Annotated in this window: 58 protein-coding genes and 1 tRNA gene (2 of these 59 running past the window's edge); 21 read left to right on the top strand and 38 right to left on the bottom strand. The window is 68.8% G+C overall.

Translation table 11 applies throughout. The features are described from left to right. On the bottom strand, positions 1 to 90 hold the start of the coding sequence (locus ABIA36_RS00555; protein ID WP_369960198.1) for a hypothetical protein. It extends 315 nt beyond the left edge of the window; 90 of the gene's 405 nt are visible here — the first part of the coding sequence; the start codon lies at positions 88 to 90; its stop codon lies beyond the left edge, outside the window. Between the two features lie 2,774 nt (positions 91 to 2,864). On the opposite strand from ABIA36_RS00555, the gene ABIA36_RS00550 reads away from it, so the two are divergent. The 7 genes from ABIA36_RS00550 to ABIA36_RS00520 all read left to right on the top strand — a co-directional run bounded on the left by ABIA36_RS00550 (position 2,865) and on the right by ABIA36_RS00520 (position 7,372). Next, on the top strand, positions 2,865 to 3,608 hold the full coding sequence (locus ABIA36_RS00550; protein WP_369960197.1) for a LuxR C-terminal-related transcriptional regulator: 744 nt from the start codon (positions 2,865 to 2,867) through the stop codon (positions 3,606 to 3,608). Between the two features lie 60 nt (positions 3,609 to 3,668). Next, positions 3,669 to 3,839 (top strand): hypothetical protein, encoded by a 171-nt coding sequence (locus ABIA36_RS00545; protein WP_369960195.1) that lies wholly within the window; start codon positions 3,669 to 3,671, stop codon positions 3,837 to 3,839. A gap of 16 nt (positions 3,840 to 3,855) precedes the next feature. Next, complete coding sequence (locus tag ABIA36_RS00540) at positions 3,856 to 4,161, top strand: hypothetical protein (protein WP_369960193.1); 306 nt, start codon at positions 3,856 to 3,858, stop codon at positions 4,159 to 4,161. A 124-nt stretch (positions 4,162 to 4,285) separates the two neighbouring features. Next, positions 4,286 to 4,702, top strand: a complete 417-nt coding sequence (locus ABIA36_RS00535) for a hypothetical protein (RefSeq protein WP_369960191.1) — start codon at positions 4,286 to 4,288, stop codon at positions 4,700 to 4,702. Positions 4,703 to 4,760: 58 nt separating this feature from the next. Next, positions 4,761 to 5,690 carry a heavy metal-binding domain-containing protein gene (locus tag ABIA36_RS00530; RefSeq protein ID WP_369960189.1) on the top strand — a complete coding sequence of 310 codons (930 nt, stop codon included), beginning with the start codon at positions 4,761 to 4,763 and terminating at the stop codon, positions 5,688 to 5,690. Between the two features lie 39 nt (positions 5,691 to 5,729). Then, positions 5,730 to 6,551, top strand: coding sequence for a heavy metal-binding domain-containing protein (locus ABIA36_RS00525; RefSeq protein ID WP_369960187.1), 822 nt, complete (start codon positions 5,730 to 5,732; stop codon positions 6,549 to 6,551). Next, positions 6,548 to 7,372, top strand: coding sequence for a hypothetical protein (locus ABIA36_RS00520; protein WP_369960186.1), 825 nt, complete (start codon positions 6,548 to 6,550; stop codon positions 7,370 to 7,372). The genes ABIA36_RS00525 and ABIA36_RS00520 overlap by 4 nt, the downstream gene beginning before the upstream one ends. 60 nt (positions 7,373 to 7,432) lie before the next feature. Here ABIA36_RS00520 and ABIA36_RS00515 read toward each other — a convergent pair whose 3' ends face one another. The 5 genes from ABIA36_RS00515 to ABIA36_RS00495 form a co-directional block, all read right to left on the bottom strand. Beyond that, positions 7,433 to 8,644, bottom strand: coding sequence for a toxic anion resistance protein (locus ABIA36_RS00515; protein ID WP_369960184.1), 1,212 nt, complete (start codon positions 8,642 to 8,644; stop codon positions 7,433 to 7,435). Between the two features lie 127 nt (positions 8,645 to 8,771). Next, positions 8,772 to 10,184, bottom strand: coding sequence for an APC family permease (locus tag ABIA36_RS00510; RefSeq protein ID WP_369960182.1), 1,413 nt, complete (start codon positions 10,182 to 10,184; stop codon positions 8,772 to 8,774). Between the two features lie 119 nt (positions 10,185 to 10,303). Continuing rightward, entirely contained in the window at positions 10,304 to 11,158 is an 855-nt protein-coding gene (locus tag ABIA36_RS00505) for an alpha/beta fold hydrolase (protein WP_369960180.1), read from the bottom strand. Then, complete coding sequence (locus ABIA36_RS00500; protein WP_369960178.1) at positions 11,146 to 12,159, bottom strand: adenosine deaminase; 1,014 nt, start codon at positions 12,157 to 12,159, stop codon at positions 11,146 to 11,148. Before ABIA36_RS00500 ends, ABIA36_RS00505 begins: the two co-directional genes overlap by 13 nt. A 51-nt stretch (positions 12,160 to 12,210) precedes the next feature. Beyond that, positions 12,211 to 13,401: an MFS transporter gene (locus tag ABIA36_RS00495; RefSeq protein WP_369962047.1), complete on the bottom strand. Its 1,191-nt coding sequence runs from the start codon at positions 13,399 to 13,401 to the stop codon at positions 12,211 to 12,213. A gap of 109 nt (positions 13,402 to 13,510) precedes the next feature. Between ABIA36_RS00495 and ABIA36_RS00490 the strand changes: the two genes are divergently transcribed. Next, positions 13,511 to 13,972: a DUF2809 domain-containing protein gene (locus tag ABIA36_RS00490; RefSeq protein WP_369960176.1), complete on the top strand. Its 462-nt coding sequence runs from the start codon at positions 13,511 to 13,513 to the stop codon at positions 13,970 to 13,972. On the opposite strand, the gene ABIA36_RS00485 is transcribed toward ABIA36_RS00490, so the two are convergent. The 4 genes from ABIA36_RS00485 to hisN form a co-directional block, all read right to left on the bottom strand. After that, positions 13,875 to 14,861, bottom strand: a complete 987-nt coding sequence (locus ABIA36_RS00485) for an NAD(P)H-quinone oxidoreductase (protein ID WP_369960174.1) — start codon at positions 14,859 to 14,861, stop codon at positions 13,875 to 13,877. The two genes, ABIA36_RS00490 and ABIA36_RS00485, sit on opposite strands and share 98 nt — an antisense overlap. Continuing rightward, positions 14,861 to 16,102 (bottom strand): ABC transporter permease, encoded by a 1,242-nt coding sequence (locus ABIA36_RS00480; protein WP_369960172.1) that lies wholly within the window; start codon positions 16,100 to 16,102, stop codon positions 14,861 to 14,863. The genes ABIA36_RS00485 and ABIA36_RS00480 overlap by 1 nt, the downstream gene beginning before the upstream one ends. A gap of 2 nt (positions 16,103 to 16,104) precedes the next feature. After that, a complete protein-coding gene (locus ABIA36_RS00475) occupies positions 16,105 to 16,977 on the bottom strand; it encodes an ABC transporter ATP-binding protein (RefSeq protein WP_369962046.1) in 873 nt (290 codons plus the stop codon). 142 nt (positions 16,978 to 17,119) lie between these two features. Continuing rightward, the gene (hisN, locus tag ABIA36_RS00470) at positions 17,120 to 17,923 is read right to left on the bottom strand and encodes a histidinol-phosphatase (RefSeq protein WP_369960171.1); all 804 of its coding nucleotides are present in this window, start codon (positions 17,921 to 17,923) and stop codon (positions 17,120 to 17,122) included. Positions 17,924 to 18,043: 120 nt separating this feature from the next. Between hisN and ABIA36_RS00465 the strand changes: the two genes are divergently transcribed. After that, a tRNA-Lys gene (locus ABIA36_RS00465) sits at positions 18,044 to 18,116 on the top strand. 1,772 nt (positions 18,117 to 19,888) lie between these two features. Continuing rightward, complete coding sequence (locus tag ABIA36_RS00460; RefSeq protein ID WP_369960168.1) at positions 19,889 to 20,722, top strand: DUF4265 domain-containing protein; 834 nt, start codon at positions 19,889 to 19,891, stop codon at positions 20,720 to 20,722. Between the two features lie 115 nt (positions 20,723 to 20,837). On the opposite strand, the gene ABIA36_RS00455 is transcribed toward ABIA36_RS00460, so the two are convergent. After that, complete coding sequence (locus ABIA36_RS00455) at positions 20,838 to 21,404, bottom strand: GNAT family N-acetyltransferase (protein WP_369960166.1); 567 nt, start codon at positions 21,402 to 21,404, stop codon at positions 20,838 to 20,840. Between the two features lie 195 nt (positions 21,405 to 21,599). On the opposite strand from ABIA36_RS00455, the gene ABIA36_RS00450 reads away from it, so the two are divergent. Then, positions 21,600 to 21,959: a hypothetical protein gene (locus ABIA36_RS00450; protein WP_369960164.1), complete on the top strand. Its 360-nt coding sequence runs from the start codon at positions 21,600 to 21,602 to the stop codon at positions 21,957 to 21,959. Positions 21,960 to 22,825: 866 nt separating this feature from the next. Here the strand turns inward: ABIA36_RS00450 and ABIA36_RS00445 are convergent. From ABIA36_RS00445 to ABIA36_RS00425, 5 genes are all read right to left on the bottom strand, one after another. Then, entirely contained in the window at positions 22,826 to 23,236 is a 411-nt protein-coding gene (locus tag ABIA36_RS00445) for a hypothetical protein (protein ID WP_369960162.1), read from the bottom strand. Positions 23,237 to 24,859: 1,623 nt separating this feature from the next. After that, complete coding sequence (locus ABIA36_RS00440; RefSeq protein WP_369960160.1) at positions 24,860 to 25,264, bottom strand: RidA family protein; 405 nt, start codon at positions 25,262 to 25,264, stop codon at positions 24,860 to 24,862. A gap of 9 nt (positions 25,265 to 25,273) precedes the next feature. After that, positions 25,274 to 26,014, bottom strand: coding sequence for a hypothetical protein (locus ABIA36_RS00435; protein WP_369960159.1), 741 nt, complete (start codon positions 26,012 to 26,014; stop codon positions 25,274 to 25,276). Between the two features lie 227 nt (positions 26,015 to 26,241). Further along, a complete protein-coding gene (locus ABIA36_RS00430; protein WP_369960157.1) occupies positions 26,242 to 26,775 on the bottom strand; it encodes an adenylyl-sulfate kinase in 534 nt (177 codons plus the stop codon). A 303-nt stretch (positions 26,776 to 27,078) separates the two neighbouring features. Further along, positions 27,079 to 27,363: a hypothetical protein gene (locus tag ABIA36_RS00425; protein WP_369960155.1), complete on the bottom strand. Its 285-nt coding sequence runs from the start codon at positions 27,361 to 27,363 to the stop codon at positions 27,079 to 27,081. A gap of 137 nt (positions 27,364 to 27,500) precedes the next feature. Here ABIA36_RS00425 and ABIA36_RS00420 point away from each other — a divergent pair, with 137 nt between their 5' ends. Both ABIA36_RS00420 and ABIA36_RS00415 read left to right on the top strand, forming a co-directional pair. Beyond that, entirely contained in the window at positions 27,501 to 27,797 is a 297-nt protein-coding gene (locus tag ABIA36_RS00420; RefSeq protein WP_369960153.1) for a hypothetical protein, read from the top strand. Between the two features lie 370 nt (positions 27,798 to 28,167). Next, the gene (locus tag ABIA36_RS00415; RefSeq protein ID WP_369962045.1) at positions 28,168 to 28,728 is read left to right on the top strand and encodes an N-acetyltransferase family protein; all 561 of its coding nucleotides are present in this window, start codon (positions 28,168 to 28,170) and stop codon (positions 28,726 to 28,728) included. Between the two features lie 346 nt (positions 28,729 to 29,074). Here the strand turns inward: ABIA36_RS00415 and ABIA36_RS00410 are convergent, their stop codons facing one another. The 3 genes from ABIA36_RS00410 to ABIA36_RS00400 all read right to left on the bottom strand — a co-directional run bounded on the left by ABIA36_RS00410 (position 29,075) and on the right by ABIA36_RS00400 (position 30,702). Next, positions 29,075 to 29,716 (bottom strand): hypothetical protein, encoded by a 642-nt coding sequence (locus tag ABIA36_RS00410; RefSeq protein ID WP_369960152.1) that lies wholly within the window; start codon positions 29,714 to 29,716, stop codon positions 29,075 to 29,077. A gap of 63 nt (positions 29,717 to 29,779) precedes the next feature. Continuing rightward, a complete protein-coding gene (locus tag ABIA36_RS00405) occupies positions 29,780 to 30,091 on the bottom strand; it encodes a hypothetical protein (RefSeq protein ID WP_369960150.1) in 312 nt (103 codons plus the stop codon). Then, complete coding sequence (locus ABIA36_RS00400) at positions 30,088 to 30,702, bottom strand: AAA family ATPase (protein ID WP_369960149.1); 615 nt, start codon at positions 30,700 to 30,702, stop codon at positions 30,088 to 30,090. The genes ABIA36_RS00405 and ABIA36_RS00400 overlap by 4 nt, the downstream gene beginning before the upstream one ends. Positions 30,703 to 30,819: 117 nt before the next feature. Between ABIA36_RS00400 and ABIA36_RS00395 the strand changes: the two genes are divergently transcribed. The 3 genes from ABIA36_RS00395 (at position 30,820) to ABIA36_RS00385 (ending at position 32,490) form a co-directional block, all read left to right on the top strand. After that, positions 30,820 to 31,287 (top strand): SRPBCC family protein, encoded by a 468-nt coding sequence (locus ABIA36_RS00395; RefSeq protein ID WP_369960147.1) that lies wholly within the window; start codon positions 30,820 to 30,822, stop codon positions 31,285 to 31,287. After that, a complete protein-coding gene (locus ABIA36_RS00390) occupies positions 31,284 to 31,973 on the top strand; it encodes a class I SAM-dependent methyltransferase (RefSeq protein WP_369960144.1) in 690 nt (229 codons plus the stop codon). Before ABIA36_RS00395 ends, ABIA36_RS00390 begins: the two co-directional genes overlap by 4 nt. 244 nt (positions 31,974 to 32,217) lie before the next feature. Then, a complete protein-coding gene (locus ABIA36_RS00385) occupies positions 32,218 to 32,490 on the top strand; it encodes a hypothetical protein (RefSeq protein WP_369960143.1) in 273 nt (90 codons plus the stop codon). 43 nt (positions 32,491 to 32,533) lie between these two features. Here the strand turns inward: ABIA36_RS00385 and ABIA36_RS00380 are convergent, their stop codons facing one another. Next, entirely contained in the window at positions 32,534 to 32,896 is a 363-nt protein-coding gene (locus ABIA36_RS00380) for a metalloregulator ArsR/SmtB family transcription factor (RefSeq protein WP_369960141.1), read from the bottom strand. A 68-nt stretch (positions 32,897 to 32,964) separates the two neighbouring features. Here ABIA36_RS00380 and ABIA36_RS00375 point away from each other — a divergent pair, with 68 nt between their 5' ends. Continuing rightward, on the top strand, positions 32,965 to 33,915 hold the full coding sequence (locus tag ABIA36_RS00375) for an NAD-dependent epimerase/dehydratase family protein (protein ID WP_369960139.1): 951 nt from the start codon (positions 32,965 to 32,967) through the stop codon (positions 33,913 to 33,915). Here ABIA36_RS00375 and ABIA36_RS00370 read toward each other — a convergent pair. The 3 genes from ABIA36_RS00370 to ABIA36_RS00360 form a co-directional block, all read right to left on the bottom strand. Next, entirely contained in the window at positions 33,894 to 34,655 is a 762-nt protein-coding gene (locus tag ABIA36_RS00370; protein WP_369960136.1) for an SDR family oxidoreductase, read from the bottom strand. The two genes, ABIA36_RS00375 and ABIA36_RS00370, sit on opposite strands and share 22 nt — an antisense overlap. Positions 34,656 to 34,675: 20 nt before the next feature. Further along, positions 34,676 to 35,782, bottom strand: coding sequence for an AI-2E family transporter (locus tag ABIA36_RS00365; RefSeq protein ID WP_369960134.1), 1,107 nt, complete (start codon positions 35,780 to 35,782; stop codon positions 34,676 to 34,678). 230 nt (positions 35,783 to 36,012) lie between these two features. Beyond that, positions 36,013 to 36,246 carry a hypothetical protein gene (locus tag ABIA36_RS00360; RefSeq protein ID WP_369960132.1) on the bottom strand — a complete coding sequence of 78 codons (234 nt, stop codon included), beginning with the start codon at positions 36,244 to 36,246 and terminating at the stop codon, positions 36,013 to 36,015. 245 nt (positions 36,247 to 36,491) lie between these two features. Here ABIA36_RS00360 and ABIA36_RS00355 point away from each other — a divergent pair, with 245 nt between their 5' ends. Then, entirely contained in the window at positions 36,492 to 36,713 is a 222-nt protein-coding gene (locus ABIA36_RS00355) for a PLDc N-terminal domain-containing protein (protein WP_369960130.1), read from the top strand. Positions 36,714 to 36,805: 92 nt separating this feature from the next. On the opposite strand, the gene ABIA36_RS00350 is transcribed toward ABIA36_RS00355, so the two are convergent. The 10 genes from ABIA36_RS00350 to ABIA36_RS00305 form a co-directional block, all read right to left on the bottom strand. Continuing rightward, entirely contained in the window at positions 36,806 to 37,648 is an 843-nt protein-coding gene (locus tag ABIA36_RS00350) for an NAD(P)-dependent oxidoreductase (RefSeq protein ID WP_369960128.1), read from the bottom strand. 53 nt (positions 37,649 to 37,701) lie between these two features. After that, complete coding sequence (locus ABIA36_RS00345; RefSeq protein WP_369962044.1) at positions 37,702 to 38,952, bottom strand: RNA polymerase sigma factor; 1,251 nt, start codon at positions 38,950 to 38,952, stop codon at positions 37,702 to 37,704. After that, a complete protein-coding gene (locus ABIA36_RS00340; RefSeq protein WP_369960126.1) occupies positions 38,952 to 39,290 on the bottom strand; it encodes a YciI family protein in 339 nt (112 codons plus the stop codon). The genes ABIA36_RS00345 and ABIA36_RS00340 overlap by 1 nt, the downstream gene beginning before the upstream one ends. Positions 39,291 to 39,346: 56 nt before the next feature. After that, positions 39,347 to 40,375, bottom strand: coding sequence for a glycosidase (locus ABIA36_RS00335; protein ID WP_369962043.1), 1,029 nt, complete (start codon positions 40,373 to 40,375; stop codon positions 39,347 to 39,349). A 41-nt stretch (positions 40,376 to 40,416) separates the two neighbouring features. Further along, on the bottom strand, positions 40,417 to 41,427 hold the full coding sequence (locus ABIA36_RS00330; RefSeq protein WP_369960123.1) for a hypothetical protein: 1,011 nt from the start codon (positions 41,425 to 41,427) through the stop codon (positions 40,417 to 40,419). Between the two features lie 40 nt (positions 41,428 to 41,467). After that, positions 41,468 to 42,319 carry a carbohydrate ABC transporter permease gene (locus ABIA36_RS00325; protein WP_369962042.1) on the bottom strand — a complete coding sequence of 284 codons (852 nt, stop codon included), beginning with the start codon at positions 42,317 to 42,319 and terminating at the stop codon, positions 41,468 to 41,470. A 77-nt stretch (positions 42,320 to 42,396) separates the two neighbouring features. Next, the gene (locus ABIA36_RS00320; RefSeq protein ID WP_369960121.1) at positions 42,397 to 43,353 is read right to left on the bottom strand and encodes a carbohydrate ABC transporter permease; all 957 of its coding nucleotides are present in this window, start codon (positions 43,351 to 43,353) and stop codon (positions 42,397 to 42,399) included. A gap of 2 nt (positions 43,354 to 43,355) precedes the next feature. Then, complete coding sequence (locus ABIA36_RS00315) at positions 43,356 to 44,666, bottom strand: ABC transporter substrate-binding protein (protein WP_369960118.1); 1,311 nt, start codon at positions 44,664 to 44,666, stop codon at positions 43,356 to 43,358. A 22-nt stretch (positions 44,667 to 44,688) separates the two neighbouring features. Further along, entirely contained in the window at positions 44,689 to 45,711 is a 1,023-nt protein-coding gene (locus ABIA36_RS00310) for a LacI family DNA-binding transcriptional regulator (protein ID WP_369960117.1), read from the bottom strand. Then, positions 45,708 to 47,765, bottom strand: a complete 2,058-nt coding sequence (locus tag ABIA36_RS00305) for a hypothetical protein (RefSeq protein WP_369960115.1) — start codon at positions 47,763 to 47,765, stop codon at positions 45,708 to 45,710. Before ABIA36_RS00305 ends, ABIA36_RS00310 begins: the two co-directional genes overlap by 4 nt. 229 nt (positions 47,766 to 47,994) lie before the next feature. On the opposite strand from ABIA36_RS00305, the gene ABIA36_RS00300 reads away from it, so the two are divergent. Then, complete coding sequence (locus ABIA36_RS00300; RefSeq protein ID WP_369960114.1) at positions 47,995 to 49,116, top strand: hypothetical protein; 1,122 nt, start codon at positions 47,995 to 47,997, stop codon at positions 49,114 to 49,116. An 11-nt stretch (positions 49,117 to 49,127) separates the two neighbouring features. Here the strand turns inward: ABIA36_RS00300 and ABIA36_RS00295 are convergent, their stop codons facing one another. Genes ABIA36_RS00295 through ABIA36_RS00285 form a run of 3 tightly spaced genes read right to left on the bottom strand, consistent with a single transcriptional unit; the run spans position 49,128 to position 51,729 of the window. After that, positions 49,128 to 49,655 carry a DUF2017 domain-containing protein gene (locus ABIA36_RS00295; RefSeq protein WP_369960112.1) on the bottom strand — a complete coding sequence of 176 codons (528 nt, stop codon included), beginning with the start codon at positions 49,653 to 49,655 and terminating at the stop codon, positions 49,128 to 49,130. After that, positions 49,652 to 49,954 carry an ATP-dependent Clp protease adapter ClpS gene (gene clpS / locus ABIA36_RS00290; protein ID WP_369960110.1) on the bottom strand — a complete coding sequence of 101 codons (303 nt, stop codon included), beginning with the start codon at positions 49,952 to 49,954 and terminating at the stop codon, positions 49,652 to 49,654. The genes ABIA36_RS00295 and clpS overlap by 4 nt, the downstream gene beginning before the upstream one ends. Then, on the bottom strand, positions 49,951 to 51,729 hold the full coding sequence (locus ABIA36_RS00285; RefSeq protein WP_369960108.1) for a glycoside hydrolase family 15 protein: 1,779 nt from the start codon (positions 51,727 to 51,729) through the stop codon (positions 49,951 to 49,953). Before ABIA36_RS00285 ends, clpS begins: the two co-directional genes overlap by 4 nt. Positions 51,730 to 51,758: 29 nt before the next feature. On the opposite strand from ABIA36_RS00285, the gene ABIA36_RS00280 reads away from it, so the two are divergent. Next, a complete protein-coding gene (locus ABIA36_RS00280) occupies positions 51,759 to 53,135 on the top strand; it encodes a glucose-6-phosphate dehydrogenase (protein WP_369960106.1) in 1,377 nt (458 codons plus the stop codon). 79 nt (positions 53,136 to 53,214) lie between these two features. Here the strand turns inward: ABIA36_RS00280 and ABIA36_RS00275 are convergent, their stop codons facing one another. Together ABIA36_RS00275 and ABIA36_RS00270 are read right to left on the bottom strand one after the other, a co-directional pair. Further along, the gene (locus ABIA36_RS00275; RefSeq protein WP_369960104.1) at positions 53,215 to 53,679 is read right to left on the bottom strand and encodes a hypothetical protein; all 465 of its coding nucleotides are present in this window, start codon (positions 53,677 to 53,679) and stop codon (positions 53,215 to 53,217) included. Positions 53,680 to 53,777: 98 nt separating this feature from the next. Next, on the bottom strand, positions 53,778 to 53,975 hold the full coding sequence (locus ABIA36_RS00270; protein WP_369960102.1) for a hypothetical protein: 198 nt from the start codon (positions 53,973 to 53,975) through the stop codon (positions 53,778 to 53,780). A 77-nt stretch (positions 53,976 to 54,052) separates the two neighbouring features. Between ABIA36_RS00270 and ABIA36_RS00265 the strand changes: the two genes are divergently transcribed. Continuing rightward, positions 54,053 to 54,308 carry the start of an SLC13 family permease gene (locus ABIA36_RS00265; RefSeq protein ID WP_369960100.1) on the top strand. The gene runs 899 nt beyond the window's last position, so the window shows 256 of its 1,155 coding nt (coding positions 1-256); the start codon lies at positions 54,053 to 54,055; the stop codon falls past the right edge of the window.

The raw sequence follows: 54,308 nt of genomic DNA, 5'->3' as shown, positions 1-54,308 counted from the left end.
CTCAAACAGATTCCACTCGGGGTCTTCTTGGATTTCATAGAGCGTGTAGGTGTGGCCATTGCGCCCGAACACACGTCCAGATCTGGACATGATTTCCCCCGTCCACCGCGCGAGGTTGGGAGGAATGCTCGGAAGTGGGGGTGCGGGGTCTAGGCGGCGACCGGGTCACGGATCCGACTCACACAGTCTGATGCCTCCACTCTAGATCTGCTCGGTATATAAAAATACTAGCCAAGCTAGAGAAATGCTCATGGCGACGGGACCTTCGACCTACCGGCGCCGCTCCGTAGCCCGTAGCGTCTGTGTCACGGGTAGCTCCCGGGTAACCGAAGCGAGATCGGTTCATTCATCCCTCCGATCACGTCACGCCGCGAAACCATGTCACATGGATCACGGGTACAGGTTGCAGTGAACGAGGCGGTGCCCCGCGGGGACACCGCCTCGACCCCCTCAAGCCTGGAGACGTTCAATCGCCTCAGAGAGCGACGTGCTCGTGGACGAAGCATTCGAATCCCTCGCCGCAGAACCCCGAGAACGCAATCAGGCGCGCGTGGTGGCGCTCTGGGGTGCCCTGGATGCGTTACCCGACAGCGATCCCGACCGATTTCACAAAGCACGACGCGCAAACCTGGCGGATCCATCCGAAGAGGCAGAATCCGCCGATTAGATGTCGCTGGACGAGCAGTCGGCACCCGCACCCGAAGCGGGTCCGTTCACTGCATTCCCCGCGGCAGACTGGCCGCACATCTCGCGGGGGCGAGATGTGCGGCCAACATGTTTATCAGCATTTCCTTGTCCGAACTTGAACCCCGGATCCTCAAGCGTGTAGATCTCAAGGCTTTGACGCGTGGCTCTGCCTGGGTGCGATCGAAGCGATCTCCGACCAGGCGGTTCATGGTCGCCACTCGCCGGCGGCTATAGGTCTGCGATGCCGCCTATGTCGTGACATGGTGCGGCTTCGTTCCCTCTTGTTCGTCCCTGACATCTTCTTGCGCCGCATCGTGATAAGGAACCCTGTCCTTACGGGCCGCCGGCGTGGCAGCTGGCATTTCCGGCGGCTGGCTCGGTGCGTTGATTCGTCACCCCGATCACAGGCCGGACTGCATCGCTCCTGTCCGCACATCCGCAAGCGACCAACAAGCGTTTGGGAGCCCGAACTGCTCCGACGGCGAGGCCCGTGCCGAACGGTTGAGGGGGTCGAGCTCGTCATGCTCGCGCGCGTGTCGTGGTGGAAGGATTATCCCCTTCACGGCGAAGTCGACACGCGTACCCCCCGCTGACGTCGGAGTACGCGGCACCGGCCGGACAGGAACGGATAGGGAACGAAAGCCGGGCCTATTCACATATGGGCGGCGTACCGTTCGAAGATGATACAGAGTGAGAAGCCCCGAACAACAACCAGAGCGGTCTCCGCAATGGGAACCGCGGCCGATATGCGAGCAGGACCAATCCGGCTACATGTCCCAGCGCCTCAAATCCCCGAATCCCGTCTCGAGGCTGCGCTCGACCCTCCGCGCTCGATTCGTGCCCGGGCAACTGCCCTAGAGCCCGCGTTCCGGGCGCACTTGACCAAATCAGTCGGTGCCTCGTCCGACCCCGACGCGCCCCGAGAAGGCCTTGTCATCCTGGATCACAACGGCAACAAGTTCTCAGTCAGGGTCAGCATGGCCCTGATCTTTCAGAAGCATGCAGCGCTAGTCCGTGCCGCAGGAGAATCCGCTCTCGTGGTACTCGCGCACGTCGACGGCGTCGAACTGCTCCTGATCACGCCCACGACTCCCTTTCATTTCGATGCTTCACTCGTGGTGAGCCGGGGAAGAACAACCCGTGCCCCTCTGAATCGCCGCACACACGGACTCCCCACGGCCGAACTTCGTCCACCGGAGCTCACGCTCTTGACCTAATCGTGGCATGGACGGTCGTCGCCTGCCCGCGTCGCCGGTGGTGTCGAGCGGCCTAACCGTTTGCGCATCGCGCACGAGGGGCGAGTAGCGTCCGCGCCCAGGTCGGCGGCGCTGGGGCAACCAGCCGCGAGGCCCACGGCGGTGGGCCAATGGAATGAGGTAACTGGCATGCTACCGAAGACTGGCATCAGATCGCGGATTCAGCTGCTCGCACAGGCTGACATCAAACACTCAAGCGGTTGTCAGTCCCGGTCGGACCGCGGCTGCCCGCCAGGAATCTGATCAAGTCGGTGTCGGAATATCTTTCGACTTCCGATTCGAGCCAAGGCGCGTGGGGCGCAGCCTCACCTCTTCCGGTTTGATGCAAGACAGCCCGATGAAGGCTCGCTTCTTGCTCGCGTGCCCACACTTTGCCCACACTTTTCTGAAATCACATTGAATCGACGTGATCACCTGGACATGAAAAGGCGCGAAATTCTGCGGAATTTCCGCCTAATTGGGGCGCTCGACGACGTCTGGCGGGGGTTCGATTCCCCCCATCTCCACCATTCGGTCGTCGTCGCGCGTTGTTGAGGTTCAGGCCCTCGGGCCGGCGCCCGCTTCCGAAGGCTCGTCGCCCTCGTCCCGTTGCCGTGGCCCCGCCGCCACTCACGGGAGCTGCCGCTCATCCGGCGTACGCATTTCTCCGTATCCCCGCCGCGCGCCCGTTCCTCCATCATGGGGGTTGGAGGTGGACCCCCATGTCTGAACCGGAAGCGGCCGACGTCGACCACGTCGAGGAGCGCACCCTGATCGCCTTCCCCGTGTCGGTGGTCCCCGTGCACGAGCACGCGCACCCGCACGCGGCCGATCATTCCTGAGCGATCCTCACTGAGAATCCTCGAATATTGCGAGCCAGCGGAACCCGGACGGTCGTATTCTGTCGCGCAGGTGCGCCGGGGGCGCAGCGCGGGCGCGATCATGGATGTTCGGGCACAGGTTCTGTCGGTCAGCTACGACGTCGACGGCGTCGTCGGGACGGACGCGCGCGTGCGCACCATCGCCGAGTCGCTCGACGGGCTCCTCCCGTCGGACCACTCCGGGTGGGCCGACATCGGAGCGGTGCCCGGTGATGTCACCCTCATCGCCCGCTACGGCCCGGAGCGCCCCGTCATCGTGGACGCCGTGAAGCGGACGGCCGACGCGCATCCGACGATGCTGGCCTTCCGCCGCCGCCCGCAGTCCGTGGATCCGATCCGCTTGAGCGACCAGCTCGAGCTTCGGCAGTGGCGCCGGCACGAGGTCTACTCCGACCTGTTCCGGCTGATGGGTACCACCTATCAGCTCGCGCTCCCGGTCCGACCGCTGGCGAGCGGCCGGCTGCGGACCTGGGTGTTCAACCGGGCGCACCGCGATTTCGACGACGACGAGCTCGAGCTGGCCCGCCGGCTGCAACCCCTCCTGGCCGCGGTCGACCCGGTCGCGGCCGACACTCGCCCGGCCGTTGCGTCCCCGGCGTTGGCCGCGCGGTCCGGCCTCACCGCCCGCGAGGCGGAGATCCTCGGAATGCTCGGCGACGGGATGACCGCCCACTCGATCGCGTACGTGACCCGGGTCAGCCCGCGGACGGTGCAGAAGCACATCGAGCACATCTACGCGAAGCTGGGCGTGCACGACCGCGTCTCCGCCGCCCTCCTCGCCGCGGACCGGCTCACGCGTCCGTAGTTCTGCGTATGGCGCCGCCTGCCGGACATAGGCCACGATCGCAGCGATCGGGGGTGCACGATGCTCATCCAGGCGGCCGCGTGCGCGGTCGTTGCCGTGGCGCTGCTGGCGATGCCGCCAGGGCAGCACGCCCACGTCGGCACGTCGACGGACCGGAACGCGACGGTCGTCTACATCGACCCGTTCGAGCACGCCGGGGTGCGTCCGATCGCCTACACGCCGCCCCGCTGACCTGAAGGAGACTCCCATGTCCGTGATCGTGATCATGAAGATCCCCGCCGACACCGACACCTTCCGGGCGTCGCTCACCGAACGCGCCGACGACTACCGCTCGCTCAAAGAGCAGGCCCAGGCCGCGGGCGGCATCCACCACCAGTACATCGTCGGCGACGGCTTCGGAGTGCTGCTGGACGAGTGGGAGAGCCTGGAAGCGTTCCAGGCGTTCTTCGCCCAGCCGGCCATCCAGGAGTTCACCGCGGCGGTCGGCGGTGACACGAGCGTCCCCGCGGAGGTCACGGTGGGGGTCGCGGTGGACTCGCCGGACAAGTACTGAAGGCGCGCCGTCGGCGCGGTGTGTCGCCCTGCTCGTCCGCTTGCGATCGAGCAGATATCGAGAAGCGCGCTCCTCGTCCCGGACCGTAGATTGAACGCAGTTCGTCCGATCGAAGGGGACACTCATGGCCGACACCACGTTCAGCACGGAGGAGAAGGCGGCGATGCGCGCCGCCGTCGCCGAGAAGAAGGCGCAGCAGGCCGGGGCGGACGCCGCCGCCGCGTGCGCGGAGGCGATCGCGGCGATGACCGGCGCCGACCGCGAGCTCGCGGAGGCCTTCCACCAGCTCGTCATGGACAACACCGACCTGGCGGCGAAGACCTGGTACGGGATGCCGGCGTACGCCGACGCCGACGGCAAGGTCGTCGTCGCGTTCAAGCCGGGGTCCAAGTTCAAGATCCGCTACGCCACGATCGAGTTCCAGCAGCCCGCCGCCCTGGACGACGGCAACGTCTGGCCGGTCGGGTTCGCCCTGACCGGGCTGGAGGACGCCGACAAGGAGCGGGTCGCGCAGCTCCTCCGCACGGCCGTCGGCGGCTGACGCGACGCGACCCGCACCGCTGCGCGCGTCGCGGCCGCGGACGTGGTTGGATGAGCGCGTGACGCACTCTCCCGACGGCCTGCCCGCTGCCGCGCGCTCGCGCGTGGAGCAGCAGGCCGCGAGCGGGGTGCGCTCGTCGCTCTTCTCCGCTCCGGCGGCGGCCGCGGCGCGCAGCGCGGGGCTGCTGGCGGTCGGGGAGGTCTTCGGCGGCATGGTCGTCAACCTCGGCTGGACCGGCACCGGCTGCGCCTGGTGGAGTGCGACCGGGCCGACGATCGGTCCGGCCACGATGCTGAACCGCACCGCGTGGCGTTCGCCGGTCACCACCTCCGGCGGCACCACCTACGCCGGCTTCGCGCCCTACGTGAAGGCGTTCGAGTCCGCCTGGTACGGCGCGGTGCGGCGGATGCTCGCCGAAGCCCGCGCTCTCGGCGCCCACGGCGTGGTCGGTGTGACCGTGCGGCGCTCCCGGCTGGACGGGTCGGCGTGGGAGTTCACGGCGCTCGGCACCGCGGTGCGCTCCGACGACCCGCTGCTCGTGCCGTACCCGAAGAACCGTGGCGACGTGTGGAGCACGAACCTCTCGGTCGAGGACACGGCCTCCGGCATCCTCAGCGGCTACGCGCCCGGCGAGCTGCTGCTCGGGATCTCCGTCTCGACCAAGCACGAGGACTACGAGCTGCGCACCCAGCGGACGAGCTGGGTGAACGGCGAGGTGACGGGGATGACGGAGCTCATCCAGGCGGCGCGTGCGGAGGCCCTGCACCGGCTGGAGAGGCGCGCCAGCGCGGCCGCCGGCGCCCAGCTCGTCGTGACCGACCTCCACCTGGGGGAGTTCGAGACGCCGTGCGGCGAGGAGAAGGACCTCCACGCCGAGGCCACCGTGATCGGGTCCACCCTGATCCCCGTCCCGCGCTACAGCCGCCGCGCCGAGCTGTCCGCCGTCAGCACCGTCATCCCGCTCAGCGACCTGAGTCCGCGCGTCTGAGATTCACCACCCGAGACCCACCACCCGAGAGGAACCGCCGTGTCCGACCCGTTCTCCAGCGTCACCCTGCCCAGCGACGCACGGGCGCGCCTCGCCGACGGGAAGGCGCGGCTGTTCACCTCCGACCTGTCGGTGAACGAGTTCCTGCTCGTCCGGCAGGCGGGATTCCGGCCGGTCGGCCTCGTGCTCGGCTCCAGCGTCTACCATGTGGGAATCCAGGCTCGTAAGTGGAGCAAGAACATGGAACTCGAGAAGCTCAGCCAGGCGATGTACCACGCCCGGGAGCTCGCGATGACCCGCATGGAGGCCGAGGCCGACGCGCTCGGCGCGGACGGGATCGTCGGGGTGCGGCTCGAGATCGAGTTCAAGGAGTACGGCAACGACCTCGCCGAGTTCGTCGCGGTCGGAACGGCCGTGGTCGCCGACGAGAAGCCGCCGACCGGCACCTGGCGCAACAACAAGCGGATGCCGTTCACCTCCGACCTGTCCGGTCAGGACTTCTGGACGCTCATCCAGTCCGGCTACGTCCCGCAGGGCCTCGTCATGGGCACCTGCGTCTACCACATCGCCCACCAGGGCATGATGGCGACCATGAACAACCTCGGCTCGAACGTGGAGATCACAGCGTTCACCGAGGCGCTCTACGACGCCCGCGAGCTTGCGATGGGCCGCATGCAGGCCGAGGCGGAGGCGCTCGACGCGGAGGGCGTCGTCGGCGTCCAGCTCCTGTCGCTGCCGCACCGCTGGGGCGGCCACACCACCGAGTTCTTCGCCATCGGCACGGCGGTCCGCCCGCTGCGCGACGACCACGTCATTGCCACCCCCAACCTCGTCCTCCCGCTGACCGACGGCGGACGATGACCGAACCCGCCGAGGCGACCGCCGACCCGCAGACGTTCCTGACCGACCTGGTCGAGAGCGTCGGGGGCGCCCTGCCGCCGGCGCTCGCCGCCCGGGTGCTGGTGGTCGAGCGGAAACGGACGCTCGCCGACCGCGTCTCCGGCCGGCCGGGGTCCATCACCCGGGTCAGCCTGATCGGAACCGAGGAGACCCTCACTCTCGGCTACGAGCCGGGGCCGCACTGGCAGGGGGAGGCGCACCGCGTCTACGGCGGGGTGACGATCGCGCGCCGCGCCCTCGGGCTCGGGGACTGGCTCACCGCGTTCGCGGGACGGGTCGCGGCCCTCGCCGCGGAGGCCGCCGGGGACGCCGCCACCTCCTCGCGCGCGTTGCAGACCCTCGGCCTGGAACCCGCCGGGTCGGAGATCCAGGTGCGGGACAGCGCGATCGAGGGCGACCTCCGGACGCTGCCCGCGCGCCTCGGCCACCGGGTGCCGGACGAGGCGGTCGCGCTGGTCGGGCGGATCGGCGACCTCCTGATCGACGCCCTCCCGCGGGTCGCCGGGCAGGGCGAGCCGGAGGTCGTGGTGCGACGGACGGCGACCGTCTACCTCCCCGATACGCTGCGCGCGTACCTGTCGCTGCCGGCGGACTGGGCGGCCGACCACGTCTTCCCGGACGGCACGACCGCCGCGGCGGCGCTGGTCGGGCAACTCGCGGACCTGGAGCGGGCGGCGAAGCGGATGCGGGACGCCGCCGTCGAGCAGGACGCGTCGGCGCTGCTGGTCAACGGGAGGTTCCTGTCGGAGCGGTTCGGGGCCTCGCGGCTCGACCTGCCCTGAGCCCACCTGCACTGACTCGACCGGCCCTCAGCAAGCCGCGCGCGCAGGCCCCGCACCGCGTCAACTGCTCGTGTTCGAGTGCGACCTCTCCAGGTAGCTGCGGGAGCGGGAGACCTGCTGCTCCAGCGCGTCCACCGTCTTCGCCATGCTCTCGACCGCCTTCACGCGGTAGCTGTCGATGGAGTCCATCGTCGCGAACACGTTGTCGAAGGCGTGCTGCAGCGTCTCCAGGCTGACGCCGGTGGACACGGCGTCCTCGTGGACGCGCGCCGTCTGCTGGCGCAGCAGCTCGCCGGTGCGGTCGATCATGGAGTTCGTCGCGTCGTTGAGCGCGCTGATCTGGTCGAGCACCAGCTCCTGGTTGCCGAGCGCCTGCGCGACGATGATCGCGGTGCGGAGGGCCGCGACCGTGGTCGTGCGGGCGCGCTCGACGCCCTTGATCAGCTCCACGTTGTTCTTGCGGATGGCGTCGAGCGCGAGGTAGCCCTGCACGGAGACGGCGATCTGCGTCGTCAGGTCCTGGCGGCGCTGGCGGATGGGGAACAGCGCGTCGGCGAGCAGCGCGTCGGCGCGGCGCGGGTCGGTCGCGCGGAGCTCGGCGGCGCGCGCCTCGATCGAGTCGTCGAGGGCCTTGGCGAGCGTGGCGTACTCGCCGAGCTTGCCCATCGTCGCCCACAGGTTGGTGCGCTCCAGGTCGATGGCGGCGTTGTCCTTGAGGAGGGCGTCCTGGCCGGAGATGAGCGCGGTGATGATCGCGTCGAGCTGCTTCTGCGCCGGCTGGTACCGCTCGAAGTACCGCATCAGCGACTTGCCGCCCGGCAGCTTGCCGAAGAAGCCCTTGGAGCCGGCGAGGTTCGCGTGGCCGGGGTCGAGGTCGGTGATCGTCGTGCGGAGCTGCTGCAGCGTCTGCGCCACCTGCGTCTGCGGGTCGGAGGGGCCGCCGCGACCGCGGGCCGCGGCGAGCGAGGACTCCGGCCGCTGCAGCATCCGGTTGGACACCTCGGAGGACGACCGGATCTCCTGGACGCCCATCCGCGCGATCTCGTCGACGCGGCGGGTGAACTCGGGACTGCCCGGCTCCACCCCGGCGAGCCCGGCGACGAACTCGTCCGCCTTGGCGGCGAGCTCGGCCCGCTTGTCGGGCGGCACGGCCACCATCCCGACGGCCTGGTCGCCGCCGACCTCCGGCACCGCGGCGGGAGGCGTGAGGTTGACCCCGGCCGGCGGCTGCTCCGGAGGCGTCAACGGCTGGTTGAGGTCGAGCTCGGACATCGGTACTCCTCCCCGGGGTCGGGCGCGGAACGGTGCTGCGCCCGACGACAAGACACTTGAGCCAACACTAGAACGAACAGTGCGGCCCACGCGCGCGGTTCGGGTGACTCGCAGGTGGGCGATCGCCCTACGCCGTCGGCTCCCGGTCCTTCCCGACCGCCGGCGTGAACCCGGTGACCGGCTGGCTCTCGTCGAACGCCGCCGCCCGCCGGCGGAAGCCCCGCGTGAGCACCAGCAGATACGCGAACCCGATCGCCGTCCAGATCAGGCCGCCGATCAACGCGTCCGCATGCAGGTTCGCCCACAGGATCCCCGTGAGCAGCATGCCGATCCCGGGGAGGACGATGAAGCGCACGATGTCGCCGAACGTGCGCCTGCGGCCCTGCCGGATGGCGAACCAGGCGATCACCGAGACGTTGACGAAGGTGAAGGCGATCAGCGCGCCGAAGTTGATGAACGCCGAGATCAGCTCGAGCGAGAACGACATCGCCAGCAGGCAGATCGCGCCGACCAGGACGATGTTCAGCGTGGGCGTGTGCGTCTTCGGGTCGATGTACCCGAAGAAGCGGCGGGGGAGGACGTTGTTGCGGCCCATCACCAGCAGCATCCGGGACACCGACGCGTGCGACGCCAGGCCGGAGGCGAGCGTGGCCGCGAAGCCGGCCGAGACGAAGATCGCCTGGAAGACCGGGCCGCCGACGAGGAGGCCGATCTGAGGGAGCGGGTCGTCCGTGAACTCGCCGAACGGCGCGTTCGTCGGGAATCGGAGCTGCGTGAAGAACCCGGCGATGAGGAAGATCGCCCCGCCGATCACCACCGTCAGCAGGATGGCGCGCGGCATGACCTTCGGCGTCTTCGCCTCCTCGGCGTACATCGTCACCGCGTCGAAGCCGATGAACGAGAAGCAGACCACCGTCGCTCCGGTGAGCACGGCCGAGAGGGTGACGCCGTCGTGGAAGAACGGCTTCACCGAGGCGACCGTGCCGTCGCCCGCGCCGTTCGCGAGCTGCGCGACCACCATGGCGACGAACACCGCCATCACGACGACGGCGAAGACCAGCAGGATCATGTTGATGTTCGAGGTGCCGCGCATCGTGAAGTAGATCAGCGACGTCACCGACGCGCAGTAGAGCACGACCCAGATCCAGCCGGGGACGCCGGGGAAGACCTGCTCCAGGTAGAGCCGGATGATCAGGCAGTTCACCATCGGCAGCAGCACGTAGTCGATGAGGGAGGTCCAGCCGACCATGAAGCCGAGGTTCGGGTGGATGGACTCCCGCACATACGTGTAGGCCGACCCGGCGCTCGGGATGGCGCCCGCCATCTTGCCGTAGCTGACCGCGGTGAACATCATCACGACAAGCGCGACCAGGTAGGCCGCCGGCACGGCTCCGTTGGTCTCGTCGGAGACGATGCCGAAGGTGTCGAACACGACGGTCGGCGTCATGTACCCGAGGCCGAGACCGACGATGGCCCACAGCCCGAGGCTGCGGCGCAGCGTGCCGGATCGCGCGGGCGCGGGCGCAGTGGACGTCGTCATGGGCTCTCCTTCGGGAACGGATCGGCGCACCGGCAGGGGGCCAGCCGGTCGACTTTCCGCGACCCTAGCAGGAGAAGAGCACTTTTCTGAAAGAACCCACAGAAACGCGAGCGTGTCGCTCAGCGCGTGGAGGTCGCGATCACCCAGTCCAGCGCGACCGGCAGCGCCGTCAGCACCGAGACGTGGCCCTCGCGCGGCCGCAGCCAGAGCTCGCCGCGGCGCAGGCGCTCCAGCATCCAGCCGGCGTGCGTGGCCGGGATGACGCGGTCGCGTCCGCCCTGCACGAGGAGAGTCGGGGCGGTCACCGCGCCCAGTTCGACGCCCCACGGGGTGACGTACGCGAGGTCGTCGTCCACCTCGCCGGTGTGCCCCTCGGCCGCACCGGCACCGGCGTCGGCTCCGAGCGCGGCCCACGCACCCTGGAGGGTCTCGTAGTCGCGGTCCGTGAACGACTCCGGCTCGAACTCGGCGGTCTCGGCGCACGCCGCGCGGGCGTCCCGGCCGGCGAGCGCGGCGCGCAGGCCGCCCGGGTCGGCCATCCCGGCGAACCAGTCGACGTCGCCCCAGTACGGCGCGATCCCGGCCAACGACACCACGGCGCTCACCCGCGAGGGGGCGAGCGCCGCGCAGGCGAGCGCGTGCGGGCCGCCGCCGGAGGCGCCGAGCGTGGCGAAGCGGTCGACGCCGAGCGCGTCGAGGACGGCGAGCACATCGGACGCCGCGTCGGCCACGGTCCGGCCCGCTAGGGCGTCGGAGCCCGGGTAGCCGGGCCGGGCGACCGAGACGACGCGGAGGCCGCGGGCGGCGGCCGCGTCCGCGATCGGCTGGATGACGGCTCCGGTCTGCGGCGTGCCGTGGTGCCAGACGACGACAGGAGCGTCGGAGTCATCCGCGCCTCCCGTGTCGAAGAACCGCACCGCCCGGCCGTCGGGACGTGTGACGCTCCCGACCCGGCCTCCCGTCAGCTCCGCCATCCGTCCACCTCGGCCTGCAGCTCGGCCTTTCGCCCGGCGCTCGCGAACGACGCGTCGATGGAGGTGCGTGCGAACCGCTCGGTCTGCTCCGCCGTGACGCCGAGCGCGTCCCGGATCGCGAGGTAGTTGTCGCCGATGTAGCCGCCGAAGTAGGCCGGGTCGTCGGAGTTCACCGTGACGCGGACCCCCGCGGCGTCGAGCCGCAGCAGCGGGTGCGCGCTCAGGTCGGGAACCGTGCGCAGCCGGACGTTGGACAGCGGGCACACGGTCAACGGGATGCCGTCCGCGGCCAGGCGCGCCATCAGCTCCGGGTCCTCCGCCGCCCGGATGCCGTGGTCGACGCGCTCCACGCCGAGCAGGTCGAGCGCCTGCACGATGTAGGCGGGCGGGCCCTCCTCGCCGGCGTGCGCCACCGCGTGCAGCCCGGCGTCCTTCGCCCGGGCGAACACGTCCGCGAACAGCTCCGGCGGATAGCCGACCTCGGCCGAGTCCAGCCCGACCCCGAGCAGCCGCTCGGGCCGGGTGAGCGCGGCGGTCAGGATGGCGTCGGCGGACTCCACCGGCTGGTCGCGCAGGAAGCACAGGATGAGGCCGCCTGACATCCCGAGGTCGCGCTCGGCCTCCGCCAGCGCCCCGCTGATCCCGTCCACGACGGCCTCGATCGGGACGCCGCGCGACACGTGGGCCTGCGGGTCGAAGAACAGCTCGGCGTGCCGCACACCCTGCGCGGCGGCCGTCCGGAGGTAGCGGCGGGTGAGCTCGGCGAAGTCGTCCTCGGTGCGCAGCACGGCCATCGTCGCGTAGTACAGATCGAGGAACGACTGCAGGTCGGAGAAGTCGTACTGCGCGGCAAGCTCCTCGACGGACGCGTACGGCAGCGCGACACCGTTGCGCCCGGCGAGCTCGAACGCCAGGTCGGGTTCGAGGGTGCCCTCGATGTGCAGGTGGAGTTCGGCTTTCGGCAGGGCGAGCAGGGCGTCGTCGGAGGGCGGCGTGGTCATGGTTCGATCCTCCCACCGAACGGGGCCGGGATGGTCATCGGGGCGGGACGGTCATCGGGGCGCGGCGGAGGCCGGGACGCGCCGCCGTGCGGCTCGCCGCAACGCGTGCGCCGCGCCGGCCGCGACGAGGACGAGGACCACGCCTGCCGCTGCGGCCACGGCCTCGGTCAGGCCGATCGCGCCCCAGAGCGGCCCCATGATTCCGTTCGTCACCGCAAGGGTGACGCCGGTGGCGGTGGCGAGCACGGAGGTCGCGGTGGCGCGGATCACGTCGGGAAACAGCGCCTGCGCCCACACGGCGAGCGTGGTGAGTGCGACGCCGAGCATCACCTCGGCGAGGACGTAGGCGACGATCGCGCCCGCGGTCCCGAGCAGCACCGCGCCGAGGCCGATATTGAGGACCGTCAGCGCGACTGCGAGCACCCCTGTCGCCGGGAGCCGCCTCGTCCCGTGCGTCGCTCCGGCTCCCGCCGCGATCGCAAGGGACAGGACCAGCAGGACGACGCCGAGCAGGCCGTCCTCGACCCCGACGATGTCGGTCGCCATCGGCTGCCAGGTCAGGATGACGATGCCCAGATCGATGGAGGTCAGCATGCCGAAGAGCAGCAGCATCCGTGCGCGGCGTGAACCGACAACCCGGACGCCCTGGAGGATGGAGCGACCGATCGGAGTCGCCGCGCGCCGCGGCGAGTCAGGCCACGCGAACGTGACCCAGACCGCCGCGGCGACGAGCAGCGCGCCCGCCAGCGCGATGGCGAGCCCGTCGGTGGCCGCCCGGCCGCCCAGCGCGACGAGGATCGCGCCGGCGGCCGCGGCCGTCCACCGGATCGTCTCGGTGCCCCGAATCGCGGTGTCGCCGTGCTCGGCGGCACCGTGGGCGTTGAGCGTGTTCACCAGGAGCGCCGTCGACGCTCCGCTGTGCAGGGCCAGCCCGGCGGTCCACAGCAGGATCGCGACGGCGAACACCGCGGGGGAGGCCGCGAGCGAGAAGACGACGAGCCCGACGCCCCAGACGAGAAGGCCGCCACTGACCAGCCGCTTGTGGCCGAACCTGTCACCCCAGGCGCCGCTCGGGGTGTCGAGAAGCAGCGCGGTGACCGCGGGCAGAGCGAGGAGGCCGCCGATCATCGCGGCCTCCAGGCCGCGCTGGCCCATGAACGTCACGAAGGTCGCGCCGAACACGAAGTCGGCGACCGCGACCAAGCCGGTCAGCACACGGACTTTGACGACAAGACTTCGCATCACGAATGTAAAGTCTAACCGCGCACGAGCGCCGTCTCATCCCACCGGCGTACTCGCATCCGTCCCATGCCGGATGCCGCGCCGACACCACCCCCATACGCTCGACTCCGTGCCCTTCCTCGCCCGCCGCCGCGCCGCCCTGATCGTGGTCGCGTTCGCCACCGTCGTCGCCGGCCTGACCGTCCACGAGACCTTCCAGAGCGCGGCCGGCGCGTTCGCGGGGGACGCGCTCTACGCGGCGCTCATCGTCCTGCTGGTCGCCGTCGTGGTGCCGCGGGCGTCGAGCGTGGTCGTCGGCGCTGTCGCCTTCGCGATCTGCGCCGCCGTGGAGGTGTTCCAGCTCACCGGTGTGTCCGCGCACCTGTCGGCGACGATCCCGGGCGCCGAGCTGGTGCTCGGGTCCACGTTCCAGTGGCCCGACCTGGTCGCCTACGCGGTCGGGGCGGCACTGGCTGCCGCGGTCGACGCGGGGGTCAGGAGACGCGCAGCAGGATCTTGCCGAGGTGGGCGGACGACTCCATCCTCCGGTGCGCCTGCGCCGCGTCCGCGAGCGGGAACACCGAGTCGATGACCGGGCGCACCCGGCCGGACTCCAGCAGCGGCCAGACGTGCTCGCGCACGGCGGCGATGATCGCGACCCGTTCGGCGAGCGGACGGGCGCGCATCGTCGTGCCCTGGAGGCGGGCGCGTTTCATCATCAGGAGACCCATGTCGACGCTGGCCGGAGTGCGGTCGCGCACGGCGATCGACATGATGCGGCCGCCGATGGCGAGGGCCTCCAGGTCGCGGGCGATGTACGTGCCGCCGACGATGTCGAGGACGACGTCGGCGCCGTGGCCGTCGGTGAACGCGCGCACCGCCTCCACGAAGTCGTCGGTGCGGTAGTCGACGGCGGCGTCTGCGCCGAGGCCGCGGCAGAAGGCGGCCTTCTCGGGGCTGCCCGCGGTCGCGATCACCGGCGAGCCGAGGGCGTGGGCGAGCTGGATGGCCATGCTGCCGATCCCGCTGGAGCCGCCGTGGACCAGCAGGGTCTCGCCGGGCCCCAGCGCGCCGAGGTCGAACACGTTCGACCAGACCGTCGCGGCCACCTCGGGCAGGCCCGCGGCCTCCACCGGGTCCACGTTGGACGGGATCGGGAGGACGAGACCGGCGTCCACCGTGACGTACTCGGCGTAGCCGCCGCCGGGCAGCAGCGCGCAGACGAGGTCGCCCTCGCGCCAGCGCCCGGGCTCGACCTCCGCGCCGACCGCGTCGATGACGCCGGACACCTCGAGGCCGGGCCACTCCGGGGCGCCGGGAGGCGGCGGGTAGAAGCCGCGGCGCTGGCTGAGGTCGGCGCCGTTCAGGCCGGCGGCGATCACGCGGATGCGGACCTCGCCGGGCGCAGGCTGCGGCTCGGGGACGTCGGCGACGGTCAGGACCTCCGCGTCGCCCGGCTGCGGCACGACCACGGCGCGCATCAGCGGACCGCCGATCCCGTGACGGGCTTGCGCCCCAGCACGTCCCGGATGCGCACCTTGCTCGAGTACTCGATCGACCCGTAGCGGAACAGCCGCACGGCCAGTCGGAGCACGACGTACGAGAGGGCGAACAGCTCGACGATGATGACGATCGCCTGCCAGAGCGGCAGCGACCCGAACGCGTTGAGGATCAGCGCGGTGATCGGCGCCGTGTACGGGAAGAACGCCAGGACCTGCACGATCGGCGCCTCCGGCGTGCTGACCGCGTAGCTGGACGCGTAGACCGGGATGACGACGGCGAAGACGACCACGGAGAAGAACGGGGCCGCGTCCTTCGCGGTCGGCATCACCGCGCCGACCGCGACGAGCGTCCCGGTGAACAGCGCGAACCCGCCGATGGTGATCAGCGCCCCGATGAGCATCTTCTGCGGGTCGAACACCAGCGAGCTCAGGTCGAGGTTCGGGAGGGCGAGCTGGTCGCGGAAGAACAGGTAGCCGACCACGACCGGCAGGGCGAACACCGCTATCTGGATGATGCCGACCGCGAACAGCGACACCACCTTGCCGACCAGGAGGTTCGTCGGGTTGATCGTCGTCAGGATCATCTCGGTGACCCGGTTCTCCTTCTCCTCCAGGGTCGAGTTGAGCATCTGGTTGCCGAGGAAGACGATCACGATGAAGAACGCGGCCAGGAAGATCAGCGGCGGCAGGATGCCCTGGAAGCCGGGCGCGACCGCGCCGTCCTTGAACGTGGTGGTGGAGGTGTTCGTCTCGCCGCGGAGAATCGCGACGTCCACCGGGCTGTTCAGCTTCTGCTCCACGCTCGTCGCCAGCAGCGACTGGGCGACGGCGGAGTACTTGCTGTTCGCGAACACGCCCGCGTCGGCCCCGTAGACCTTGATCGTCTGCTTCGACGGGTCGGCCGGGTAGTCGAAGAAGGCCGGAGTGCCGCCGATCTGCACCTCCTCGACGCCCGCGGAGCTGCTGGCGACCTCCTTGCCGCCGTAGCCGGCCGCGACGGTCGGGTCGACCAGGCCGGAGGCGTCGGCGTAGAGGAAGTCGAAGCGCGCGTTCTTCTGCTGGTCCGCGGTGTTGGCGCTGGAGACGTTCGCTGAGATGACGAGCGCGCCGAGCCCGAACACCAGGATCGGCAGGATCAGCGTCACCGCCCAGAAGCTGCGCTTCTTGATCGTGCGGGTGAACTCGAACCCGATGACGGTGGAGAGGTTGTGGCGGGCCATTGTCAGTCCTCCTGGCTCTCGGCGCCGTAGACCTCGACGAAGATGTCGTCGAGCGATTTGCGGGTGGGGGCGAAGCGTGTGACGTGGAGGCCGGCGTCCACCAGGCTCCGCAGGATCGCCGCGGTGTCGGCGTCGTTCGCGACCTCTAGCTCGGCGTGGCCGCCCTCGTCCGTCGCGACGCGGTAGGCGGGGGAGGCGGGGATGGTGCCGTCGTGGTCGACGTGGACGACCGTGCCGCCGAACTGCTCCTGCACCTCGGAGACCGTGCCGTAGGCGCGGGAGACGCCGTCCTTGAGGAGGATGACGCGGTCGCAGAGCCGCTCCACCTCCTCCATCTGATGGGTCACCATCATCACAGTGGAGCCGGCGCGCTTCTGGTCGTCGATGATGTCCATGAGCAGCCGCCGGTTGACCGGGTCGAAGCCCTTCGTCGGCTCGTCGAGGATGAGCAGCTCCGGCTGGTTCATGATCGTGACGCCGAGCTGCACCTTCTGCTGCTGGCCGCCGGAGAGCTTGTCGAGCCGGACCTTCTCCTTGTCGCCGATGCCGACACGCTCCAGGTATTCGCTCGACCAGCGCCGCGCCTTCTCGGCGCCGAGCCCCTTCAGCCTCCCGAAGTAGACCATCACGTCGATGACGGACTCCTTCTTGTAGAGGCCGCGCTCCTCCGGCAGGTAGCCGAGCCGCTCGCCGGCCTCCGGGGAGAACTCCTTGCCGTCGATGTGCAGGACGCCCGCGGTCGGCTGGTAGATGCCCAGCAGCGCGCGGATGGTCGTGGTCTTGCCCGAGCCGTTGCTGCCGAGGAAGCCGAAGGTCTCGCCGCGGACGATGTCGAACGAGAGGTCGCGGATCACGGTGGTCCGCCCGAAGTCCATGCGGAAGCCGGAGATGTGCACGAGGGGCTCGTCGCTGTGGGTGTTCACACGGTCGAGCCTATTGGGTGGAGGGTGCCGCAGTCGCGGGAAACCGGGCCTATGAAAGCGTTGTCCCGCGTTGCCTGCTCGGTGTATTACTCCGCTACGCGAGCGCGTCGAGGAGCGCCGCGTGCAGCAGCCCGTTCGACGCCAGCGACGAGCCGTGCGACGGCCCCGGCTCGCCTGTCACCGAGGTGAAGACGCCGCCGGCCTCCTCCACGATCGGGATGAGCGCGGCGAGATCGTAGGTCTTGACGTCGAACTCGCCCACCGCGTCCAGCAGCCCCTCGGCCAGCAGCATGTACGCCCACATGTCGCCGTACGCGCGGTCCCGCCACACCCGCCGGGTGAGCGCGACGAGCCGTTCGAGGTAGCCGGCCTGGTCCCACTGGGCGATGCTCTGGAAGCTGATCGACGCGTTCGCGAGGTCGTCGACCGCCGACACCCGGATGCGCCGCGGCTCGGCTCCCGCGGAGTCGGTCGTCCACGCGCCGCCGCCCGCGGCCGCCCACCAGCGCCTGCCGAGCGCGGGGGAGCTGACGACTCCGAGCACCGGCCTGCCGTTCTCGGCAAGCGCGATCAGCGTCCCCCACACCGGGACGCCGCGCAGGTAGTTGGAGGTCCCGTCGATCGGGTCGAGGATCCACTGCCGTGCGGTGTCGCCCTCGGTGCCGTACTCCTCGCCCAGGATGCCGTCGCCGGGCCGCTCGGCGGCGAGCGCCTCCCGGATGGCCCGCTCGACCGCCAGGTCGGCCTCGGTGACGAACGTGCGATCCGGCTTGGTGTCGACGTGGAGGCCGCGCTCCCGGAAATGCGCGGACGAGATCGAGTCGGCGAGGTCGGCGAGCCGCAGCGCGAACGCCAGGTCGTCGGAGAGCAGCGGGGCGGAGTCGCGTGCGTCGGTCACGCCAGGAGCCTAGCGGGCCACCGGCGGACACGCCCGGGCGGACGGCGGGGCCGGCTCGATTGGCGTCGCGCCCGAAACGGATGCTAATGTTGAGCCTCGGTCCGGGAAACCGGAGCGAATGCGCCTCTAGCTCAATCGGCAGAGCAATTGACTCTTAATCAATGGGTTCAGGGTTCAAGTCCCTGGGGGCGCACCCAACACCGCAGGTGGCGAGAAGCCCCCGATCCCTTGGAAACAGTGGGATCGGGGGCTTCTTCGTTGTGGTGAGCCGGTGCATGATCTGGCCGTTTGCCCACATTTTGCCCACATCTGATTTCGCCGCCGCGCATCCATCGGGCTTTTGGAGCACGCACGGGCAAGCGCGGAGGACTGATGTGGTCAGCTGACGCCGCCGTGAAGGCGAATCGTGTCCCGCAACCCTTCGGCACAAGAGATCGATAGCCTTCATCCATCAGTTGCCTCCTATCCGAGGTAATCGATGGAAAGCTGGTGCTGGAGTCGTGAAGTCTTTTGCGTGGGTGCCAATGGCCGTATGTGCGGTTGCAGTCGTGACCGGCTTGGCTACCGCGCTTATCGGCGTTCCGGGGGTCTATGGAACAACCTCCGTCCTGTTGCTTGCTGGCCTCGTGTTTGCCGTATCGCTGGGAGTCTCATACTTTGCGGTGAGGCAAGACGCGCGACGCACGTCGAGTGCATTCATTCGGGAACTCCTCTCACGAGGGTTCTGGGGCGCATCTCGCGCCTTTCGTGTGGGCTTCGTATCCCTCGCAGCAGTGGCGGTCGTGATATTTGCCGCTGGAGCTGTCGCGCTGCCTCGCGGAGCGTCGCTTGAGTCAGACGGGAACGGCTATTACAGCGTCAACTCCGGTCAACGGGTTGCGCTGACTCCGGCGGAGGCGCAGTACCTCCAGGACGCCCGGGACATCTTTCTGCCGATCGGGGGTGCCATGCTGCTCAGTACAATCTCGGTCGGCCTATTGCGTGGTTCCGCGCTTCTGCGCGGCCAGAAGCGGAGCGGACTCCGCTGGGGTCTGTAAGAGTATGAGGAGTCGTTGGGAGTCCCGGTAGTTTACGTCTGGTCTCAGGTCCAGACCGAGCCCACCCAGCTCGTCTTCGGAGTACCTGCATATCGGGACCACAGTTAGGCATTCGGATGGATCTGGATCAGAAGGCGGGTGTGTCGGCGTCCATTCTGCTCGGCACCTGGGAATAGCCGCTCCATGGGCTACGCCATTCTCCGACGCCAGGAACAAGCGGCTGGTATATCTGGACCGGCGACTTGGCTGACGAGGACGACTTCTTTCATCCCTGGCACTTGGCTCATCTGATCGTCCTTGATCCTGCGCTGCCTCGTCTTCTGGATGGACCTCCTGGCTCTCGATTCCTCATTGCGCCCGGCTATGAGGACGTGTGGCACGATGCATCGCTTCTCGATGTGTAGACCGCGGACTGTTGATGCGGGACGCAGCGGTAGGAGTTCCCGTTACAGTTAGGCACCTCAGCAACGGACTAAGCCATGAACAACTGGCCCGACGCGTGAGGAAGTGTCCGAACTCATCGACGAGACGACACGTCGGCATGTCGAGTGGTGCGTAGGATCGCGAAGAGCGCCTACGGAAGGCCCGGGCGTATCCCTGCCTGCCGGCGTGCTGCACGGCGTCCCCACGCGCGCGAAGCGTCGCAAGTTCGAGCGAGGCACACAGAAGCATCGGACATGGTTCTTCGCCTTCGTTGGTGAGGATGGCTATTTGGCCTTCCACGAGAGGCCATGAACGGTCGCGATTCATTGCGACGATGCTTGATGAAAGCCGGAAGGATGAACATCCCCCGCTTCGGACGACCATGGCGCAGCGACTCTGTTTCCGGGCACAGCTAGGGATCCTCCACGGCAAGCGTGCGGTGACGGATCCCTCAACGGGCGTGGGCAGCTGATCCGGGGGGCAGATGGTCGGTTAGAGTCCCAATATGCCGATCTATCGCCGCCATTCCAGTAAGACCGGGCAATGGGTCGAGGACCGTCTCCAGCCCTCCCGGTTGGCTGTTGAAGCCGATGCGGAGGTCTGGTTCGCGCTTCCGCGGGAGGGTAACGAGGATCAGGTCTGGGAAGCCCTGAACGGGAGGATCATTAGCGCCGACCTCGTGGAACTGCGGGCAGTCCCGGCCCTGGCAGATGGTGTGGGCTTTGGTGACAAGGTCACGGTGATTCCTTCCGCTGAGGGCTTTCTCGTTGTCAATGGCGTAGGAGAGCGAAGCACGTTCGCGACGTTTCGAATCTGGCTTGGTGAGGAAACCCCACAATCCGTGACGTGGCAGCAGGTTACGGAGACATTCGCCCAGCTCGGTTGTCTTGTCGACGTCTATTCGGAGAAGTTGATCGCGCTCGCGTGCGAAGCCAGAACGTTGACGGAGTCCGCGCGGAGTTGGAGTCGCTGTCTGGGGTCTCGGGACTGGCATGGGAACAAAGCGCGTAATTGCGCCCGATGGCGAGAGCAACGACGCCCGGTAGAGGACCCGCTATCGGGCGCCGCCTCAACTAGCCGCCTTGGTGTTCGGTGGGACGCTCATCATCCAGGGCATCCGTATGATCCGCGACGGCCGCGCCACGCTCCGCGAGGAGCCCATGCCAGACGAGCGGCGGCGGGGATCTTGATCGTCGGAACGGTGCTCGGGACGCTCGCCGCGTGCGAAATTCCGCCGGCCAACTGGTCGGCCGAGGTTAACAAGATGAGCACCGTCTCGGTGCTCCCGCTGAAGGATGGCTTCCCGGGATTAGCGGAGATGACCTCCTCGCGGGTCTGAATTGGGCGGGGGCGAGAGCGACGGGCTTTGACCTGTCTGCGGACGAAGTGCTAGCGAGGCTACCGGCATTGATACCGGCCGGATGGGGATGCTGTACCGCGCCTAAGTGATGCGACTAGTGTCCGAGAACATTCAATTCTTGATTCGAAAGCGGACGCGACGCGTAGATGAGGCGCACGGCCTTGGCGTCGGGGTAGCCGGTATCCGGCCCGCGATAAACGAGGGTCATGTCTGTTTTCTGCGCCACTCGTGCGGAAGCATGGTTGTGCTCAAGGAGATAGGCAACGACAGGAGCGTCGGGTCGCGATTGTTGGGCCGCGTTGAGAGCTTCGCGCGCCAACTCGGTGGCGTAGCCGTGACCTTGCGCGTCAGGGGCGAACCGGTAGCTAAGATTCCAGACGGAGCCTCCCAGAAGGTTGCATCCTCCGTAGCCGATGACCGACGACTGTCCTCGTCGACGCGCGATCCACGGTCCAAGACCGTCCGCCTGCCAGTTCTCGACCCACCGGTTCACGAGCTGAGCCGTTTGTCTTGGATCCGAATGCCGACCGGACGGGAAGTGAGCCCAGACACGGGGGTCACTAGCGATGGTGAAGACCTCCTCGACATCGTCGAGGGTCGGCTGGCTGAGTACAAGTCGGCTAGTGAGCGTTGCGCTCGGCTGGTCCGCGCCTGAAAGCATCACCTCAGACTAGATCAACGCTCCGCGTGCTGACGCCGTTAGCCGGTGCACAGCCGCACGCTCGCGCGTCTACGTCTGCGCGGCAGATCGACGTGCTCAAGGACTAACCGCAACTCGGTTCCGCAGCGTCGCGTCGAACGACCGTTCCGTGCGTCGACCGCGATTCGGAGAGGAACAGCCTTCTAAGATGTCCCCGTGTCCCGTGACTTCACCGACGAGGAGCGAATACTCCTTCGCTTTCTAACTGCGGGCGAGGATCCGACAGGGACACTCGCGCGAGTACAGGTCGACGCAGCCAAGTTCCTTGATTACTGGGGTCCGGGTGATCAAAGCTTCGAAATTGAGCCGGGGCAGGGTGTCACTCCGCTTCCAATCGGGGATGGAATCTACGAGCCCTCAGATAAGTACTTCACCTTGGCGTCCGGCGAACAAGGTGGCTTGATGCTGTGGGTCAAATCTGGCTTGATCACTTCGCTAGAGGTCTATTGGTATGGGGACAAGATACCGAGACTGCCTATTCCCGATGAGCTTGCAGACATGCCAAACCTTCGCTGAGACGCCTCACAACGCGCAAGCCGGTCCCGTTGCGGCACTATCTTGGGGTTGGAATTCACGTACGGACCAACGGTCGCTGCGTGGTCGCAGACCAACGTGGTAACTCCGATTGGCCAAGACTTCTGTTGACACTGACAGGATTGGTGATCCTCAATGGCAGGTCCACCTCGCTGGGAAACGATTGGATTTGGCTCGGTGTCGGCGTGGTGCTGCTGGCCATTGGCGTACTGACGGTGGCTTTGGCCAAGAACGCTGCCGCGTGGGCTCTGATTGCTGCGGGCGCGGGAGCAGGGTCCCGCTCGCTCATTCGACTTGTCCGAGAAAGAGGCGACGAAGAGGACGACGGCCGCTAACCGCGGTGGCGGCCCGACGACCGTGACGCAGAAACCGACGGGCAATGGCGTTTCTGAAATGAGAACACGAATCGGCTCTGCGCCAGCACCTGGCAAAGGGTGCTGATCTGCGTCAGTTCTCAATACGCCAGCTGGACGACATCGCCGACCGCGTCAACACTCGACCCCGCCGGGTTCTCGATTGGAACAACTCGCACGACCTGTTCTGTTCTCACGTGCGAGCACAACACGTGCCATAAGCGGATCGGCCTACGGACGCCAGCGATGGTGCGGCCGCGCAGTATCCGAAGAGCATGAAAATCAAGGCGACAAGAAGGCAGCGCGGGCGACAAAACGATTGATGCTGCAATTCGCCGGCGTCCCTACCAAGAGCGTGAACGCTCCGACCAACATAGACAGCGCAGGGGCGAGACCCTCGTCCCTGCGCATACGCCGCTCACGAATACGCACCCTCACCACTAAGCCGTACACAACTTCGCACGCCGAGCTCGCGAGGCATCACGGTCATGAGCGTCAACCTAAAGAGCCGTCGTCAATCGCCTGGTCTCCATTCGGCGGACGGCGCCGCTGCTCGCGTCGATCCAACTCGTCCCGGAGCGCGACGAAGAAGCGGTCGATTTCGCCCAGCCGGCGAGTGTACAGCAGCGTCTCGGCGCCGCCGACCCGTCCGACTGGGTCGAACTCCACCCGCGTGTGCCCATCATCTACGGGAACGAAACGAAGCTGCGGCGCGAAGAACGCGTAGCCACCAAGTACCTGCGCAAACGGATCCCGCAGGCTGGTCCCTCGCAGTGCATCGCGAACGAAGCTCTCCATTTCCTCGAACGGCACCGGGACGACCTCGCTCGGGATGTGCCGCGGTACGACCGCCTTCTTCCGGAAGCTGCGGAAAGTCCGGTTCTTCCGTGGCTCGAGCTCGCTCACGACTGAAGCGTACGCCGTCGCAGGATCGGCAGCTCCCAGCCGAAAACCACGTGAACCACTGCGAACCTGCGGATCATGCCGGGTCAGTTGTTCAAAAACGGATAATCAGCCCACGACTCCAGCGATACTTGCCCACTGAGGGATCCACCATCGTGCCGGATTGCGCGGCCTAAAAAGTCCGCCGAGTTCTGTGTGGCAGAGTGAAGCAACGCTGCGATTGACGCGCGTACCGTGTGACGAGGAGGCCTGAGGTGGCGGAGGGGAAGGACCAGGCGCCTGAGGATGGTCTCGGCTCGTTGTTCGGGGACAGCGTCCCTCGAGAGTCAGTCAGATCCGAGCTAGGTACTGAAGCCACGTCTCCGACCAAGAGCGGGAGCACCTCAGGGCGGAGAAAAGCGCTGCTGCTCATGCTCGTAATTCCGTTGGGAGCGATCGCGTTTGCCGTCTACGCCGGAATCCATCTCTTCGCCTTCGACCACACGTTCAGCGAGCGAAAGTGCACGGTTTCGTCTGTCTCTGCGGAACAGCGGTCCGCTCGGGGCCGCCCGATTTGGACCGTCGAAACAAGCTGCGGCACCCTCCTGATCAACTCGGGGAACACCCTCGACCTTCAACAGGCCCAGAGTCTTGTCTCCGAAATCCGGCCCGGGACTACGTACCTTATGAAGCTTGCTGGAACGGGAAGTTCACTCGAGCTCGTGAGCGCCAACCCGACGTAGTAGGAACGCCCCGGCGCCAGCAGGGTGAAGCCCCCGTGGGCCGATGGGCTACGGGACGTCTGCGTCGCAGCTATCGGCAGGGCCGCCCTATGGGTTCTTCCGGACGAATACGTGGGCGCTGCTCGGGTCGTCCGGGTCGCCAGTGTAGGTGACGAGCATAGTTTGTGAGTGGTCCCGATCCGATTCGAACTCGAAGCCCGTAGTTCCAACCGTGATTTCTACTCTTGGCCCAGCGATGTCCTGCAGCGTCCATGTTCCCCGTCCGGTCGCTGGATAACCGCCAGGGATGTCTTGGAGAGAAACGGTGCCGTCTTCGCGGAAGACAGCGACTCCCGGTCCGCCGTTATCGCGCACCCACGTGCCCACCACCTCAGAACGTGTCAGTTCCACCGGCCACCTCGACGCGAGGTAGTAGGCCACCCCGCAACCAAGGACTACGCCAACCGTAATGCCGACCGCGATAGCCCAGCGAAGACGGACACGCGCCCCCCGACTTCTGTGCACGCTCACTTGCGCACCACAAGCGTCCATCCGATGCGCTCGACCCCGCGGTGCACGGCTTCCATCTGCATCCCCGCATTATGGCAGCGCCGGCTGCCCGGAAGCGGATCCGCCATTGGGACCTGGGATGCTGGGCGCATGGTTAAAGGTGGTGGTCCTGAGTTCCCGGATGTGGATGCGCGTTTCGACGTCCAGCCGCGGCACCTGTCGGCCCGTGCTGGCAACTCCAAGTAGTCGACACGATCACGGGCCACAAAATCAATCCGCGAGGCGGTGGATTCTTGACCGGATATTCGTCAGTGCGCCGAGCAGCAAGGTACTCGACCAGGTACTACCTCAGCTGGCTCGACCGTCACAAGCAATGAGCGTCCCGACCGGGGATCCGCTCCCGATCACGGGCGGGTCAACCGGCTGCGGCGGCGACTGCCTCTATTTCGACCAGCTGATTCTCGTAGCCGAGTGCGGTGACGCCGAGCAGTGTGCTTGGCGCCTCGTGCCCTGCGAACTCGGCACGCACGACGTCCCAGACCGCACCAAGATCTTCTCTTCGTGACGACACGACCAAGATCCTCGTGTACGCGACGTCGGAGAGGGACCCACCGGCCGCCGAAAGGGCGGCGATGAGGTTCTCAATGCACCTCACAGTCTGACCCGCATAGTCCCCGATGGGAGCGACCACACCATCAGCGTCGAGCGGGCACGCGCCAGCCAGGTGAATGAGACGCGTCCCGGCACCGAGGACTGAGGCGTAGGCATAGCCGGGAGTAGCGGCCAACACGTCGGAGCGAATCAGGGTGATCTTGGACACTTCACGAACCTACCCCGCCTCCGTAAGCGGATCCCGGACTGCGTCCCACCGCGGGTCGGTCCCATCACCTCGAAGGCCGTGCGCCTCGGTGAAGTACTGCCAGCACACGCCCGCAAGAGCAGTCGCATCCAGCATCGGAGCCACCGCCGCGATCGCCTCGGTCAACGCTCTCCGGGTCCGATCCAGTTCGACGGTGAAATCGCTGAGTCGCGGCTCCCACCCTTTCTTCGCAACTGGTTTAGCCGCCCCGAGAGCCATGTACGCGTAGCCGCGGTCGTTGATCGCGAAGTAGACGGTTTCCGAGGAGAGCTCGCCGAAGTCGAGCGCCCACAGAACGGGGATCCGTTCCGCGTTCCATTCGGGGATCATCGCCTCCACGAGGTAATTAGTTGCGTGTCTGACTGGCTCGACTAGGCCGCAAGAGAAGCCATCCGCGTCGTCGCCCACCCAGAAGTCCCATCCGGGGTCGTCCACTGAAAGGGAGTAGGTCCAGCCGTGCTCGTTGCGGAACCTCGACATTGGCTGCTCTAAGAACTCTGTGGAACGGATGACGGAGAGGGCGGCCCGCAAGCCATCCTTCCTACCGACGAGCTTCGCCGGCTTGTCCTCGTCGAGGACGGAGACGAGTTCCATCCCGATGTGCACATTCGAACGGGCGAGCACTCGCACCGCGTCCACGTAGTTGGTTCTTGCTTCGAACTGCGCCCGCTTCACCGCTTCCAGCATCCGCTCGCGATCCCTGATCTTCATCGTGTGCCTCCCGTGACTAACCAGGTCTACGCTCCGGGATTCGCTTGCGCCATATCGGGAAGACGACGGGCGCCGAGCCGACCAGCGCCCGTCGTAGCCGGCACTGAGCGAACCGCGTTTCACACTGCCGCAGACAACCCGGCGTGACTACCTCAACTCAGACCCGTCAGCCTTCACACTGTCCACTAGGGGACCGGCTTGCCCATGGGGCGTCACGCGGAGCGGTCTTACGTGTCGGGCCACCGGGTCAGGGCGACGAGATCGCGGGCGATCTGTGTGACCGTCCGGCCATCGGTGTCCACGCGATGGATGGCAGGACCGGCCTCGGCCGCGAGTTTTCGGGCGGCAGTAGCGCTGCGCTGGACGTGTTCGTCCAGCGCAGAACCGATTTCCCGAAGCGCAAGTCGAGACCGCGCCGACTCGTCGCTCGCCATCAGGAGTACGCCCACGCTCCAGACTGTGCCGCCGAGTGCCGCGGTCAGTGGCTCAATCTGCAGAACGCTGACCGTGTTGGTGTAGATGAGCCGTCGATACCCGGCGCTGCGATAGTTCTTCCACATCGCCGCAAGGTTCTGGCCGGCGAGGTCAATGCCTCCGCGCCAGGGCTGCGGGTATGCCTGATCGAGGTTGTCGCCTTCGATCAGTGCGTGCTGGACCTCAGCGGAGGCAAGTAGATGGGATACCTCGGCAGCGACAGTCGACTTCCCGACACCAGCTCGGCCACCGATGAACAGCACCTCAGTCGGCAGGTCAGCATCCACACCTCAAGCGTGGCACACACCTCGATCCCGTTTCGGACAGTCGCCTCGCAATACTGCCCGATAGCGCATCGCTCAGCGGGCGGAGGCGTTGGGCACTCTGACCAGGCCGACGATCGTCCCATATCGCGCTCTGATCGCGAAGTCGCTCCAGGCCCAGAGCGTAGGCCTGCCTTCCGCGGCGCACAGGTGCAGGACCTGATCGCTGGTGACGACGGCGACATGATCGTCGGCGGACCGAGCCGCAACGCGGTCGCGGGCAAGTCGAAAGCCCGGACCGACGTCGATCACCCTCCTGTGTTGTCGCTATTGGCGATGTGCTTGCTGAACGAGGTAGCGCCTCGTCGAGAACGTTGCTGCTCGTCGCACCGAGGCGAATCCCGTCAGGAAGCCGCCGCCACGCGGATTAACGTTGGCGCCCGTAACCGTGTCGACCACCTGGAGCTGCCAGAACGGCCCGAACAGATGCCGCGGTTGCACGTCGAATCGAGGATCGACCGCAGGGAACTCGGAGCCGCCGCCCAACACCATGCGCCCAGCATCCCACGACGCCCGAGCCGTTCGCGCGGAGACGCTGCGCGCGAGGTCCACTTGCGATCGTTGCGCCCTGAATGTCTCGACACTGAACACAAACACTGTCGTACTGAATGAATGCCCCGTGTCGTCCTACAGTACGTTCACATGTTGAGGACGTGAGAGACGGGCAGTGATACTTGATGAATGCATTGATGGACAGTCTTCTGCGATCTATCGCCGCTCAGGCGTCGCCGCAGCAGTCGGCGCACGATGGTGCCATATTCGCGTTCGTCGCAGCAGCGTTTAGTTTGAGTCTCGCGACCTTTTCGATCGGATGGCCAAAAATCGCCGCGGAGCTGTGGCGCAAAGGTCAACAAGTCCGCTCGCCGAAGAGTCCTTTAGCGAATCCTTACTCGCCCGCCAAGGTGGTCATCCTCGGAGTGCTGTTTCTCATCTTGGGGATTGCGTTCATTTTGGTTGCGTTCAATCTGGCCGCGCGGGTGGGGTGATATGCCGCGGAATGATTGGGCGCGCCAGGGCGGTCAAGATACCCTAAGCCTCTCTGCAGTCCTGGCTGCTGGGTATCGGCTTTCTGGCATCAATCCCGATCGCGACGGTGACGATGAGGATGCAGAGAATCGCCCCACGCATCAGGCGTGGTTGGCGCAGATGAAAGACATTCAGAGCGTGGTTGAGGGCGCGCATGCGGTAGAAGCCCTCCGAGCCATTCACGAGCAGTTCAAGTAGCAGTCGTAGGAGGATCCCTCTACGGGATAAGGGTTGGCGTCACGTTAGAGGGCCTTCGGCCTGTGACGCGGTCGTTCCGAGTTTGTCGCCCCTGCCCGATGATTGGTCTATGAGCGATCGGCATTCGGCGTGATGATCCGGGTGGAGCCGGCGACGGTCGAGCGATGGATGGACATCGCGGAGGTATTCGGCCCGCAAGGCCGCAGAGCCGACGCGTGCTGGTGTCAGCGCTTCCGTGATGGCGCCGCTCCCGACAACCGGGCCGCGCTGCACGCAGAAGTCGCTCACGCCGGCGTTCCCGTCGGCCTCATCGCCTACGACGGTGATCAGGCGGTGGGATGGACGCGGGTTGTGCCACGGTCGACGCTGCCGGGGATCGCTCGGAACCGGGCGCTCGCCCGAATCCTGGACGACGATCCGGCCGCCTGGTGGGTGGCCTGCTTCGTGGTGCGGCGGGACCATCGCCGGGCCGGAATCGGCGTCCAGCTGTTGGGGGCGGCGGTCGAATGGGCCGGGAGCCATGGGGCCAGCGTCTTGGACGGCCATCCCGTCGACACCGACCGGCTCACGGGGAAGCCCTCGGCATCCGCGGTCTTCACAGGAACCCTCAGGATGTTCGAACGGGTCGGCTTCGCTGAGCTCGGCCGCACCTTCCCCAGCCGACCGGTCATGCGGCGCCGGCTCGCGGCGTAACGGCTGCGCCGGGGTTGCAAACAACCACAGCCGCATGTCGATGAGCCGGACCTTACGGGTTTCGACCGGCTTGCGAATTGGGGCTAAGCGGATCGATTCCGTCCCCCGGCATCCTCTGAATCGGGCCTCCGCTTGGCAGCCGCTGAGTGGGGTCCTCGGTGAACCGACCCTTGGGCGGCTGGTACGACTTCTGGCGCCTGACCCAGGCCGCAAGACGCTCCGATAGCTTCCTCACAGCAGAAGCCTACGCCGCGACTGCCAGGACTCATCAAGGCGCGTTTACCGATCCTCTAACGGGCGTTGACTGCTTTTCGGCGGGACCACCACGCTGCCAGAGGCCGCGTGGTCACCTGGCTGCGGTGAGGGCCTGCACCGCGACCGACGCAGCCTGACCGAGGGGGAACAACTCGATCCGGTCGGCATAGGGCGGCGTGCGCTCTCGGAGACCGATGCGCACCACGCCGCCTTTCGCCTGGATGCCGACACCGACGCTCTTGTCGCCGCTGTCGATCGACTCGAGGTGGGACCACGGGATCAGACCGAAGTCGACGAGTCGGCGACGAACCCGCGCTCGCACGTGGATGCCGTCGGGATCCGCGGTGATCGCGACGTCGAGGCCGCGTCCGAGAGGCGTGAGGCCCTCCTGTGTGAGGAAGGGCGGGGTGCTCATCCGGCTCCAATAGGCGAGCACGACCGGGCCGCGAACGCCACTGGTGGTAAGTGCGTGCCGCAGCGCTGCGCGCCGGCGGAAGACGAGCAGCAGAGCAAGCAGAACGATGAAGACAACGGTCGCGACTGCCGCGAGAATGATGGCGATCCAGTCGATGTGGACGTCTTCGGCCTGCGCGTAGCGGACGCGAAGAGCGAACCCCATCAGGAGGAGGACGAAGACGACTGCATGGGTGACGAGCAGCGCCCAGGCGTTGCGGCGACGAGTCTTCTCCTCGGGACCTTGAACGGCTGCTGTGCCGACGGAGTCTTTCGTCATCACCGTCCTTCCTACGGATGCAGCATAAGCAGTGAGGGATCCGTCTGCGTCCGCGCGCGTCGGTCAGTTCACGTTTCCCGTGCGAATGAATCGCCAGAGGGCGGAGAAAGCACTGAAGTCAGTTGCGCTGTGCACCGTGGATCGCCCGTGTATTGCTCGGAGACGGGGCACGATCAGGGCGCCGAATGCGACGTAACCGACGCCGCCGATCACGAAGACACCCGCCGAAACGATGAACGATACCGGCGGTGTGTTCATGCCGGGGTCCCCGGACGGGCGGGTGACCGCCAGGGCGATGATCGTGACGAGAACCCCGAGAAGTCCCAGCACAAGGAGTGCGAGAGATACGAGAAATGCAACGCGAAGATGCTTCACGGTGTGGGCGTATCTCCGACTCGATGCTTGTTTCTCGTCGACGCGGGCTCGTCCAGCCGGCGGCCGAGTATGCGCTGGAGCTGGTCGAGTATCTCCGCGGTGCTGTGTTCCGTGTCCGACTCGTAAGTGAGGACGGGCCCGTCGAGGTCGAGGGTTTCGACCCGTCCGTCGGTGAGTGTGCGGCGGAACTCATCAACTCGACTGGAATCGGCGTGTCCGGGGTGGCGGGTGCCGTCCGCGGCACGGGCGATGAATCGTTCCGTGAGCACGTCCGGTGGGGCTGTGCAATGCACCTGCACGGCGCGAAACCCGTATCTCTGCTGCCAAACCTGGAACTTCGCGTTCTCGTATCGCGCGTCGTAGGCGGAATCGATGAGGAACGAATGCCCGGTCTGCAACTGGAGCTCTATGACATAGTCCAGGACCGCGAACGATGCCCGACCGAGCTTCATCGACCAATCAGCGTCGCTCACACCGAGCGTGTCGAACAGCAACTCCTTGACAGCGTCCTTGGCAACGACCGGGAGGGGCCATCGCTGCGCGATGTGCCGGGACAGGGTCGACTTCCCCGACCCCGGTCGTCCGACGATCAGCACCACATCGAGACCCATCAAAGTACCCACTCCTGTCCAGCGCTCATCCCGCAATTCTCGGGATGAACCATCCACCCGTCCACCCCGTGTACCTCACAGGAGGACGCACGCCGTGACGACCCCGCGGCGCGACCCATGACCATCCGCACCGAGAGCCGTATCATCGTGGCCGGCAGCGTCCGGGACGTCTGGGACTACCTGTGCGATGTCGGGCGCTGGGCGGAGTGGGCGCCGACCGTGCTGGAGTGCTGGGTGCGCGGCGGCGGGCCGCTCGAGCCCGGCGGGTTCATCGAGCAGCGGGCGCGCGACTTCCGGCGGGAGCATCGCCGCACCGAGCGGGTGACCGCCGTCGACGCGCCACACACGATGGCGTTCGCGGGGACCATCGGGTCGTCGCCGGCGCGCTGGGGGATGGAGGTCCTGCCGGCGGGGGAGGACAGCACCGACGCCATCATGTGGGTGGAGGTCGACCTCGCGAACGTGATGCGCCTCCTGCCGCCCGGTGTCCTCCGGCGGAGGATCCAGCGCACGAGCGACATCGAGATGGCCGCGATCAAGGCCGCCGTGGAGGCCGACGTGCAGGCGGGCGCGGGGTCGCCGTGACCCGTGTCGACGGCGCCGAGCGCCTGATCGAGGTGTACCGGCGGAAGGCCGCGCACTACGACCTCACCTCGCGGCTGTACCCGGTGCCGGGCTACCCGCAGCGCTCGCAGCGGCTGCGCGCCGTGCGTGCGCTCGGCCTCCGCGCCGGCGCGACCGTGGTGGAGGTCGCCTGCGGCACGGGGCTGAACTTCCCGCTGCTGGAGGACGCGATCGGCCCGCGCGGACGGCTCATCGGTGTGGATCTGACCGACGCCATGCTCGACCGCGCCCGGTCGCGGGTCGCGGCGCACGGCTGGCGGAACGTGGAACTGGTGCAGGCCGACGCGGCGGAGTTCGCCTTCCCGGCCGGGGTGGACGCCATCCTGTCGACGTACGCGCTGACACAGGTTCCGGAGTGCGGCGCGGTGGTAGCCCACGGGGCCGCGGCGCTCGCGCGGGGCGGCCGCTGGGCGGTGCTCGACCTGAAGGCGCCGGAGCGCACGCCGGCCTGGCTGGCGCGGCTCGCGGTGGCGGCGGTGGGGAGGTCGGCGTCGCTCGACGAGTGGATGGGGCGGCGGCCGTGGGAGGCGATCCGGGCAGCGATGCGGGACGGGCTGGACGCGGCGGAGTGGGAGGAGCTGTGCTTCGGGACGGCGTTCCTCGCGGTCGGGACGGGGACGGGGAAGAGGGAGGCGCCGGGGCGGTGAACCGGCGCCTCCCGCGACACGCTCGCCCTGCCGCGTCGCCGTCCGGACGCGCACGCTAGGTTCGCAGCATGCCGATCGCGCGCGCCGCCGACACGGCCTCCGGCGTCCGCCCGAAGCGGATCGTCGAAGGCCTCGCGGCCCTCATCGTCGCGGCGGGATTTCTCGCGTGGGCGTACGTGCTTCTGAACCCGTCGGTGCTCCCACCGCGGGGACACATCCCGCCCGCCACCGCACCGTGTCGACAGTGGCGCAGACCTACATCGAGGCCGCGAAGCAGCAGGACTGCGGCCTGACCCGCGCGCTCACCACCTCCAACACCTGGTCCTGGTGCAACGACCCGCGCCTGCTCTCGTACCGGCTCGAGGGCCGCACCGGCGCGGAGGGGGAGTGCATGGCATACGAGGTCACCCTCACGGCCTCCAGCGACGGCACGATCCCCGACGGCACGCAGCCGTGGACGCTGTGCTTCCGGCAGACGAAGGCCGGCTGGCGGCTGTGGGACCAGGGGCCGGTGTAGGGACGCTGCTCGCGGTTGCGGCGGAGGCTTCCGCCCAATACCGTCAGGCCTCCGCCGGCCGCCCGCTCGCATCCCGCAGTCCGTTCGCCGCACCCCGCCCGTTCCCGCGCTTGCGCACCTCGCGGAGCACGATCTGCTCCGGGCACACCGTCGACAGGAAGTCGCCCACCGACAGCGCGAGCCGGTCGGTCACGAGCGAGTAGAGGATGCGGTTGGCGTCGCGGCGTTCGGTGACGAGGCCGGCCTGGCGGAGGACGCTCAGGTGCCGGGAGATGGTGGGGCCGGTTGCGTTGAAGCGGGCGGCGATCTCCCCGGCGGCGAGTTCGCCGTCCTTGAGGTCCTGGAGGATCTGCCGGCGCGTCGGGTGCGCGAGCGCCGCGAAGACCTCGGTCGCGCTGTCTGTCATGGTTGCAATATAGCACCATTGCTATATACAGTTTAGCTTCATTGCTAACAAGCGAAGGAGCAGGGATCGTGCGTATCGCCATCACCGGGGGAACAGGCTTCGTCGGGCGTCACCTCGCCGAGCGGCTGGACCCCGACGACACGGTCGTCGTCTCCCGCCGCACCGGCGTCGCGATCGACGACGTGGACGCCCTGACCACAGCCTTCGCCGGCTGCGACGCGGTCGCGCACTGCGCGGGGATCAACCGTGAGCTGGGCGACCAGACGTTCCAGCGCGTCCACGTCGACGGGACCCGCGCCGTCGTGGAGGCCGCGCGGCGGGCGGGGGTGAAGCGAATCGTCATGGTCAGCTTCCTGCGCGCCAGGCCGGACTGCGGCTCGCCGTACCACGAGACGAAGTTCGCCGCGGAGGAGCTCGTGCGCGGCTCGGGGAGCGAGCACACCATCCTCAAGTGCGGGATGATCTACGGCCCGGGCGATCACATGATCGACCACGTCACGCGCGCGGTGCGGACGCTCCCGATCTTCGCGACGGTCGGCTTCCGCGAGCGGAACGTCCGGCCGATCCCGGTCGACGACGCCGTCGACGTGCTGGTCGCCGCCCTGGAGGGTCGCATCCCCGACCCGACGGTGGCGGTCATGGGCGCGGACGAGTTCACGCTGGGGGAGGCCGTTCGCCGCATCGCCCGCGTCGCCGGCCGCCGGCCCGTCTACGTGCCGGCGCCGGTCTGGACGATCCGCGCGCTCGCGCGGCTCACCGAGTGGACGATGGTGGTCCCGCTGGTCGCCAAGGCGCAGGCCCGCATGCTGGCCGAAGGCGTGGACGAGCCGGCGCCGTACGCTCCGGAACTGCCGGAGGGCCTTCGACCGTGGCGGTCGTTCGACGACGACCGGATCCGGGCGGCGCAGCCGGCGGGCGGCTTCGGCGCCGGTGACCTCCGCGCGGTCCGCTGGTGGCGCGAACGCGAGCGCCGTCGCGCCCGCGCCGCTCGCCCCGGCTACCAGGGCAGCACGCCGTAGCCGCCCTCGCCCTCCCGCAGCCACAGGTGCCCCCAGAGCACACCGGACGGCCCGTCGTCGGGCAGCGTGGCCAGGTGGACGCTGGGCTCCGCGCCGTCCTCGACCGAACGGATCCCGCGGTGGTCGTTGAAGTCGGTGTCGGTGAAGCCGGGGTTGGCGGCGTTCACCTTGATCGGGGTGTCCTTCAGTTCCTTGGCGTACATCGCGGTGAGCATGTTGACGGCGGCCTTCGACGACGGGTATTGCGCGGACGCGGGCAGATCGTAGAGCGGGCTGGCCGGGTCCGACTGGGACCCGATCGAGCCGACCTCGCTCGACACATTGACGATGCGCCCGGCCTCGGAGCGGCGCAGCAGCGGCAGCATCGCGTTCGTGACGGCGACCAGGCCGAACACGTTGATGTCGTAGACCGCGCGCATGTCGGCGAGGGAGGTCGCGCTGGCGAGCGCGCGCTGGCGGGAGACCGTGGCGGTGCCGGCGTTGTTGACCAGGACATCGAGGCGGCCGAACTCACGGTCGATCCACTCGGCGGCCCGCGCGATCGAGTCGTCGTCCGTCACGTCGAGCCGGACGAACCGGGCGTCCGCGCCGCCGTCCCGCAGCGCTGCCTCGGCGGCGAGCCCGCGCTGCTCGTCCCGCGCGCCGACCAGCACGGTCATCCCGAGCTCGCCGAGCCTGCGCGCCGTCTCGAAACCAATTCCCTTGTTTGCCCCGGTGATGAGGGCGATCTTCGTGGTCACGTCGATGGACTCTACGCCCGCTAGGTCCGATCCTTCCGCGGCATCACGACTTCCTTGACGATCAGGATGATGCCGGCCGAGATCGGGATGGCGACCAACGCTCCGGGCAGCCCGAACAGCGTCGACCCCGCGAGGGCCGAGATGAGCACCACCGACCCGGGGACCTGCACCGCCTTGCCCATCACCTTCGGGGTCAGGATGTAGGCCTCCACCTGCATGTAGATCAGCATGAAGACCAGCACGACGAGGGCGCTCACGGGGGAGTGGATCAGCGCAAGCACGGTCATCAGCACGGTCGTGAGCACCGTACCGATGAGCGGGATGAGCGTGATGAAGAACGCCGCGAGCGCGATCAGGAACGCGCCGGGCACGCCCGTGACCAGCAGCAGGATGAGGCTGTATGTCGCGTTGAGGAACGCGAGGATCACCATCCCGCTCAGGTATTTGCCGAAGTTCTGCAGGATGCGCTCGGTGTAGCCCTCGAACGAGTCCCGGTGCGAGCGGCGCACCAGGTGGTAGAGCGACGCCTTGGTGGAGTCGTAGGAGGCGATGAAGTAGATCGTCAGGATGGCGATGAAGAAGCCGGTGGTGAAGCCGTTCAGCACCGAGAGGCCGACGCCGACCAGACCGTTGCCGATGTTCGCCCAGGTCTGCGGGTTCTTCACCTGGTCGGAGATCCAGGTGACCGCCTGGCCGAGGACGCCGTTGCTGGCCGCGTTCGTGGTGTCAAACCAGCCCTCCGCGCGCAGCTTCGACACCTCGGCGGGGATGGCCGTCGCCAGGTTCGTGATCTGCTGCACGATCAGCGGAACGACCACCCAGATGATCGCGACGAGCACGCCGACGATGAGGAGGATGACCGTGACGATCGCCCAGGCCCGCTTCATCCCGTGCCGCTGGAACCAGCGGACCAGCGGGTCCAGGCCGACCGTTGCGAAGGCGGCGAGGAAGACCGAGAAGATGATCGAGCGCAACCCGTAGAGCATGTAGCCGGTGGCGACCGCGCCCAGTGCGCCGAGGGTGACGACGAAGCCGAACAGCAGCGGGCGGCGCGTCAGGAGCGGCGCGCTGCCGGTGTCGGGATCGTGCGCGTGCATGCGCCGCTCCGGCGACTGGATGAAACGCATGGCCCCGCCTCTCGGTCCGGCGAATATTTCACGCCATGCGCCGAGCGTAGGGGGCGGGGGCCGGGGTTACAAGCGCGTGGGGGTCAACGGTCGCGGGCGATGCGGCAGTCGACGGTGGGGTGGCGTGGTCACGCTGGTCGGGTGAGAGCGCGGAGGTCGATCACTTTCGACGTCAGTGAGGCCGGCCCGCTAGCACTGTTGAGTGGGCCGGCCTCAGCTCAGTTGGGTGACTATCCCACGGTGGCTCCGAAGCCGCTGATCGTGCCGTTGGCCTTGACCGTCGCGGTCATGGAGACGTTGTAGACCAGAGGCGTCCCGTTGGGGTTCACGTCCCATCCGGAGTAGAGGTTGCGTGCTGAAGTGCTGCCGCTTTCATTGCATGCGGTGCCGGTGAGGTTGAAGCCGACACTGTAGTTCGTGAAGCACTGGTGAGAACCGGTGTAACCGCTCGTCTGTGTGGTCACCCACACGCGCGAGCCGTCGTAGTAGAACGTGCCGTTGTGGGTGCGCGTGTAGGAAGCGCCAGTAGTGAACTGGCTTCAGTGTCTACTCCGTTGTCTGTTTTTCCCGTTTGCAGTCGAGTCCTCGTACGACTCACGAAATGTATAGCAAACACGTAGGATTACAGATGGTTTACCTGACGACCTCGACGGTGCTAGCCTCGCTTGGGTCAGGGCGCCGTCGTCCGGACGGGGAAGGGCGCGGGGGTATGGAACTCATCCTTTTTGTTCTTGTAGGAATCGTCGCGATGGCCACTATCGCGGTGCTCTTCGTGGTCGCCCTCGTTCAGGTCCTCAGGCAGCGGTTTATCTCCCCACTGGCGCGCCTCGCGTGGGTTGTCGTCCTGGTGGCCCTCCCGGTGCTTGGATCGATCGCTTGGTTTGCAATCGGCGAGAAGACGCCGCAGCTCGCTTGCCCTCCCCATCGTTGAGGATCAGCAAGTCGGGCGCGACGGGCGACAACGGCCGGCAAACTCCGACGCCGCTTCGTAGCCTCCTGATTCACCCTCCGGATGGGCCGCGCTCACCGGTCGCGCGCGATGACCGAGAAGTCCTTCCCACCCTGTCCCGCGTCGATCGCGCGCTGCAGCTCGGCCGAGACGAGCGCGACCACCGGCAGTGGAACGTCCGCGGTCGCCAGCATGAGCCGCGTGTCTTTGGCGAGGGCGTCCGCGGTGAACTGGGCGTCGTCGTAGTCGCCCGCGGTCACGAGCGGTCCCTTCATGGCGGCGAGCGGGGCGATGGCGGTCAGGGAGAGCGTGGCGAGCACCTCGTCGTCGCTGAGGCCGGCCGCCCGGCCGAGGCGGAGTGCTTCCGACAGGGCCTCCATCGCGATGGCGAGCGCCAGGTTGGCGACGAGCTTGGCGGCGGCCGCCGCGGCGGGCGTGTCGAAGGTGCGCAGCTTCTCCTGGTCGGCCCACAGCGAGACGACGCGTTTCGCGTCGCGCGTCGCGTCATGGTCGCCGCCGACGAACACCGCGAGCGCTCCCGCGCGGGCGGGGGCGAGCGAGCCGACGACGGGGGAGGCGACGTAGCGGATGCCGAGCGCGGCGGCGCGGCCGGCGAACTCGGTGGCGTCGTCCGGGGAGACGGTGGTCACGTCGATCCAGAGCGCGCCGGGGCGCCACGGCAGCTCCGCGTCCAGCAGCGTCTCGCGCACGGCGTCCGGACCGAACAGCACGCTCACGACCGTGTCAGCAGCGGCGACGGCGTCCGCCGCCGACGGTGCGACGCGCGCGCCGCGACGGCCGGTCGTCTCGGCCGGCTCCGGCGAACGGTTCCAGACGGTCACGGTGTGTCCGGCGTCGATCAGGTGCGGGACGAGTTCACGGCCCATCCGGCCGAGCCCGAGGAATGCGATGTCCATAGGGCCACTCTCCACCGTCGACGGCGCAGGGGGAACCCGGCATGTCCGGCGGATCAGCTCTCCGGCAGCAGCCCGCGCTGGCGCACCAGGAACTCCCGCTCGCTGTCGTTGGCGCACAGCCGCACCGCCGCGTTGTACTCGGCCGCGGCCTCCTCCGGTCGTCCGCCCCGGCGCAGCAGCCCGGCGCGGATGCCGTGCAGCAGATAGAACGACTCCAGCTCGTCGCGGAGCGGCTCGATGGCAGCCAGCGCCTCCCCGGGCCCCACGGCCTCCGCCACCGCGACCGCCCGGTTGAGCGCGACGACGGGGGAGGGCTGCACCCGGAGGAGCTGATCGTACAGGGCGACGATCTGCCGCCAGTCGGTCTGCTCGGCACGCGCGGCGTCGTCGTGCACCGCCTGGATGGCGGCCTGGAGCTGGTACGGGCCCGGACGTCCGGCGAGCAGGCAGCGGCGCACGATCGCGTGCCCCTCGGCGATCAGCGCGGCGTCCCAGCGGGTGCGGTCCTGGTCGGGGAGGGCGACCATCGCCCCGTCGGCGTCCACCCGGGCCGCACGGCGTGCGTCGACCAGCAGCAGCAGAGCGAGCAGCCCCTGCGCCTCCGGCTCGTCCGGCAGCAGGGCGGTGAGGAGGCGTGCGAGCCTGATCGCCTCGCTGCACAGCTCCTCCCGCACCAGCCGGTCGCCCGCCGTCGCGGTGTAGCCCTCGCTGAAGATCAGGTAGACGACGGCGAGCACCGAGCCGAGCCGCTCCGCGAGGTCTGCGGCGGACGGGACGCGGTACGGGATCCGCGCATCCCGGATCTTCGCCTTCGCCCGGGAGATCCGCTGCGCGAGCGTCGTCTCCGGCACCAGGAACGCCCGCGCTATCTCGGCGGTGCGGAGGCCGCCGAGCAGCCGCAAGGTCAGCGCAACGCGAGCATTCGGCGCGAGGGCCGGATGGCAGCAGGTGAAGATGAGCCGGAGGCGGTCGTCGGGCACGGCGCCCGCCTCGGCTTCCTCCAGGTGGGAGGCCAGCGCGAGCAGGACCGCGGCCTCGGCCTCCCGCTCCCTTCCGACGGCCTCGCGGCGCAGCCGGTCGATCGCGCGGCGGCGGGCGGTGGTGATGAGCCACCCCGCCGGCGCGGGCGGGAGCCCGTCGACCGGCCAGCGGGCGACGGCGGCGACGAACGCCTCCTGCACGGCGTCCTCCGCGCGGTCCAGGTCGCCGAGCGAGCGGTAGAGCACGGAGACGGCGCGGCCGTACTCCTCGCGGAAGATCGAATCGATCGTTCCGGAGGAGACGGCCGCGCCATCCCCGCTCATCACGCGAACGGCCGTACCTCGATCGGCAGCGTCGTCGCGACGGCGAGGCGTCGCCCCCACTCGAGGGCGGCGTCCAAGTCGGGGACGTCGACGATGGTGAAGCCGCCGAGGTGCTCCTTGCCTTCGGCGAACGGGCCGTCGGTGACGAGCACCTCGGAGCCGGACGGGCGCAGCACGGTCGCCGACTGCGGGGGCAGCAGGCCGTTGGAGAACACCCAGGCGCCGGCCGCGCGCATCTCGGTGTTGAGCGCGTCGAGGTCCTCGCCGATCGCGGCGAGGACCTCCGGCTCGGGGACGGGTCCGTCGGGCTGGTAGACGCTGAGCAGGTACTGGGACATGATCGTGATTCCTTCCTCTCACCGTTCATACGAACGCCGAGGGCGTCATCTCGACATCATGTCGCGGAACGCGCCACCCGCTCCAGCTTCGCGACGCCGACTTTCGAGTCCGCCATGCCGTAGAACACCCAGTCGGTGTCGCCGACGCGCTCGATCGCGGTGGGGAAGACCACGTTCGGCACGATGCCGCTGCGCTCCTCCTCGGTCTCGGCGCTCAGCAGCGGCTCGGCGGTCCGCTGGATCACCTTCCACGGCTCGTCGGCGTCGAGGATCATGGCCCCGGCGGAGTAGTTGACGTGCTTCTGCTGGTCGACGCCGCGCTCCAGGCGTCCGGTGACGCCGTGGTGCAGCAGCAGCCAGCCCTCCGGGACCCGGATCGGGGCGGGGCCGGCGCCGATCTTCAGCTCCTCGAACGGGAACTCGGGGCCGGCCAGGAAGCGGTTGTGCCGCCACCGGCTCAGCTCGCCGAGGTCCTCACGCACCGCGGCCAACGGGATGAACGCGATCCAGATGCTGGGACGCTTCTCCTCCAGGCCGGTCGGCGGGTGCGCGCCTTCGCCCTCCCGGACCTCGCCGAGATCCCACACCGGCCGGTGCAGCACCGCCAGGCTCTCCACGCCGTCCGGGCCGGTCACCGGCTCGGGGAAGAACACCGTGTCCTTGTTGTGGAACAGCGCCAGGTCGACCCCCAGCGCGTCGTCGTACTCGAAGCTCACCGGGCCGAGGCGCTGCCACGACCGCAGGTCCGAGGACACGGCGACGGCGGTGCGCGGGCCGAGCGGACCGTACGCGACGTACGTCATCACGTGGAGGCCGAGGGCCGGCACGAACGTCGTCCGCGGGTCCTCCACTCCGGAGTTCCGGCGCCCGCGCTCGAAGTCGCGGTCGGGCGTCAGCACGACGCCCTCCCGCTCGACGCCGACGGGCACGCCGTCCTCGACGACGACGCGGGCCAGGCCCACGCGCGACACGTTGCCGTCGGCGACCAGCCGCGGCAGCAGGTACAGCACACCGTCGGCATCGCGGCCGGACGCGGGGTTCAGCACGCCCTCGGACTCCAGCGGCTCACCCGGATCCGGGGTCATCACCACGCCGGCGCGGGAGAGTGCGTAGGGGAAGGGCTCAGTCACTTGGTGACCTCCTTGTAGACGTAGAGTTCGCGCTCGCCGCGGGGAGCGTCCCAGCCTTGCGCGAACGACCAGCGGCCGTCCAGTTTCTGCAGGCCGCCCCACGCGAGCGAGCCGCCGCGGTGGAGGCCGGTCTGCGTGAACGGGGCGTCGATGGAATAGTGGGCCTGGGCGGCGGCGAAGTCGCCGTTCGCGTCGGCGTAGAAGAAGTCCAGCACGAGGTCGTCCCCGCGCACGACGGCGCAGGCGACCTCGAACAGGCTGCCGGGCAGCGGCGAGAGGTCGAGGTAGGGCTGCTCGGAGAAGGTCCAGGAGACCAGGTCGTCGGAGTGACCGATCATCGGCCGGCCTCCGCAGCCCTCGGAGAGGTACATCAGGTACTCGCCGCCGATCCGCACGGCACGGCCGTGCTCGTCGCGGGGCACCACGGCGCCCTTCGCCCAGCCCTGCGAGACCTCGAGCGGGACCACGAGGCCGATCTTCTCCCACGACACCAGGTCGTCGGAGACCATCCCCATGATGTCGACGGCGGCCTCGCCCTCGGCGGTGCGGCGGATGGCGTTGTAGAAGAGCACGTACCGGCCGTCGGCCTCGTAGACCTTGGGGTCTTCGCAGCCGAGGGTCTCGTTGTCGAGCGTCGGGTAGACGACCGGGTTGGCCGGGTCGTCGTGCCAGACTCCGTCGCGGCGCACAGCGTGGCCGATCCGGCTGGCCGTCGACTCCATCCGCGGCGACGCGCGGTAGAAGAGGTGCAGCTCTCCGTCGCGCTCGATCATGGTCGGGTTGAAGATCGCGCTGCTCGTCCAGCCGACGCCGGTGGGGTCCTCCCACTGGCCGTCGAGGCGGAAGGTCAGCGACGGGTCCCGCTCGAACGGGCCGATCGCCCAGTCCGGCGGGTCGACGTAGTTCGCCGAGAACTGGTCGGTCGAGATGTGGTCGGTGAGGGCGTTGGTGTGACCCAGCGCCTCCTCGTAGCTGAGGCGGAGGGCGTCGGTGTAGGCGGCGTCCACGGTTCTCCTTGCGTTGCGTGACGGGTGGTGGGCGGTCGGCTCAGCCCTTGACGGACGAGCCGATGTCGGTGGAGATGAAGTAGCGCTGGAAGACGATGAACAGCACCACGACGGGCGCGGCCAGGACGACCGCTCCGGCGAGGATCGCCCCGTACGGGTTGGCCGTGGAGCCTGCGACAGTGCTGATGTAGTTCGCCAGCGAGACGGCCAGCGGCTGCAGGCTCGCCTCCTTCGTGATCAGGAACGGCCAGAGGAACTCGTTCCACGGGCCGATGAAGGTCAGCAGCAGCACGGTCACCAGGGCGGGCCGTACCAGCGGGAGGGCGACCCGCCAGAGCAGCGTGAACTCCCCGGCGCCGTCGATCCGCGCCGCGTCGAACAGCTCGCGCGGCAACTGAAGGAAGTACTGCCGGAAGATCAGCACAGCCGCGGAGTTGATCGCGAACGGCAGGATCATGCCCAGATAGTTGTCGGCGAGTCCGTAGTTGCGCGCGATGAGCACGTAGAGCGGGATCATCAGGAGCTGGAACGGGATGGTCTGCACCAGCAGCGCCAGCGCGAAGGTCACCCCGCGACCGCGCCACTCGAGGATCGAGAGCGCGTACCCGGCGAGCACGCCGAACACGACGGTGAACAGCAGCACCCCGCCGGTGAAGATCCCCGAGTTGACCAGCCCCTGCACGAGGTTGATCCGGGAGTCGATCGCCGCGTAGTTGTGCAGCGTCAGGTTCGCCGGATTCGGGAACGCCCCGGCGACCGTCGTGTCGGGCGCCGCCTGCAGCGACCCGACCAGCATGTAGTAGAAGGGGAACAGGAAGGCGATGGCGCCGAGCGTCAGCACGATGCCCTGCAGGATCGCCTGCGGCCGGCTCAGTCTGGTCGAGGCGGCCATGTCGCGGCGGCGGCGCACCCGGGGGGCGCGCGGACTCTGCGGCGCCTGGTCGGCGCCCGCGGGCTTGAGAGTTGTCATCAGTCGCGTCCTCCCGCGAATCGGTTCTGCAGCCAGCCGATGATCAGCACCAGGATCACGAGGATGACGCCGATCGCGGAGGCGTAGCCCGGGTGACCCTGCTGGATGCCCTGCTGGTAGATCAGGAGCACCGGCGAGGTCGAGTGGCCGTCGGGGCCGCCGCCTCCGGTGAGGAGGTAGGGCTCGGTGAAGAGGTTGGCGCCTGTGATCGTGGCCAGCAGCAGCACCAGCACCGTCGCCGGGCGCACGCCCGGCACCGTGACGGAGAAGAACTGCCGCACGCGCCCGGCGCCGTCCGTCGCCGCCGACTCGTACAGTTCGCGCGGCACGTTCTGCAGCGCCGCGAGGTACAGCAGGATGTAGAGGCCGAGCTGCTTCCAGGTCACGTAGATCGCGATGGTGGGCATGGCCAGCACCGGGTTGACGAACCACGACGGGTTCGGGGCCAGCGGGCCGAGGATCTGGTTCACCAGCCCCGTGCTGTTGAACAGGAACAGCCAGACGCCGATGATCGCGACGCTCGCGGTGACGTACGGCACGTAGTAGCTCACGCGCAGGAACGTCCGGAACCGGGTGACGCTGTTGAGCGCGCTCGCCAGCACCAGCGACAGCACCACGGTGAGCGGCACGTTGATGATCAGGAAGATCCCGACATTGATGAACGACTGGATGACCGCCGGGTCGGTGAGGGCCTGCACGTAGTTCTGCAGGCCCACGAAGGGTTGCGTCACCTGCGCGCCGGGGGCGGCGAAGAAGTAGTCGAAGAACGAGATGTAGACCGCGTACACCAGCGGGTACGCGAAGATCAGCAGGACGAACACCAGGTACGGCGCGGCGAACAGCCAGCCCAGCGGATTGCGGCCGAGGATCCGCCGCAGCAGAGGCGGACGCCGCCCGGGGGCCGCCCCGGCGGCGGGCGTGGTGCCCGCCGCCGAGGGTGCGGAGATCGAGCTCATGATTACTTCTGAGCCTGGAGCTGGTCGATCTTCTGCGACGCGGTCTTGAACGCGTCCTCGACCGTGCCGGTGCCGTTGACCACCGACTTGGTGTACGCGTCGCGCAGGGCCTGGAGCTGGGCGATGGTGTTGACGCCGGTCGGGTCGTCAGCGGTCCGCTCGCTCTGGGAACCGAACTCCTTGTACGCCGGGTGCGAGTCGAAGTAGCTCGCGTACACGCTCGAAACGTTGGAGCGGATCGGCATCTGGCCGGTGACGTTCAGCAGTTTGCCGTCCTGGTCCTTCGACGTGGCGTACTTGAGGACGTCCCAGGCCGTGCCCTGGTTCTTGCAGGACGTGTACATGCCGATGTTCTTCGCGTCAGGGAACGTGTAGGTCTGGTCGGCCGCCTTGCCGTCCTTGGTCGGGACAGGAACCGAGCCCCACTGCACCTTGTCGCCGTAGTAGGCGATGGCCCACGGGCCGACGATGGCCATGGCCGACTTGCCGTCGGCGAAGGCGTCGCCCTGGTACTGCTCCTTGCCGGCGAGGCCGTCGGCGTAGATGGTCTTCCAGAAGTTGGCGACGTCGAGCGAGTCCTGGCTGGTGATGGTCGACTTGCCGTTCTCGATGAACGTCTTGCCGCCGGTCTGAGCGGCCAGCAGGGGCAGGTAGTCGAAGTTCGGCTGGAAGAACTCGCTGGTCGGGGCCGGGTAGATGGCGTACGGCGCCGCTCCCGAGGACTTGATCTTCTGGGCGGCGGCCAGGAACTTGTCGTAGGTGGACAGGTCCGGGCTGTTCGGGTCGATCCCGGCCTTCTGGAAGATGGCCTTGTTGTAGAAGATCATCACGGGGTTCTGCTTCCACGGCATCTGGTAGAAGTCGCCGTCCGGGGACTTGTACTGGTCGGCGGACTTGCCGCTGCGGCTCTGGATGTAGGAGTTGCCGTCGGAGAACTTCGACAGGTCGACCAGGCCGCCCTGCTTCTGCCACTGGCCGGTCGCCGCCGGGAGGTTGTTGAACACCAGGCACGGCGTGGTGCCCGCGGTGATCGCCGCGCCGATGACCTCTTCGGTGCTCTTGCCGGCGGGGACCTCCTGCGCCTTGATCTGCTCCTTGGGGTGCGAGGAGTTCCAGGAGGAGACCATCGCCTTGCCCCACTGCACCTCTTGGGAGTTGTTGGAGTACCAGATGGTGATCGGGCCGTGGGCCTTCATGGCGTCGGTCTGACCGCCTCCGCCGCTGGTGCCGCACGCGGCCAGGGTGCCGGCGACGACGCCGGCGCTGATGACGGCGACCGCGAGTCGGCGGTAGCCGGTGATGCGTTTGCGCATGATCTGTGCTCTTTCTGTGATTTCAGTGACGCGATGGCGCTGCCGTGGAGGCGCGCACCACCAGTCGGGCAGGGGGCAGGGCGACATCGGCAGGCTCGCCGTGCTCCACCAGCCGCAGCAGTGCGGTGGCGGCGGCGATGCCCCAGCCGGCCGGGTCGTTGTCCAGGGTGGTCAGACTCGGATAGATGTAGGTCCCGATCTGGGAGCCGTCCAACCCGGTGATGGACAGGTCGTGGGGGAGCCGGAGGCCGCGCTCGTGCGCGACACCCATGCCCGCGATCGCCATCGGGTCGTTGCCGTAGACGATGGCGGTGGGCGGCTCCGCGGAGTCGAGGAGGGCCTTGGTGGCCTCCCCGCCCTGTTCGGGCGAGAAGTCGGTGGGCACGACCAGCGGTTCGAGACCGGCCGCGACGATCGCCTGCTCGAAGCGCTCGCGGCGGCGCAGGCCGTGCAGCATCCGCTCGTCGCCGGACACGTGCGCGATGCGCGTGTGCCCGAGCCCGAGGAGGTGCGCGACCAGCTCGTCGATGCCGGAGTCGTAGTCGCGGGTGATGACCGGGTACGGGCTGCCGCCGACCGGCTCGCCGAGCGAGACGGCCTGCGAGCCGAACTTCTGCACGAGCCCGATGCGGTGGTCGTCGGCGAGGAGGTCGGTGAGCAGGAAGCCGTCCACCCGCTTGTCGAGCGCGAGCCGCTCGTAGGCGCGGGCCTCCGCCTCGTGGTCCGGGACGACCGTCAGCACGAGCACCTGGCCGCGCTCGGAGAGCACGGTCTCGACGCCGGCGATGAACGCCGCGAAGAACGGGTCCACCTCGATGGTGCGGGCGGCGCGGCGCAGGATGAGGCCGAGCGCGTAGGCGCGCCGGGTGGTGAGCCCCCGGGCGCTCGGGTTGGGGGTGAACCCCAGTTCCCGGGCGGTCGAGAGGATGCGCTCGCGGGTCTCCAGGGCCACGCCGGGCTTGCCGTTGAGGGCGAGGGAGACGAGCCCCTTGCTCACGCCCGCCGCGCGGGCGACGTCGTTGATCGTGATGTCGGCTGGTGTCACCGCGGCACCACCGTGGTGAAGCCGCCGGGGACGACCGTGACCGTGCCGTGCCCGTTCAGCGGGATCGGAGCGCCGACCTGGCGGCCGGAGCCGTCATAGCGGGTCGCCAGCACCGGGCCGGAGGAGCCGAGGTGCTGCGGGACGGTCTGGGCGGTGGCGTTGACGTAGACGTCGAGCCGGCCGGCGCCGGTCAGACCGAGGTGCGAGACCACCGGCTGCACGAGCACCGCGTCGAGCCGGGCCTGGCCGTTCACCCGGGCGGTGACGGTGGTCGCGTCGGCGGGGGCGGAGACCGGGAGGGTCTGCGGCAGCAGGAACACCGGGGTGGGCGCGATGCCCTGCGCGCCGGGGCGGACGTTCTGGCTGGTCCCGAGCGAGACGGTGCGGTGGCCCGCGCTCGCGGTCCACGTCGTCGTGCCCGACCCGCTCGTGGCGGTGCCATCGGGCCCGAGGTCCTCGATGGGGAGGATTCGCGCGGCCGGGTGGCCGGCCGGCAGGGTCATCGTGACGGTCGCTCCGGTCGAGGCGGAGACGTACGCGCCGCCGGACCAGTTGGCCGAGCCCGTCCAGGCGGACGGCGGGGCGACGACCGTGGCCGGCCCGGTGAGGGCGCCCTTCTCGGCCTCGACGACCTGGATGCCGTCCGTCGCGGCGGTGTGCGTCAGCGCCAGCGCCTCTCGCTTGATCGCGGGGTGGGCGTCGAGGGCGAGCATGCTCAGCTCGGTGTGGATGACCGACTCGGCGCCGCAGTTGTGGTTGACGCTCCCGTCGCCGCCGATGCCGTCGACGCAGACGCCGGTGGCCGGGTCGTAGACCGGGACGCCGGCCGGGTTGGCGCCGAAGTACCAGGCGGCCTGGGCGCCCGCCAGGGTGGCGAGGCCGGTGGAGCCGGTTGCGTCGGACGCCGCGACCAGGCCCTCCACGCGGGAATCGACGCCGTACGCGATCTGGGACCGGTCGGCCGGAGTCGGCGTCCAGCCGTTGTCGGGGCCGCCGCTGGCGAGGAGCTGCGGGGTGAAGCTCGCGAGGTCGGTGTTCGCGGCGCTCTGCAGGCTGCCGTCGTGAAGCTGGGTCGCGGCCGCAGTCAGTGCCGCGGGCTGCATCCCGCCCCAGGCGTGCCAGAAGGTGGGGGAGTTGGCTTCGGGCAGCAGAGCGCCGAACGGCCACTGGCCGGTTCCGCCGGAGGAGAGACCGGCGATGCCCTTCGCGTAGCGCTGGAGGTCGGTGCGCGCCTGAGTGTCACCCGGCGCCGCAGCGGTGTACGCGCTGAGGCCCAGCACGGCCTCCGCGGTCGGGCTGGCGCTGCCGACGATGAGCCAGCCGGGCACGGTGACACCGTTGGCCTGCTCCGTCGTGCCGTACTTGGCCAGCGACTGGTGCTCCAGCGAGCGCAGCGCGAGCGACATCCGCTGCTGCAGGAAGGACGCGAAGGCCGGGTCGGCCTTCTGGAAGCCCGCGAAGCCCTCGCCGAGCGCCCAGACCGTGCGCGCCAGCCAGAACGACTCGGCCGAGTCGCTCGGGTTCGGCTGCTCGACCGGGATCGCGGACGGGTTCAGGGTGCCGTCGTGCTGCTGCCAGAGCACCACGTTGCCGGCGTTCGGGCCGGAGTCGACCTGCAGGTAGGTGAGCTCACGCAGCAGCTCGTACGCGGAGGCGCGGCTGGAGGCCGTGCCGTTCTGCTTCCAGTCGCGGAGGTAGACGACCGCCGCGCGGGAGATGTCGTCGGCGTCGAACGAGCCCTGTGCGTACCAGCCCTTGGCGGCGTTCGTGATCGGGCCGCCGCCGACGCGCGTGAAGCTGCCGTCGGCGTTGTGGTTCGCGTACACCCACGGGGCGCGCGCGGTCGGCTCCTGGCTCTGCCGGTACGTGGAGTGACCCGCGACGCCGCTGAGCAGCGGGACATCGTCCAGCAGGAAGTTCAGGTGGGCGAGGTTCGTCACCGTCGGCGCCGCGGGGGCGGGGGCGGCGTTCGCCGGGGCGGCGATCACCGGGACGAGCGCGGCGGCGGCGAGGGCTGCGCCCGTCGCGGCGGCGAGGAGTCGATTCCGCTTCATTGCGTTTCCTGTCTGTGTGCTCGAATGCCGTAGGAGCCTCGATCACCGGTGTCGTCCCCTGAACGGGAGGCGTCTAAACCGGTTTAAAGGACGGTAGCCGCGCTTTTCGGATCTGTCAACCGGATCACCCGACGGTCCACCCCCGGGGGTCTTGTGCCGATCTGCGCCCGCGACGAGACTGGGGCGACCGGCCGCTGACGTCCGGCCGGCTCGCGACCGAGGAGGAAACGTGGAGTACAAGGACATTCCGACCAAGGCCGACATCGAGAGGATCGCAGCGCACCGCGGACCGGGCTGCGTCAGCATCTATCTGCCGACCGGCACGACACCGCCGGAGGCGGACCGGGCGCGGATCGAGCTCAAGAACCACCTCGCGCTGGCGCTGAAATCGCTGGAGTCGATGGGCGTCGCCGGGCCCCGGGTCGCGGCCGTCAGGGCCGAGGGCGAGGGCATCCTGGAGGACCGCGACTTCTGGCGTTACCAGTCGCGTTCGCTCGCCGTGTTCCTCGACGGGGAGGTCGCCGAGACCTTCCGCCTGCCCAACCGGCTGACCTCCGCGTGCGATGTCGCGGACCGCTTCCACATCAAGCCGCTGCTGCGCGCCGTGACCTTCCCGCAGTCGGCGCTCATCCTCGCGCTGGCGCAGAACTCTGTGCGCCTGATCCGCATCGACCCGGAACTCCCGCCGGCGCTGATCGAGGTCGAGGGGATGCCGAAGGACGTCGCCTCGGTGGTCGGCAAGACCTCTGTCAGCGGGCGCTCCGCCGAGGGCCGCATCCAGGGCGCCGAGGGCCAGAAGGTGCGGATGCTGGAGTACGTGCAGGCGATCGAGCGGGCGCTGCACCCGCTGCTCGCCACCTCGACCGATCCGCTCATCCTGGCCGCAGCCGAGCCGCTGATCGGCATCTTCCGCGGCGCCACGGACTACCCGCGCCTCGTGGAGGACGTGATCGCGGGCAACCCGGAGGAGAAGACCGAGGACGAGCTGGCGGCGGCCGCGCGCGGCGTGCTCGACCGGCTGTACGCCGGCAAGATCGCCGCGCTCAAGGAGGACTTCTCCACCCGGATCGCCGCGGGCACGGCCACGGCCGACCTGAGCGACATCGCCCGCGCGGCGACCTACGGCGCGGTGGAGACGCTCGTGGTCGACATCGACCGCCGGGTGCCCGGCTCGCTGGACGAGGAGACCGGCAAGATCACCTACGCCGACGAGGACACCGGGGGCAACTACGGCGTGGTGGACGAGATCATCCGGCGCTCGCTGGCCTCCAAGGCGAAGATCTACGCGCTGCGGGCGGAGGATGTCCCCGGCGGCGGCCCCGCCGCGGCCGCGGTGCGTTTCCCCGTCTGACCCCGGGCAGGTCAGTGGCGCTCGGCGCGGGCGAGCGCGAGCACGAGGAACTCCTGGACGGCGGCGAGCCAGTCGTAGACGGCCCGGCGCGTCGCCGACTCCAGGTCGTGCACGTCGCCCTCGTCGCCGTCCTCCTCGATGCCGAGGCCGGCGGCCAGCCCGAGCCGGATGTCGGTGAGCGCGCGCAGCCAGGCCTGCGCCTGCTCGGCGTCCAGGCGCACATCGACGGCGCCGCCCGACCCGCTGTCGCCCGCTGGGCCGCTCAGCGACGCGATCACGACGTTCGCGTTCTGCGCCTTCGACTCCGCCAGGCGCTCGGCCGTGAACCGGCGGAACTCCGCCGACGCCTCCGGGTCGTCGGGGTAGGCGTCGGGGAGCAGCCGCGCGAGTGCGGGATCGGCCTGCGGGCCGTCCGGCGACGCGGCGCGCCCGGCCCGGTCGGCGGCCTCCGCCGCGAACCGGATCAGCACCGCGACCTCCGCCGCCTCGAACCGCGCGTGCACGCCGCCGCCGCGCCGGTCGGCGCGGAACGGCCTCACGCGTCCGCCTTCGTCAGGGTGGCCCACAGACCGTAGCCGTGCATGGCCTCCACGTGCCGCTCCATCTCCTCGCGCGTGCCGGTCGCGACTACCGCACGGCCCTCGTTGTGCACGAGCAGCATCAGGCGCGTGGCCTCCGCCCGGGAGAACCCGAAGTAGCTCCGGAACACGTAGGTGACGTACGACATCAGGTTCACCGGGTCGTTCCACACGATCGTCACCCACGGCGCGCCGAGCTCCAGCCGCTCGCCGAGGTCGACCTCCTCCTCGGTGGCGGGCTCCGCGATCGCGGGCGTCACCCGGCCTGCACCTCGGCGATGGCGTCCGCGGCCCGCACCAGGGCGAGGTGCGTGAGCGCCTGCGGCGTGTTGCCGGCCTGCGAGCGGCCCTCGACGTCGTACTCCTCGGAGAGCATCCCGACGTCGTTGGCCAGCGCGACGAGGCGGTCCATCAGGCGCACCGCGTCGTCGAGCCGGTGCGAGCGCGCGTACTGCTCGGCCAGCCAGAACGCGCAGGCCAGGAAGGGGTGCTCGCCGGGCGGGAGGCCGTCCACGCCCTTCTCGGTGCGGTAGCGCAGCGGGAGGCCGTTGCGCATCAGGTCCTCCTCGATCGCCTTCACCGTGCCGAGCATCCGGGGGTCGTCGTAGCCGCAGTAGCCGACCTGGGGGAGCAGCAGCAGGGACGCGTCCACCTCGGTGGTGCCGAAGTACTGCACGTACGTGCCGCGGTGCTCGTCGAAGCCGTTGGCCTCCACGTCGGCGCGGATCTGGTCCCGCAGGTGACGCCAGCGCTCCACCGGCCCCTCGAGGCCGTACTGCTCGACGCCGCGGATGGCGCAGTCGAAGGCAGCCCACACCAGCACGCGGGAGTGCGTGAACATCCGCTCCTGACCGCGGATCTCCCAGATGCCGTGGTCGGGCTTGCGCCAGTTGTCCTCCAGGAAGCGCATCAACGCGCGCTGCAGCGCCCACGAGAACCGCGTCTCGGGGACGCCGGCCGTGCGGCCGTGGTCGAGCGCCAGCATGACCTCGCCGATGACGTCGGCCTGGAACTGCGTGGACGCGTCGTTGCCGATCCGCACGGGACGCGCACCCTGGTAGCCCGGGAGGCTGTCGAGCTCGCGTTCGGCGAGATCGCGTTCGCCGGAGAGGCCGTACATGATCTGCACGTCGCCCGGGTCGCCGGCGATCGCCCGCAGCAGCCAGTCGCGCCAGTGGTCGACCGAGTCGTCGTAGCCATGCGCGAGCAGCACGCTGATCGTCAGCGACGCGTCGCGCAGCCACACGTAGCGGTAGTCCCAGTTGCGCTCGCCCCCGAAGTTCTCGGGCAGGGAGGTTGTCGCCGCCGCGACGATGCCACCGGTCTCCAGGTGGGTCAGCGCGCGCAGGATGAGCAGCGAGCGCACGACCTCCTCGCGATACGGGCCCTCGTGGTCGCAGTTCTCCGCCCACGTCGTCCACCACTCCCGCGTCTTCTGCAGAGAGGTCTCCACGTCGGGCGCGGCCGGCGCCGGGCGGTGCGACGGGAACCACGTCATCGAAAGGTCCACCGTCTGCCCGGCCTTCACGGTGAACTTCGCCTGGTGGGCGTGGTCCGCCGCATGCATCGTCGTCCCGCGGAAGACCAGCCCGTCCGGACCGGCGACCGCCACCAGTGCGGCCGGCTTCTGGTCGGGGATCTTGCGGACCCACGGGATGGCCGTCGCGTAGCCGAAGCGGATCCGCAGCTCCTGGCGCATCTCGACGCTTCCGCTGACACCGCGCACGCGCCGCACCAGGTCCGCCCGGTGGTCGCCCATCGGCATCGCGTCCACCACCTCCACCTCGCCGGTGGTGGTGCGCCAGCGGGTGACCAGGATCATGGTGTCCCGCTCGTACGCGCGCGTGCTGGTGGCGTCGGGGTCGGAGGGTGCGAGCAGCCAGCGGCCGTGGTCCTCGGTGCCCAGCAGGGCGCCGAAAGTGGACTGCGAGTCGTATCTCGGCAGGCACAACCAGTCGATGCTGCCGTCCCGTCCGACGAGGGCCCCGGTGAAGCAGTCACTGATCAGGGCGTAATCCTCGATGGGGAGCGACATATCCCCAGTATGGCCGTACTGTGAAGCGCATGACGCAGTCCGTGGGCACTCTGGTGATTCTCGGAGCGAGTGGCGATCTGTCGTCGAGGCTCCTCCTCCCTGCCATCGGGCAATTGCTCACCCACCACCCGGAACGGCGTTTCCACCTCGTCGGCTCCGGGGCCGAAGACTGGTCGGACGCGCACTGGCGGGCGGTGGTCAAGAAGTCGTTCGCGACCGTGAAAGCCGCTGGCCCGGCGGTGGAGGAGCTGCTCAAGCGCACGGTGTACCTCCCAGCGGACGTGACGAAGCCCGACGACCTGCAGAAGATCTTCGACGCCTGCGAGGGAGCGCCCGCGCTGTACTTCGCGCTCCCGCCCGCGATCACCGCCAAGGCCTGCGAGGCGCTCGGCAAGCTCACGCTGCCTGCGGGGCTGACGCTCGCCCTCGAGAAGCCGTTCGGCACCGACAGGCGCTCGGCCATCGCTCTCAACAAGCGGCTGGCGACGCTGGTCCCGGAGGACCAGATCCACCGCGTCGACCACTTCCTCGGCAACTCGACTGTGCTGAATCTGGTCGGCCTGCGCTTCGCGAACAGCATCCTGGAGCCGGTGTGGAACGGCGACCACATCCAGAGCGTCGACATCGTCTACGACGAGTCGCTCGGGCTGGAGGACCGCGCCCGCTACTACGACCACGCCGGTGCGCTGATGGACATGATCCAGAGCCACCTGCTGCAGGTGCTCGCGGTGGTCGCGATGGAGCCGCCGAGTGCGCTCGACGCCACCGACCTCCGCGATGCGAAGGCGACGGTGCTGCGCGCGACCCGGGTGTGGAACGACGACCCGGTGGCGGCCAGCCGGCGCGCCCGCTACACCGCGGGGACCGTCGACGGCGAGAAGCTCCCGGCGTACACGAGCGAGCCGGGCGTCGACCCGGCGAACGACACCGAGACGCTCGCCGAGGTGACGGTGCAGATCGACACCTGGCGCTGGGCGGGGGTGCCGTTCACGCTGCGTTCGGGCAAGGCGCTGGGCTCGCGCCGGCGCGAGATCCTCGTCACGTTCAAGCCGGCGCGGCACATCCCGCGCGGGCTGAAGGGGCACCGCGAGCCGACGATGCTGCGCATCATGCTCGCCCCGGACGCGATGTCGCTGGAGCTGAACATGAACGGCCCGGACGACCCGCACGTGATCGAGCGGGTGGCGCTCAGCGCGGACTTCGGCCCGGGGCTGCTGCTGGCCTACGCGGAGGTGCTGGAGGGCATCCTCGACGGCGACCCGTCGCTCTCGGTGCGCGGCGACACGGCGGTCGAGATGTGGCGGATCGTCGCGCCGGTGATCGCGGCGTGGAAGAAGGGCGAGGTGCCGCTGCAGACCTACCGTGCGGGCTCGGACGGGCCGGCGTCGTGGAAGAAGATCGGCTGAGCGGGCGGGGCTGAGCGGACGGGCTGAACGGAGCCGACGGGCTGAACTGAGCTGACGGGCCGATTGGGGAGAAGCGGCCTCAGGCCGCGGAACGCTCCGCGATGGCGGGGATCTCGCCGGTGACGGGCTTGCGCAGGTCGGTCCAGACGGTGATCGGGGCGGGCTCCCAGCCGAACGCGGCGGGCTCCTCGTGCTCCTGCTCCTCGCGCTCGGCGGCGACAGGCGCCGCCTCCGCGATGGCGACCGGCTCGGCGGGAGCGCGGTGCTGCGGCTCGGGCGCCACGACGGCGGCCTCCCCGGCCTCCAGGCGGCGACGCGCCTCCACCAGGGCCGCGGCGATGCCGACCGAGACGGACTGCGCGAGGACGGAGTGGAAGATGGAGTCGGTGTCGTCGGCCGAACGGCGCGACACCGTCCATTCGCCGCGGTCGCCGATCAGCTCGGCGATCTTGATGTGCACGACCTCGAGGATCTGAGCGTCCGTGAGCTGGGGGATCGGCGCCGCCTGCACTTCGGCGGCGGCATGCCGCCTACGACCAAACATCGCTATACCCCTTCCAGGTTCTCCGTCGAGATCCAGTTTCGGGGCGGATGTCCCTCACGACGCGCGGACACGCCGTGCGAATCGCGGAAATCCTGCGGTCAGCGCCGGATTTCGCGTTCGTCGGCCTCCCGGGACTCCTCCAGGACCGACCCGACCGCGATCACCACGCTGATCGCGGCGCTGATCCACATCAGCACGACCCGCCAGTCGCGGCGGCCCTCCTTGGTCGACTGGACGGTCGTCCAGAGTCCGATCACCGCGCTGATGATCGCTCCGTTGAAGATGTACTTGCGCATCCGGGTCCTTTCGCTCGTTCCGCCAGGGTACGCTTCCGAAGGCGTCGGGTTGAGGGAGGCGCGTGGAGAGGAGCGGGATGCGGACGGCGATCGTCGGCGCTGTGCTGCTCCTGCTGGGTGCTGTCGCGGTGCTCACCGGGCTGCTTCCCGGCGCGGACGCCGTGGCCCTCTGGGAGCGCGTCTGGCCGATCCTGCTCTTCGTCGTCGCCGTGACGGTGGTGACCGAGCTGGCCTCGGAGGCGGGCGTGTTCACCGTGGTCGCCCAGCAGACCGCGCGCTGGGGGCGCGGCCGGGCGTGGCTGCTCTGGCTGCTCGTGGCCGTCGTGGCGACGC

It is taken from the genome of Leifsonia sp. EB34 (assembly GCF_041260585.1).
Classification (GTDB): domain Bacteria; phylum Actinomycetota; class Actinomycetes; order Actinomycetales; family Microbacteriaceae; genus Leifsonia.
The sequence above is the reverse complement of the archived record's forward strand: the minus strand, read 5'-3'. Positions and strand labels throughout refer to the sequence as shown.

What these genes read in the sequence shown, in the direction of transcription:
- ABIA36_RS00550 (WP_369960197.1), top strand. Translation starts at nt 2,865, where the DNA reads ATGGATGTTCGGGCACAGGTTCTGTCGGTCAGCTACGACGTCGACGGC.
- ABIA36_RS00545 (WP_369960195.1), top strand. Translation starts at nt 3,669, where the DNA reads ATGCTCATCCAGGCGGCCGCGTGCGCGGTCGTTGCCGTGGCGCTGCTG.
- ABIA36_RS00540 (WP_369960193.1), top strand. Translation starts at nt 3,856, where the DNA reads ATGTCCGTGATCGTGATCATGAAGATCCCCGCCGACACCGACACCTTC.
- ABIA36_RS00535 (WP_369960191.1), top strand. Translation starts at nt 4,286, where the DNA reads ATGGCCGACACCACGTTCAGCACGGAGGAGAAGGCGGCGATGCGCGCC.
- ABIA36_RS00520 (WP_369960186.1), top strand. Translation starts at nt 6,548, where the DNA reads ATGACCGAACCCGCCGAGGCGACCGCCGACCCGCAGACGTTCCTGACC.
- ABIA36_RS00515 (WP_369960184.1), bottom strand. Translation starts at nt 8,644, where the DNA reads ATGTCCGAGCTCGACCTCAACCAGCCGTTGACGCCTCCGGAGCAGCCG.
- ABIA36_RS00510 (WP_369960182.1), bottom strand. Translation starts at nt 10,184, where the DNA reads ATGACGACGTCCACTGCGCCCGCGCCCGCGCGATCCGGCACGCTGCGC.
- ABIA36_RS00505 (WP_369960180.1), bottom strand. Translation starts at nt 11,158, where the DNA reads ATGGCGGAGCTGACGGGAGGCCGGGTCGGGAGCGTCACACGTCCCGAC.
- ABIA36_RS00500 (WP_369960178.1), bottom strand. Translation starts at nt 12,159, where the DNA reads ATGACCACGCCGCCCTCCGACGACGCCCTGCTCGCCCTGCCGAAAGCC.
- ABIA36_RS00495 (WP_369962047.1), bottom strand. Translation starts at nt 13,401, where the DNA reads ATGCGAAGTCTTGTCGTCAAAGTCCGTGTGCTGACCGGCTTGGTCGCG.
- ABIA36_RS00485 (WP_369960174.1), bottom strand. Translation starts at nt 14,861, where the DNA reads ATGCGCGCCGTGGTCGTGCCGCAGCCGGGCGACGCGGAGGTCCTGACC.
- ABIA36_RS00480 (WP_369960172.1), bottom strand. Translation starts at nt 16,102, where the DNA reads ATGGCCCGCCACAACCTCTCCACCGTCATCGGGTTCGAGTTCACCCGC.
- ABIA36_RS00475 (WP_369962046.1), bottom strand. Translation starts at nt 16,977, where the DNA reads ATGGACTTCGGGCGGACCACCGTGATCCGCGACCTCTCGTTCGACATC.
- ABIA36_RS00460 (WP_369960168.1), top strand. Translation starts at nt 19,889, where the DNA reads ATGCCGATCTATCGCCGCCATTCCAGTAAGACCGGGCAATGGGTCGAG.
- ABIA36_RS00455 (WP_369960166.1), bottom strand. Translation starts at nt 21,404, where the DNA reads ATGCTTTCAGGCGCGGACCAGCCGAGCGCAACGCTCACTAGCCGACTT.
- ABIA36_RS00435 (WP_369960159.1), bottom strand. Translation starts at nt 26,014, where the DNA reads ATGAAGATCAGGGATCGCGAGCGGATGCTGGAAGCGGTGAAGCGGGCG.
- ABIA36_RS00420 (WP_369960153.1), top strand. Translation starts at nt 27,501, where the DNA reads ATGGACAGTCTTCTGCGATCTATCGCCGCTCAGGCGTCGCCGCAGCAG.
- ABIA36_RS00415 (WP_369962045.1), top strand. Translation starts at nt 28,168, where the DNA reads ATGATCCGGGTGGAGCCGGCGACGGTCGAGCGATGGATGGACATCGCG.
- ABIA36_RS00410 (WP_369960152.1), bottom strand. Translation starts at nt 29,716, where the DNA reads ATGACGAAAGACTCCGTCGGCACAGCAGCCGTTCAAGGTCCCGAGGAG.
- ABIA36_RS00400 (WP_369960149.1), bottom strand. Translation starts at nt 30,702, where the DNA reads ATGGGTCTCGATGTGGTGCTGATCGTCGGACGACCGGGGTCGGGGAAG.
- ABIA36_RS00395 (WP_369960147.1), top strand. Translation starts at nt 30,820, where the DNA reads ATGACCATCCGCACCGAGAGCCGTATCATCGTGGCCGGCAGCGTCCGG.
- ABIA36_RS00380 (WP_369960141.1), bottom strand. Translation starts at nt 32,896, where the DNA reads ATGACAGACAGCGCGACCGAGGTCTTCGCGGCGCTCGCGCACCCGACG.
- ABIA36_RS00365 (WP_369960134.1), bottom strand. Translation starts at nt 35,782, where the DNA reads ATGCGTTTCATCCAGTCGCCGGAGCGGCGCATGCACGCGCACGATCCC.
- ABIA36_RS00355 (WP_369960130.1), top strand. Translation starts at nt 36,492, where the DNA reads ATGGAACTCATCCTTTTTGTTCTTGTAGGAATCGTCGCGATGGCCACT.
- ABIA36_RS00350 (WP_369960128.1), bottom strand. Translation starts at nt 37,648, where the DNA reads ATGGACATCGCATTCCTCGGGCTCGGCCGGATGGGCCGTGAACTCGTC.
- ABIA36_RS00345 (WP_369962044.1), bottom strand. Translation starts at nt 38,952, where the DNA reads ATGAGCGGGGATGGCGCGGCCGTCTCCTCCGGAACGATCGATTCGATC.
- ABIA36_RS00340 (WP_369960126.1), bottom strand. Translation starts at nt 39,290, where the DNA reads ATGTCCCAGTACCTGCTCAGCGTCTACCAGCCCGACGGACCCGTCCCC.
- ABIA36_RS00335 (WP_369962043.1), bottom strand. Translation starts at nt 40,375, where the DNA reads ATGACCCCGGATCCGGGTGAGCCGCTGGAGTCCGAGGGCGTGCTGAAC.
- ABIA36_RS00325 (WP_369962042.1), bottom strand. Translation starts at nt 42,319, where the DNA reads ATGGCCGCCTCGACCAGACTGAGCCGGCCGCAGGCGATCCTGCAGGGC.
- ABIA36_RS00320 (WP_369960121.1), bottom strand. Translation starts at nt 43,353, where the DNA reads ATGAGCTCGATCTCCGCACCCTCGGCGGCGGGCACCACGCCCGCCGCC.
- ABIA36_RS00315 (WP_369960118.1), bottom strand. Translation starts at nt 44,666, where the DNA reads ATGCGCAAACGCATCACCGGCTACCGCCGACTCGCGGTCGCCGTCATC.
- ABIA36_RS00305 (WP_369960115.1), bottom strand. Translation starts at nt 47,765, where the DNA reads ATGAAGCGGAATCGACTCCTCGCCGCCGCGACGGGCGCAGCCCTCGCC.
- ABIA36_RS00285 (WP_369960108.1), bottom strand. Translation starts at nt 51,729, where the DNA reads ATGTCGCTCCCCATCGAGGATTACGCCCTGATCAGTGACTGCTTCACC.
- ABIA36_RS00280 (WP_369960106.1), top strand. Translation starts at nt 51,759, where the DNA reads ATGACGCAGTCCGTGGGCACTCTGGTGATTCTCGGAGCGAGTGGCGAT.
- ABIA36_RS00275 (WP_369960104.1), bottom strand. Translation starts at nt 53,679, where the DNA reads ATGTTTGGTCGTAGGCGGCATGCCGCCGCCGAAGTGCAGGCGGCGCCG.
- ABIA36_RS00270 (WP_369960102.1), bottom strand. Translation starts at nt 53,975, where the DNA reads ATGCGCAAGTACATCTTCAACGGAGCGATCATCAGCGCGGTGATCGGA.